Source organism: Prevotellamassilia timonensis, from assembly GCF_900106785.1.
GTDB classification, from domain to species: domain Bacteria; phylum Bacteroidota; class Bacteroidia; order Bacteroidales; family Bacteroidaceae; genus Alloprevotella; species Alloprevotella timonensis.
Genome location: NZ_LT629844.1, coordinates 407,774 through 465,444 on the forward strand (window position 1 = coordinate 407,774; position 57,671 = coordinate 465,444).

Consider the following 57,671-nt stretch of genomic DNA (forward strand, 5'->3'; position numbering starts at 1 on the left):
CGTGAAAGTTTCTCCATTGACAACCTCTCGCATCTTGCGTTCTTTCAGACGCTCTGCGGTTTCCATGACCAAGGCATTATTCTGCTTGTCAGCCTCGGTAATCTCTGGGTTGATATAGAGCTTCAGAAACTCGTACTTGCGCTCACCATTATAATATATGTCGAAGTAGAGCGACTTGCTGCCGTTGGCAAGGTCCTTGAAACGAAGAGTGACAGCTTCACGCTTGTTGGGTCTGCCTCTATGTTTTTTGATTGTTCCATCTATGGCTCTGTCCTCACCGTCATCGTCAATAAACTTCCATTGGTGTCCTTCTCTGCCAGAAACGGCTCCAACGACTTCGTTTACCTCACTTTCCTTTCCCTTGACACTTTTGCCAGTTTTAGCAGTATTGCCATTCTCCTTCTTACTTAAACGTGCGGTCTTCTTGCTTGAAGTTGTTGTAGAAGCAGGATGCTCCAAGGAAGCCTTCACTGTTTCCAACTTTCCCGACAGGATTTCTTGCACTCGTTGGTTCTTGATAGCTTCTGCCTTCTGCAAGGTCTCGGCATTGACTGCCTTAGCCTTGTCATCGTCCTCGGGAAGCAGATAAAGCTTCAAGAACTCATACGACCTCTTTCCACTTTTGTAAGTGTCGAGATAAATCGACTTTGTGCCATTCGCCAAATCCTTGTAGCGTATGCGCACAGGTTCATTGTTACTTCTCATGTTACTTTGTTATTTATTCTACTTATTGTCATTTTGCGAGATTTGTTACTCGCGGTGCAAAGATACGAAAAATAATTGGATTTGTTACCCAAAATAAGAACCAATTACGAACCATTAACTATGATAAATAATAAAATTAAATGGCAAAGTAACAAACAAATAACAAAATACATACTTTATTAAATACTTGCTATATGCTGTATATATTGGTATTTACGCGCGATTTCTTATCATTTTGATTGTTGCATGAGATTTGACGTTGTATTGGCGTTGCTCGTTTCGGACGAACAGGGCAATGCGAAGGCCTTAACAAGTGGAACGAGTGACAGGACTGGCTCCACGTTTTCATGTATATATACCAACCATTTGTTAATCATGCCAATATGGTAGCCGTTGGCAAAAAGAATAGTTGGTATGAGCTGTATAAAAGTTCCAATTACAAAGACAGACAAAGGTGGTTTTCAAGTAATCATTGACTTGAATTTATATAGTGAAAAGGCTATAACTGCTACTATTTACAGATATACAGACAAGTACTTTGTTTATCAGAACACAATGCCAAGTAATGATAAACAGGTTTGTGTGATTTTTGAATCAAAAGAAGGTGTACTTGACGAGAATATCGTTAAGCAATTCTGCAATGACTTAATTGACCAACAACTTCGTGAAATTACAACGGAGAAGTATGGACATATTCGTGATCTGATAGTAGAGGAAGCTTTTAAACCTGTATCAAGATGAGATTCCTGTTCGTATTAGTTTCATGTCTGTTAGCATATATTCCTATTTTTGGAAAAAATAATTCAAGGGTGTATAAAGCAAGCAAGGGAAATTTCAACCAGTCTTTGTTGGTCCTACATAAAACAACACCAATAAATATTGGTAGGACGCATAATGCTCATAGTTCACATATGGCTCACGCTTCGCATTCTTCACATTTTTCTAGTCAACATATTTCACATTATTCGTCAACCATAAACAACTATGCAAAAGTTGAGGTTAAGGGGGAAAGGGAAATAAATAATGTTGATTTGAAAAAGTTAAAGCAGATTGTGTCTGAAGGCAGTGGTCTTTCATGTAAGAATATCCGTATACAGTATTGTTACTTGAAGACTTTCCAGAATGTGGGAGTAGAACAGAAATGCTATATAATAACAATTGATTTCGGTACAAATGTTTATAAGTACTATGTCTATGGAAAAATGAAATACTTTTTTCTTTTACAAAACGGATTAAGTGTCTATGATACTTCAAAAAAAATATCAGATATAATATGGTTAGAAAGAATAGTTAAAATCTTACAGAAATGAAATATCAGTTACTTCCATTCCGCTTCGCTCGATTTAACGAAGGAGAATATCTTCTATCGAATGATGTTGGAGAATACATATTCCTAAAGAATGACGATTTCCATAAATTTGTCAATGGAGAACTTGACCCTACAAGTGACTTGTTCTATGACATTGAGTCAAAGCAGATAGGCACAACAGACAATGTTGAAGATGTTGTAAGAATGCTTGCAACAAAATTCCGCACAAAGAAGAGTATCTTAGAGGATTTCACTTCTTTGCACATGGTTGTGCCAACTTTGCGTTGTAATTCAAGCTGCATTTATTGTCAGGTAAAAAGACATGAAAGTACAGACCATTCTGCCGATATGACGAAGAAAACAGCAAAGAATATTGTCAAAACTATCTTCATGTCCCCTTCTCCATGTATCAAGATTGAGTTCCAGGGTGGTGACCCGTCAACCGATTTTGAAATGGTGAAGTATATCATAGAAGAAGCTGAATGGCAAAACTTATTCAAGAAACGTGAATTAGAATTTGTCATCTGCACCAATATAACTTTGCTCAATGAGAAGATGGTCAAGTACCTAAAGAAGCATAATTGTATGATTTCTACATCTTTGGATGGCCCAAAGGATTTGCATGATGCTAACAGACCCCTACAAGATAAGAATCTTGACCACCACGCTATCTTTGAGAAAAATCTACAGATGATTCGTTGCATTTGGGGCGATGATGAATGTGCATCCGCTTTAATGACAACTTCAAAGTATAGCCTTGGAAGATTCAAGGAGATCATTGATGAATACATCAGATTAGGTTTCCATAATATCTTTCTAAGGGCATTGAACCCTTATGGCTTTGCAAAACAGCATAAGGACAAGATAGCCTATCCGATAGAAGATTTTATAAAAAACTACAAAGAGGGGTTGGACTATATCATAGAACTCAACAAGAAAGGAACATTCTTTGTAGAAGGGTATGCAGCCTTGCTTCTGCGTAGGATTCTCACACCTTTTGCTACAGGGTTCGTAGACTTGCAATCTCCTGCAGGGGTTGGTATAGCTGGAGCTATATATGATTATGATGGCAGTGTGTATGTTGCCGATGAAGGAAGAATGATGGCTCGTTTCAAGAACTATTATTTCAGACTTGGCAATGTGAACGAAGATTCATATCAAAGCATGTTCAATGGAGAAAAGTTGCATGAGATTATAAGCAATGCTTGCAATGAATGTTTGCCCGAGTGCGCAGAATGCGTATTCCAACCTTATTGTGGTGCTGACCCTGTAAGAAACATGTCGGAACAGGGTGATATGGTTGGTCATCGTCCTACAAACGAAATGTGCAAGAAAAACAAAGCAATCATGCATTATCTTTTTGAACTTCTCAAAAAGCATGACCCAGAGATAAACAGAATATTTTGGTCTTGGATAAAATAGTGAGATATGAAACAAGTAAAATCGATATACAACTCAAATTCACAAGAACTTCTTGGGAAAGTAACATTGAATGATAAGAATATATTCAATCGCTCAACATATATCCTTGTAACCAACGAAAAGAAATTGCCCAAAGGTTATAAGGCTGTTATTTCGACACACGATTTATCTGGTGATACTTCTACGCCATATGTCAAAGTTGACAACATTTCAGCCTTTAATGATGGTGATGTCATAAATATCACAACAGATGGAGAGATATGCTTCCTTTATGAAATCAGCTCTACATCCAATGTTGTTTTTGCAACAGCTCGTTGTAATCATCGTTGCATTATGTGCCCCCAACCTCCAGTGTTGCAGGAAAAAGACAGGACAGACTTTAATCTGAATTTGATAAAATTGTTCGACAAAGGAGCACAAGAAGTCGGCATTACTGGTGGCGAACCAACAATGATTGGTGACAAATTGTTTGATATTATACGCCAAATAAAGAAATCATGTCCAAAAGCAGCCATAAGCATTTTGTCCAACGGAGTAAAATTCGCAGATATAAACTATGCGGCAAAATTGGCGGCTTGCAACCATCATGATTTACAAATAGACATTCCGATATTTTCGGACATTGCCTCTATCCATAATCATATTGTCGGAGCCAAGACCTTTTACAAGACAGTACAAGGCTTATATAATTTAGCACAATTTGGGCAACAGATAGGTTTAAGAGTGGTTATCCACAAACAGACCTATAAGAGGTTGCCGCAGTTGGCAGATTATATATATCATAATTTCCCATTTGTCACACAAGTCGCCTTTATGCAGATGGAAACTACAGGCTTGGCAGAAACTAACCTAAAAGATTTGTGGATAGATCCATACGACTATAACAAAGAGCTAAAAGAAGCTGTGCTTCTATTGAACAACAGGGATATTACTACCTATGTCTATAATGCTCAATTATGTGTACTGCCGCCCGAATTACGCCCATTCGCAAAGCAATCAATCAGCGAATGGAAAGATGTTTATCTTCCTGTTTGTGATGGATGTGTACTTAAAGGTGAATGTGGAGGTTTCTTCTCGACAAACAACAATAACATAAGTACGCATATCCACAAAATTTAATGTACAGATTCATGTACAGAGTGAATTGTTAACTATATTGTCAAACTTTAAAAACGGAGGTATCAATGAAGAGACTAATGGGCGCACCCGACAAACCCTGTGGAGTAGGCCGTGCAGATGCTAACCCAAAACTGTTGCTAAACGATACATGAAGAATGGTATGTCTATGACTCCTTTTACTTGTGCACGAAAGCATTTGATCTTTGAGTTCAACGATTCAGCTGAAGCGTTAGTCTTACGTCCGTCAAAGTAGTTCAGGATTTCATCCTCATAGAATCTGATGGTATCGCGTACGGACTTGATTTCACGCAGAGTGCAGGAAGCCACTTTCTCATACCACCCCTTGAAATTCTGTTTGGCAGTCTCCTTTGTGAGTTTCTTGTTTCTGAATATGGCTCTAAGGGAGTTGATCAGATTGTATGCTTCTTCAAGTTTTGGGTAGAGTGCGAAAAGTATCTTCGCACGCTTTTTCTGCGTTGCGCTCCACTTCTCTCGGCTCATGGACAATTGCTTGCGACATCGTGTCTGTGCCTCTACAAGAGTCTCGCCATTTTCAAGCCTTTTGGGTTCAAAGCGAGTGTTCAGCCTCATAGGCTTTCTTCCGCGCTTGCTCTTCTTCCAGTTCTTCCCATGCCTTTTCCTCATTCGCTCGCGGTAAGCCTTTCTCTGCGCTGCCAGATTTTCGAGGTATTTGCGAAACTCTGCCTTCTGTCTGTTCGCCTCCTTTACGGCTTTTCGTTTCAGGCGCAGGCGTATCTCTTCGCAGCCCTCTCCACCGCGTTTTACGACATGGAAGCAGTCACGTATGACTGTGGCTTTAGGGAATGCCTCTCGGGCTATGACACGCATGCAATCTGAGAGATCCATCGTGATATTCTCAACCATTTCACGCTTATCTGCAGGTAGTTGCATGAGAACCTTCAGTACGTCAGCAGGATTCGTTCCCTTGACTACTGCTATGATTGCACCCTTGCGACCATGGGCATCCTTGTTGTGAACGATAGTGTACAGTTCGCCCTGGAGGGAGGTCTCGTCTATGCCTTGCTCCTTACCTACGTTTTGCGGAATAAGAATCCACTTGGATGCGTGATCCTTCTGCTCCCACGTCTCGAAGTTACTCAGGGCGTCCTTGTATCTTTTGGCAAACGTGGAGCTGTTAATCATGTACGTATAACCAATCTGACGAGCGGTTATCGTCTCAGAGTCCATTCGCCCTCTTTAAAAAAAGCGCGAAGTCCTTCGCGTATCGAGTGCCCTTATGCTTCAGTTCAAACTCCTTGTCAAGGTCAACACTTCTTGTTGTGCCATCCGGCATTGTCCAACGCCTTCTTCGTATGTGAAGTACCGCCTTCTTGTCTCGGGCTGGATAGTCAAGTAAACATGATTCTTCCCCAAAACCATTGCTCACGGAATCCTTCATGTCTGGTGTGCGATTGTCGCGCTCATCCAGATAGATGTGAAGCTCTGTTGTGTAAAGAACATCCTTGTCCAGAGTACGCTGTGTTGCAAAGTCTGTCACCTCGAAATATTTAAGAACTCCTTCGGGGAGGAAATATGAGGCGAGGCCCTCATACATATTTTTATTGCCATTCTGATTCATAGTGCAAAGGTACTACTTTTGGGCAATCATGTATCGTTTGGCAACTCAGTTTTTGGGTTAGCATCTGCACAGCCCTCCACAGGGTTTGTCGGGTGCGCCNNATGGGCGCACCCGACAAACCCTGTGGAGTAGGCCGTGCAGATGCTAACCCAAAACTGTTGCTAAACGATACATGAAGAATGGTATGTCTATGACTCCTTTTACTTGTGCACGAAAGCATTTGATCTTTGAGTTCAACGATTCAGCTGAAGCGTTAGTCTTACGTCCGTCAAAGTAGTTCAGGATTTCATCCTCATAGAATCTGATGGTATCGCGTACGGACTTGATTTCACGCAGAGTGCAGGAAGCCACTTTCTCATACCACCCCTTGAAATTCTGTTTGGCAGTCTCCTTTGTGAGTTTCTTGTTTCTGAATATGGCTCTAAGGGAGTTGATCAGATTGTATGCTTCTTCAAGTTTTGGGTAGAGTGCGAAAAGTATCTTCGCACGCTTTTTCTGCGTTGCGCTCCACTTCTCTCGGCTCATGGACAATTGCTTGCGACATCGTGTCTGTGCCTCTACAAGAGTCTCGCCATTTTCAAGCCTTTTGGGTTCAAAGCGAGTGTTCAGCCTCATAGGCTTTCTTCCGCGCTTGCTCTTCTTCCAGTTCTTCCCATGCCTTTTCCTCATTCGCTCGCGGTAAGCCTTTCTCTGCGCTGCCAGATTTTCGAGGTATTTGCGAAACTCTGCCTTCTGTCTGTTCGCCTCCTTTACGGCTTTTCGTTTCAGGCGCAGGCGTATCTCTTCGCAGCCCTCTCCACCGCGTTTTACGACATGGAAGCAGTCACGTATGACTGTGGCTTTAGGGAATGCCTCTCGGGCTATGACACGCATGCAATCTGAGAGATCCATCGTGATATTCTCAACCATTTCACGCTTATCTGCAGGTAGTTGCATGAGAACCTTCAGTACGTCAGCAGGATTCGTTCCCTTGACTACTGCTATGATTGCACCCTTGCGACCATGGGCATCCTTGTTGTGAACGATAGTGTACAGTTCGCCCTGGAGGGAGGTCTCGTCTATGCCTTGCTCCTTACCTACGTTTTGCGGAATAAGAATCCACTTGGATGCGTGATCCTTCTGCTCCCACGTCTCGAAGTTACTCAGGGCGTCCTTGTATCTTTTGGCAAACGTGGAGCTGTTAATCATGTACGTATAACCAATCTGACGAGCGGTTATCGTCTCAGAGTCCATTCGCCCTCTTTAAAAAAAGCGCGAAGTCCTTCGCGTATCGAGTGCCCTTATGCTTCAGTTCAAACTCCTTGTCAAGGTCAACACTTCTTGTTGTGCCATCCGGCATTGTCCAACGCCTTCTTCGTATGTGAAGTACCGCCTTCTTGTCTCGGGCTGGATAGTCAAGTAAACATGATTCTTCCCCAAAACCATTGCTCACGGAATCCTTCATGTCTGGTGTGCGATTGTCGCGCTCATCCAGATAGATGTGAAGCTCTGTTGTGTAAAGAACATCCTTGTCCAGAGTACGCTGTGTTGCAAAGTCTGTCACCTCGAAATATTTAAGAACTCCTTCGGGGAGGAAATATGAGGCGAGGCCCTCATACATATTTTTATTGCCATTCTGATTCATAGTGCAAAGGTACTACTTTTGGGCAATCATGTATCGTTTGGCAACTCAGTTTTTGGGTTAGCATCTGCACAGCCCTCCACAGGGTTTGTCGGGTGCGCCGACTAATGTTTTTGCTTGTTTCGGCATTTATTGCAACAACGAGTTATTGTGCAAACGTTTCTGATAATATCATGAACGTATTGGGCAATAATGACGGAACAACTCAAATTGAGAAGCAGAAAAAACAGCCCTTGGTTTTGCAGAAAGCCATTGACATGGTAAAGAGTTCTCTTGCGGGGCACTATTCGCATAGTTCTCATGTTTCTCATGGCTCACATGGCTCGCACGTATCACACTATTCAAGCAGATATTAGGATAGTGTTTCGCAAAGATTTTTGCGAGTTGTAAAGTAATTGGGAGGGGCGCATCAAGAAATGTGTCCCTTCTTATTTGAACCAAATTCCTCTTGACTTCATTACTTTTTGTGTCATTGAATAGCGTGTGGCGAAAATCAATGAGTTACGTTATTTGATTAGGGAGACGCATTGACGAAGTTCGGACTTAGGCTTTTATCAGTAGCCGCGGGACGCATCGCCCCCATTAGTGCTTGCGTTTAGTGGTGGCGGGACCTTTACCATACTACAACAACTTACACACCGAGTATCTTACATCTTACACTAACACGCTGCAACTCGTTGACTATCAATACTTTACTTAGTGTAAGATGCTACCAATGTCACCTACACGCAACCTACACAACCCACACGCTGCCACACGGCACAAGCACAAGAGAAGGATATCACGGCATAGGGGAGCAGAAATGCCTGTTGCTCCGACAGATTTTTCTACGTCCCTGTGGCGTACAATCCACCGCATACGACAAAACTGACTGCGGGGCAGCGGAGTGTGATGTGTAAGATGTATGCAGGGGTGTGTAAGATGTTTTGAATTTATCTTACACTATTGAAACCTCTGTATATCAACTTGTTACGCACGAAAAGTGTAAGATGGCAGTGAAAACACACGCATTCATTTACATGTAGGTTGACGGGGAGGGCGCAATTATTTGTGTACAAATTGTACACTTTTTTTGTTGGGTGCAATGCCTTGGTGTTACCTTTGCAGCACTTTGCTTTAGTACTAAACCAAATTGTATTGACTACCATGAAACGAATGCTTAACAGAATGTTGCGCTATGCCGATGCCATTGTGAAACGTGGCGTTGACAAACTGATAGATGTTATCGCGCATAGCCTGGAACCACGAACTAAAAACACTGTAACGCCCCTGCGGCAAAAACGCATGCGAAACGACACTGACTGCGCACCACAAACAACTGGCCACACTACGAACTGCGGGTTGACAGAACAAGCCATTACCCTTATGAACGAACTGTACGACATTCGATACAATGTGCTTGACCGCACGCCCGAAGTGCAACGGCGCGACCAGACGGACAAAGGGTTTGTGTCCGTGAGCAAACTGGTGCGCAACACCATGGTGATTGACCTGCACAAACGGGGCTGTATGGTGTGGAACAATGATGTGGACCGCATTGTGGAGTCGGCCTACATGCCGCAATATCACCCCTTCAGCGCTTATTTGCAGTCCCTGCCCCAGTGGGACGGCACCGACCGCGTGGGTCCACTGGCCGAACGGGTGAGCACTGACGCGCTGTGGCGCATGGTATTCGGGCGCTGGCTGCGCTGCATGGTGGCCGGTTGGGTGCAGGCCACAGCGGACGGTGCAAGCACCAGCGGAAATGCCATGATACCACTGTTGGTGAGCGAGGAGCAGGGTGTGCGCAAAAGTACGTTCTGCCGCATGTTGCTGCCTCCCGAACTGCGTAATTACTACACCGACAAGTTTGAGCTGGCCGGCGACGAGCGTCTTGAACTGGCGCTGTCGCGCTTTGCACTTGTCAACCTTGACGAGTTTGACCGCTACAACAAGTTGCACAATGCCAAACTTAAGAATTTGGTGCAGCTTGGCACCATGCAGACGCGCCGCCCCTATGCTGCCGGATTTAGCAAAATGGCGCGTGTGGCCTCGTTTATAGGTACCAGCAACAGGTTCGACCTCTTGACCGACCCTACGGGCAGCCGCCGTTTTTACTGTCAGGAGGTGAAGCACGTCATAGACTGTGACACGCCGCTCGACTATGCGCAACTTTATGCACAGCTGCTGCACGAGGTGGACTCTGGTGAGATAACGTACTTTACACATACCGAGGAGGAGCAGATACAGCAGCACAACCGCTTGTTTTATCAGGCATCGCCCCTGCGCGAGTGTTTTACGAGGTTGTTTGAGTTTGTGCCCGTTGGCAACGGGCATGAGGCGAAGGACATGGAGGGCGAATGGTTGACGGCCACAGCCATTTTGCTCGAAATAAAGCGTGCCATGCGCGGTATGGGACAGAAGTTCTCGGCCGTGGCATTAGGGCGTGAACTGGTGCAGCTGCAAGTGCCGCGCCGGCGCAGCAGCAAGGCTACATTGTACTATGTGAGGCGCAAGCATGACGAGGGATGCTGAAAAAAAGGCTCACCCGACATTTGTAGTGATGAACCTTGTTCTGTGCTCCAAACTTCATCACCTTTTTGTGCTATTGAATGGCGCACGTTGAAAAACGATGGGTTGCGTCATTTGATTGGGTGACGCCATTGACGAAGTATGGAAGGAATGTGTCCCTTCTTATTTGAATCAAAGCCCTTCATACGTAAAAAGAGCGCAAAACCGCCTTGACAGGACACATTCTGTCAAGGCGGTTCAAAGTTATAAGTAGTAAGCTGTCAGTTATCAGCCCCTGATAGTTTCGAGTCTTTGGTCAAGGTCAATCTCGTCCTTACACAACACCTCACGCGGTTTCGAGCCACGCGTCGGGCCCACGATGCCAGCGCGTTCGAGTTGGTCCATCAAGCGTCCGGCGCGGTTGTAGCCGATTGAGAACTTACGCTGAATGAGCGATGTAGAGCCTTGTTGGTGCACCACAATAAGTCGTGCAGCCTCCTCAAACATGGGGTCAAGCGTCTCGCCCGACAAGTCCCCCTTGCCACCGTTGTCCTCGTCCATTTCAGGTTCAGGCAATTCGAAGGCCGAGAGGTAACCCTGCTGGTCGGCAATAAAGTTGTTAATCTTTTCAACCTCGGGCGTATCGACAAAGGCACACTGCACACGCACGGGCGTGTTGCCACACAAAAAGAGCATATCACCCTTACCCACCAACTGGTTGGCACCGCTTTGGTCGAGAATGGTGCGGCTGTCAATTTGCGACATCACCTTAAAGGCCATACGCGCCGGGAAGTTAGCCTTGATCGTACCCGTAATGATGTTCGTTGTAGGACGTTGTGTGGCAATAACCATGTGCATGCCCACGGCACGTGCCAGCTGGGCAATGCGTGCAATAGGCAGCTCCACCTCCTTGCCCGCCGTCATGATGAGGTCGCCAAACTCGTCGATAATCACCACAATGTAAGGCATATACTCGTGGCCATATTGTGGTGGCAGCTGGCGAGCCTTGAACTTGGCGTTATACTCCTTGATGTTGCGCACCTTAGCCTTTTTAAGCAAATCATAGCGGTGGTCCATCAGTTGGCACAAGCTCTTGAGCGTCTGCACCACCTTGGTCACATCGGTAATGATAGGATCCTCGTTGTCGTCGGGAATTTTGGCCAGGAAATGCTTCTCAATGGGCGCATATATGGAGAACTCCACCTTCTTGGGGTCAACCATTACGAACTTGAGTTCAGAGGGGTGCTTTTTGTAGAGCAGCGAAGTGATGATGGCGTTCAAACCAACCGACTTACCCTGACCAGTGGCACCAGCCACGAGCAAGTGCGGCATTTTGGCCAAGTCCACCATAAACACCTCGTTGGTAATAGTCTTTCCGAGCGCGATGGGCAGTTCAAAAGTAGAGTCTTGAAACTTTTTGGTGTTGATGATGCTCTCCATCGACACGATGCGCGGATTTTTGTTAGGCACCTCAATACCAATGGTGCCCTTGCCCGGAATAGGTGCAATGATACGTATGCCAAGTGCCGAGAGCGAAAGCGCAATGTCGTCCTCAAGATTACGTATTTTGTTAATGCGCACACCCGGTGCCGGTGTTACCTCGTAAAGGGTGATAGTAGGGCCGATAGTAGCCTTGATACTCGAAATCTCCACCCCAAAGTTGCGCAGCACGTTAATGATGCGGTCCTTGTTGGCATTTTGTTCAGCCATGTCAATCTCAGGTCCATTGTCTTCATAGTGCTTGAGCAGGTTGATGGTAGGGAATTTGTAATACTCCAGGTCCTTGCGCGGGTCGAACGGCTCCATGTCGAGCACCTCCTGCACCGTTTTGCCCTGTGCCTTGTCGTCTACAATGGGTGCGGCAATGGCCAGTTCGGTGTTGGGCGTAGCTGCCTCGGGTGCCTGCGGACTGTCAATCTGCAGTTTGTCCGCATCGTCGCCCGTACCAGTCTCGCCATTTGGCGCCGGTGCTTCTGTTGTGTGTGTGTCAAGGTCAATCGACACAGCAGCATTGTCTTCTTCCTTATCGTCCGTGTCCTCCTCGTCATCGTCCGGTCGTGGCAGGGGCGCGTTTTCGTCGTACGTGTCGTTGTCGTCGGTGAGCAGTTCCGGGTCCGTCTTATAAACCTCGCCATCGTCGGTGCCATCGTCGCCATCAGCGTGTTTGTGCCGTTTGCTCTTGATGTAGTCCTGCGGGTTCATGATGCGGCGCACCATGCTCACCGTCTCGCTACTCAGATACATCAGGTAAAGCACAGCAGTGGCAATGGCCACAATCCATGCACCCATGGCCCCCAGGTTGTCGGTGAGCACATGCTTGATGTAGTCGCCGTGCCCGCCGCCCAGTCTGAAACTGAAGTAGTTAATAAATTTGCCCGGCAGCCAATCGGTGATAAGCGACAAGAACACCGAGCCCCAAATCATGATGATGGAAAAGTTGAGGAACCACTTCCACAAGCGCACACGATAGGCCCCCATAAACTTAACCCCCACAAGCAGGGTGAATATGGGTATGAACAATGACAGCATGCCAAAGCATGAGTCCATAAAGTAATTAGACAGGTAAGCACCTATTTTGCCGCCATAGTTGGCAGCGTGCGTCAGATTGCCGTTCTGCACACCCGTTTGGTCGGCGGTGCCCGTAAAGATGTTTGACACGAGACTGATGATAAGGAACAAACTGATGCCCAATATGAACAGTCCCGCAATAAAGCGTACATTGTCGGGTTTGCAATAAGCTTTGACGGCGTTGCCCAGTTCACCATTCTTGTAGCGTTGCCACAAGGTGAGCGGGGCAGGCGTGTTGCCCGGGTTGCGCTTGGCAGCCCGGGGCTTGCTTGTATTTTGTTTCTTGGCCATTGCTATTCGTGCGTGTAAAAGTTGATGAGGCGGCTCAGTGCGCGTTGGCACACGGGGCAGAACGCCTTGCATTCATTGGTTTTCATGCGGCAGTCTTGAAATGCGCGGTACACCCCTTTCGACATATAACCACCCCCTTCGTACACGCCAATGCGCTCAGGGTGCTTGGCATCGGGTTGGGTAGGTATGGCGGTGCGTCGCGGCAGCATGTCCTGCCATTTTTCGGCAAAATTCTTCAACGTGGTGATGTTCTGCTCCCACGGCTCCACATCGGGCGAATAGTAATTCTCGTACTGGTCGTCGTAGTAATACTCATCGGCCAACCCTGCAAAACTGTGGCCAAACTCGTGCACCACCACCGGACGGAAGGCCGCATGGTGTGTGGTGGTGAGCGTGTAGGCATTATATATGCCACCGCCACCATAGGTGTAAGTGTTGGCCAAAATGATGATGTGCTCGTACGGAATGCGCGCCAGCAAGTTGTGCAAGTCGCGTTGGTGGAGCGTGGTCAAGTAGCGGTCGGAGTAGAACGTCGAAAAGTGCGAACTCAGTGCAGTGTTGCGCCAAATGCCCTCCTTTGGTATGCTCACATCGCTGTCGGCAGAGGCAGCGGCCACAGCCACAAAGTTGAACCTGTCGGCATATTGCTTGAAAGGCTCGTGGCTCAGTATGGCGTCAACGGCAGTTTGCGCATCGGCATAAAACGCCTCGGCCTGTGCCGCAGTATAACCCTCGGCCACTATGGCCACATCAATTTTGTCGGCAGCCGGGCCGCTCTGGTGCAGATAGCGGTGGGGCGGCACGGGGGTGCGGTCAAGGTTGCGTATGAGAATGTCGTCAGGCGCCACCTTGTGTGTCAGGCTGCTTGTCACCTGGTGCTTGAAGTTGAACAAGCGCACGGTCACCTCGGCCGAGTCGGCTGGCATGGGCAGCAAAAAGGTGTTTTCAAACGAGCGGCTGGTGTGCGTGGCCTCCTCGGTTGTGAGCCATTCCTGAAACAGTGTGGAGAATGACTGGCAGTAAAGCACGCGCCCCGTGTGCAGGTCGCGCAGTGTGATGTCGCCATTGCCGCGCAATGGCACACTGTCGGTGTGCACCCGTCGTCCGGCCCAGCCGCTGAACGAGCTGAGGCCAGCCACGGCTATGTGTTGTGCGTGGGTGTTGCCGCTAAAGTCATAGTCTACGCGCAGTGTGCGCCCCGGGCAACTTGCCGGTGATGTGTTGTTCTGTTGCGCATGGGTGCTTGTGGCACATAGTGCCGAAAAAGCAAGCAAATATATAAATCGTAACATGAGTGAGTCTGTGAAAAGAGTCTTGGGGAAATATGTTTTTCCGTACGTGCAAAGGTACGCATTTTCTCCGAATGTATTACTTTTGTGCACCGATAAACCCGATACATAAGCAGGTGCTCAAAATTATTTTTACATAGAAAGGCGTTACCGGGTCGCAGATGTTTCCTTCGGGTGAGGGTGCATACGGGCTATGTGACCGGGGACGAAGGAAACAGATGTGCCCCAAGAACGTGCTTTCAACGTGAACTAATGACACCTGCTGATTGTATAAAGTAACTCAAGTTTCGGATTTAGCAAGCGCGGACTGAAAGCCCAAGTATTTACTTAGCCCAGGGCAAGCGAAGCGGCACCCTGGGTTGATATGAAAGCAAAAGTTACGCCCTGTAAGGGCAGAAGTAACAGGGCCTTTTTACTTTTGCCCTTACAGGGCGCGACTGCTCCAACACGCGATACCCAGGGTGCCGCTTCGCTTGCCCTGGGCTATGAAGAACATTGGGCTTTCATTGGCATCATCGGCTGCGGCTCAGCAATTCAAGCAAGCTTGATTGCATTCGCCTTGCACGATGATTCAGCCCGCACTTGCTAAATCCGAAACTTGAGTAAAGTAATTCTGAACACCTGCTTAGTAATGGAAAAAATAATATTGCTTGCCGACAGTGGCAGCACAAAAACCGACTGGCTGTTGCTGGCCGGCAATAGCGAGGTGGCACGCATAGCCACCCAGGGCATCAACCCCTTTATGCTCGACGAGGCAGAGATTGCCGCCATACTGACGTCGGAACTGCTGGCCGACGCCCATTTTGTGTGTCCCGATGCCGTACACTTTTATGGTGCGGGCTGTCGTGGTGTGCAGTGTGGTGTGGTGGAGCGTGCGTTGCGCAGCGTGATGCCCACCCTGCACGAGGTGATAGTAGACTCCGACCTGGTGGGGGCGGCGCGCGCCCTGTGTGGCAATGCCGACGGCATAGCCTGCATATTGGGCACCGGCAGCAATAGTTGCCTGTATGTGTCCGGCCAGGTGGTGGCCAATGTGTCGCCCTTGGGCTATATTCTGGGCGATGAGGGCAGTGGTGCCGTGTTGGGCCGCCGTTTGGTGGGCGATGTGCTCAAGCACCAGTTGCCCGACCACCTGTGCAGTGCCTTCCACGCCCGTTATGCCATCAGTGCCGACGAGATGATAAGGCGCGTCTATCGTGAACCTTTTGCCAACCGTTTCTTGGCCTCCTTTGCGCCATTCTTGAGCGAGCACAAGGCCGATGCCGCCATTCAGCAGTTGCTGCACGAGGAGTTTGACCGTTTTTTCAAACGCAACATCTGCTCTTATGGCCGTCCCGACCTGCCCGTATCGTTTGTAGGCAGTGTGGCCTACTATTTTCAGGACGTGCTGCGTAGCGTGGCCGCTGCCAACGGCTATGCAGTGGGCCGGGTGTTGCGCAGCCCGCTGTCTTGAAAAATGAAAATGGCAAAACTGTCTGCACTCTGCACTCGGGTTTGCAATCCTGCTGATTATCAATAATTGCTGTCCAGTAAAAGCATGCAGATATTATAGCACGGATTACACCGATTGCACGCCAGTCAGTGAGCCTTTGACTTAATGCCCGACGCGGGACGCGTCGCCCCCATTAGTGGTAGCGTTTTCTATCAGATTTGCAGATTAAAAAGCAAATGAGAAACCATGTAAAGGACTGTTGTGCCAGGGCATTGCGCTCTAATGGGGGCGACGCGTCCCGCGTCGGGCATTTTTCAGCAGCCTCGGGACGCCTCGCCCCCATTAGAGGTTGCGTTTGATGCTTGAGTCCGTTCGTATGATTACGTCTTATCGGACAGCAATAATTATCAATAAGTAATGCGTGCAGACAATGGTGCAGATAGTATGCACCATTGTCTGCACGCATTACATTTGTCTGCACTTTTAGCCGCAAGGTGTCGGCTGCGGCGCAGACAGGTTGTGCCACAGAGAAAAAACAGTATAGGGGGAGCGGCAAACTTGTCCGTCCGACAGAAAATCCGCCCTCCCATAACAGAAATTCCGCCCCCGAACGTCCGTCCTCAGTCATGTGCAGTGCAGACAAGTGCAGATGGTAGTGCACACGTTTTTGAGAGTTGTCTGCACGCTGCACTCCGTTGAAAATCAAAGCATTATATGCTAAAAGTGCAGAGTGCAGACAAAATGGTGTAAAACTTGTATGTGGTGACATGAAGGTAGCTTATAGGCAAAAAAACATCACACCCGTTGGCATATCTTATTATCCAAAGGGTGTGATGATGTGATGTGTGTAGTAATGTACAAGCAGCTTTGGCGAAAAACTGCCCATTGTGGGTCTTGTGTAATTAGTATCTCAATATCTGTCCGGTGCGCAGACGTGAGGTTGACTTCATGCGGTTGGTCTTGGCCAGCTTGTCCTCGCTCAGACCCAGTTTGCTGGCAATGCTTGCAAGGGTCTCGCCGCGCTCCACTTTGTAGAAGTGTGTGGCGGTCATGGCAATGGCGTCCTCGCTGTTGTGCGGCTTGTTGGCTGCCAGCAGCATTGAGGCATTGCCGCTGTCGTTTTTGTGGAAGGTGTAAAAGTCGCATGTCACGTCCTGTGCGGGAAAGTTGAACAGCAACTCGGGGTTGATGGCCTCGCCTGCCAAGCGTGTTTCAAAGTGCAGGTGTGAGCCAAACGAGCGGCCCGTGTTGCCACCCAGGCCGATTGGCTCGCCAGCCTTCACAATTTGGTCGCCCTCAACGAGCTGTTTCGACAAGTGGCCGTAGATGGTCTCGAGTCCGTTGTTGTGGCGTATAACCACATAGTTGCCGTAGCCTCCGGCATCGTAGCGTACCACGCGCACTTTTCCGTCGAATGCGGCCACAATGGTATCGCCGGTGCACACCTTGATGTCGAGCCCTTTGTGCACACGCTTAAAGGTGGCGCGATAGCCAAAGCGCGATGTTACATTGCGTGAGGGAGTGGGCATGCAGAAGCCTCGCAGGTCGATGCGGTAGGTTTCGGGCACCTCGTCGTGTTTGTAGGGGTGTGCGCGGTTGGTGACCCATGAGTTGTACACGTCGCTGCTGAAGTCGGTGTTGATGTCGCGGTCAACAGCACGTTGTATGGCCACCGAGTCGACGGCGCGCAATCGGCGGTCGACGGGGGCTTGACGAGCAATTAAGTCTTGGCAAAAAGCGGCGGTGCTGACGCTTGCCATGGCAATGGCAAGAACAGCACGTCGCAGAGTGGATATGTTCATTGGTCTGCGTAATGTTTTAATAGTAGCCAGTCGCATTTGCGCCGTCCGGTTTCCCCTTCGCATATCTTCAATCGGGCGTTATGCAAGTGTGGCTTGCTAAGATTTCCGCCACAAAATTACTACATTTACATGACAATCACGCGTTTATGAGTGTTAAATAACAGCGTGCGGGGTTCGATTGTTTGCATATTTACTGCATTTGTATGCCTTTTAAGGGTTGGCAAGTTGATGTCAAAACAGTCCGGTGCGGTCAACTCACGCTCTGCTTTTTTTGACAAACAAGTCAAATATACTATTGGCACAAGTTTGTCTGTAAACATTGCCACTTGTGCTACGAAGTGCTGCAAACTTTCGATGATTGTCGTTGTAGCTTAGCCATTTTGTAACAAAATAACTTTGAGAGATGATAATTATCAGTTATCTTTGCGCCAATGAAAAATGCAAATGCCAAATAATGGTAGACTACATGGCTTTTGTTGAAAAGGAATGCTGAATAGTCCAGGGTGAGTTCGGGAAGCAAGGATAGTAGACTTTGCTTTGAACCACAGCTTGCCTGATTTATAAATATATTGAAATGGATAAATTGGCAAACGACATAGAGCTGATGGCTCGGCAACTCCCCCCTATAACCCTGGAGGAGATGTCGGGCATACGCCTTATGAATCGTACCGATCAGAAATATTTGACCAACGTGCCCACGCTCAAGAGGTTGCTCGAGCTGACGCGCGGCAGCTATTATGCACAGGAGATTGACGGACAACGCGTCAGCCCTTATGCCACAACGTATTGGGACGACCTGCAAACCTTGGGCATGTTCCGCCAACACGAAACGGGGCGTGCGCCACGCCAAAAGGTGAGGGTGCGCACTTACTTGAGCTCAGATGTCACCTTTCTTGAGATTAAAAAGAAGGATAATCACGGTAAGACCTCAAAGAGCCGTGTGCGGGTGCCGTCGCTCGAGGCTGTGATGCACGAGGGCGCCGGCGATGACTTCCTGGCCGAAATGACCGGGTTGCACCTGTGCGACTTGGGGCCGGCAGTGGGCAACCGCTTTAACCGCATAACGCTGGTGAATTATGACAAGACTGAACGACTGACTATAGACTTTGGCATACAATTCTATAATTACGCCACCGAGAACCGTGCTTCAATGAACAATATTGTGGTGATAGAGTTGAAGCGCGACGGGCGTTGCCCCTCGCCCATATTGCCCATACTGCGCCAGTTGCGCATCAAGCCTGCTGGCTTTAGCAAGTATTGCATTGGTGCCTCGGTAACCGACCCTGACCTGCGTATAAACCGTTTCAAAAAGCGCTTGGTAAAAATACGCAAGGTGGCCGAAGCCTAAATCTGGTGGCGGTGGCGTAATGGGCCGCTCCTTGACAAATAACGAACTAAATCTAATTGTTTCACTACACACATACACCTATATTATAAGTATGTTAGACCTTTCTACATTTCATCTCATGCCGCTCATTTCGAGCTTGGTAATCAACACCATCGTTACATGGTTGGTGGTACACTTCTTTTACTATCCCAAAGGCCGTCGCCGCGACTATTATTTCACCTTCATATTGCTCAGCGTAAGCATATTCATGCTGATAGCCTTGCTCATGCGCGATGCCCATGATGTGGGTATTGGTGCCGCGCTTGGCTTGTTTGCCATATTCGGCATCATACGTTACCGCACCGAGAGTGTGCCCATTCGTGAGATGACATATTTGTTTTTCCTCGTAGCATTGAGCGTTATCAATGGCAAGTGCACGGGCACCACACTCAGCTGGATTGAAGGCGGCGTGGTGAACGTGGTGTTCATTGTGTGCGTGTGGCTCTGCGAAAACTTCCTTACCACCAGCCACGAGGGTTGCAAGTTTGTAAAGTACGACAATATAGACCTCATAAAGCCCGAGCGCTATGATGAACTCAAGGCCGACCTTGAGGAACGCCTCGGTTTGAAAATCACCCGCGTTGAGGTGGGCGCTGTCGACTTTTTGACAGATATGACCATGCTGCGTGTGTTCTACCTTGATCCCGAAAACCGTATCAAGGACGTTGACCGCATGACCAAGCTGCCCCAGCCGAACGCATAAACACCTCTTGCCTTATGATAAACAATGTTCTTAACAAACGACTCTTGCTGCCGGCCTTGGCCCTGATGGCAGCAGCCAATACGGCCCATGCCGACGATTATGGCGTGTGGACCGAATTGACGGTGCAGAAGAGCTTGTCGAAGCAATGGTCGGTAGATGCCGGCATAGACTTGCGTGCCGAAAACAAGTTGAAGGACTTTACGCGCTACGGTGTGTCGGTAGGGGTGGGCTATAAGCCTTGCAGCTATGTATCGCTCGGAGCTGGCTACAACTTCTTGCGCGACTATAACCTGGAGGAGACCAAGTATGAATACAAAGCCAATGGCGCGCTCAAAAACTGCAAGGTGGACGATGCGTTTTGGCGCAGCAAGCACCGTGCTACATTTGATGTGACAGGCAGCTTGCCCGTGGGGCGTTTCACCCTGTCGGTGCGCGAGCGCTATCAGTATACCCACTTTGTGGCTACCACCACTTTGCGCTCTGTCTACAAATCGCCGTTGAGCGCAGTCGATCTGGCAGGCTACACTGGCCCCGTGTACGAATGCGGTGGAAACAAGTTTGCCACACTTGAGGTTGACCCTGAGCGCCCCAAGGCTGCAAAGGACCGCCACTACCTGCGCTCACGTTTCGGCGTGGAGTACAACATCAAGCATTGCGCGTGGACGCCTTATCTGACATACGAGTTCAGCAACGACATGAGCAACCAGCTGCATCTTGACAAGCAGCGCCTCACAGTGGGGACCGAATGGAAAATAACCAAGCAGCACCGCCTCGACATAGCTTACGTTTATAGCAATGGTGCTGACGACGACAACGACTCAGATATTCATGTGCTTAGTCTCAGTTACAAGTTTAAGTTCTAAACCAAACCTTTTACACAAATATGAAACAACTGCTTTCAGTCTTGCTCCTGTGTGCAGCAGTTCTGCCCGCATCAGCACAGAGTTATGACTACCTCACGTTTAAGAAAACGACGGGTGAGGAGGCATCGTTGAGCATTGACAAACTCAAGATAACCTTTGCCAACGACAATTTGGTGGCAACCAATGGCACAGAAACCTTTACTGCGCCGGTGGCCGACATGAGCAAAATGTTTTTCAGCACTACTCCCACGGCAGTGAACACCGTTGCTGCTAATGACAACGGGCTGCATGCCAGCATCGTAAACGGCCAGCTCAAGGTTAATGCACCTGCGGGGAGCCGTGTGGGCGTTTACAGCATCGACGGACGAGAAGTGGGTACGGCGCAACTGACAAAGGGCACTTACCTTGTACGAGTAAATAACCAGACACTTAAAGTTATAGCCCAATGAAACGTATCTTTACCCTTATAGCTGCCACCGCACTCACCTCTGCCGCCGTGGCACAGACCATGAAGGTATATACCGGTCATGTGGTGACATCGTACGCTGCTGAGGCGCTTGGCGATGTAAACTTTAACAATGGCATGCAGCTGACCTTGCAGGGCAAAACGTTCAGCACGTCAGACATCGACTCTATTGTGGTTGACCGCTCACAGGCGGCCGCTGCCCGCACCATGCAGGTGGCTTATGCCAATGGCAACACTTGGGTGACTGTGTCGGGTGATGTGGCGTCGTTGCTCAACATCGCAGTGAAGGGCGATCACGTAAGTGTGGTGGCCGCACCCGAAACTGCTGAGGAAATAACTTATGCCTTGGGCGGCACAGCCACTAACGGCTCGTTCTATATGGACGGTCACTACAAGTCGACCTTGCGCTTTGATAACCTCAATCTTACCAACCCCGACAGTGCGGCTGTGTGCATAGACAATGGCAAACGCATCAACGTGATATTGGCCGATGGGTCGACCAACTCACTGACAGATGGGGCCGGTGGCATGCAAAAGGCTTGCTTCTTTATCAATGGTCATGCCGAAATCAAGGGTGCTGGCGTGCTTAATTTGACTGGCAATACCAAGCACGCTTATGCTTCGGACGAGTACACTTGGATTAAGAATGGTAGCACCACAATCAATGTGTTGTCGGCAGTCAGCGATGGCTTGCACGTTGACCAATATTTCCAAATGGACGGCGGCACACTCAATGTGAGTGGTACAAAGGGCGACTGTGTTGACGTGAGTTGCACGAAGGATGCTGCCGACCTGCAAAATGGCCAAATTATAATCAATGGCGGTGCCATCACCATGGACGTGGCTGCGGTTGACGTCAAAGGCTTGAAGGGCGAAAAGGACGTAACTATCAATGGCGGTACCATCAAGGCCACTGTGTCGGGCGATGGCTCGAAGGGCATGAGTGTGGGTGGTAATCTGCTTGTAGCTCAGGCCGAGGGCGCTACCACACTTATCAATATGACCGTGTCGGGCACCACTTACAAATATACCGATCCCACTACCGGATTGCCAGATAGCAGCAAGTGCCGCGGCATCAAGGTGACGGGCAACTATACGCTGAGTGGTGGTACCATCAACATGACGGTGACTGGCAAAAAGGCCAAAGGCATTTCGATTGACGGTGAGTACAAGTACCTTGGTGGTACAACCAACGTGGTGCCTGAGTAAGACTTAGGGTATTAACGATAATATAATACAGGCTGCACTTATATTTTATATATAGGTGCAGCCTGTCTTTTTAATTATTGCTGTCCGGTTAACCCATTCTGATATTATCGCTCACGGATCGCACCGATTGCACGGATTTTTTTGCTCGTGCAACGTGCTTTAGCACCACGGAGACGACGGATTTTACGGATTTTGTGAGCATTGCATGCTCACTTCGCTATTAGCTCGTTGCTGCGACCAGGTACCTTACTACATAATCTGTGCTAACGTATTTCGCCAAGGGTACGTTACGAGCCAATAGCGAAGTGAGCATACAATGCTCACAAAATCCGTAAAATCCGTCATCTCCGTGGTGCTAAAGCACGTTGCACAAGCGAAAAAATCCGTGCAATCGGTGCGATCCGTGAGCGATAGTAATATATTGCCTTCTGGTAAAACTCCAAAGCATCAAAAATGTCACGGACAACGTGGTCGCTGCCATATTTCGTGATTCGCTTTTATGCCAATAAAAGTTTTGTGGCTATGTACAGTTAACATAAGGGGGCTTACTGTCTATTCAGAGACGTTGGCTGATATGCAATTACCACTTAACGGGTTCGTTAAGGATAACGCCATCGGCAGCATCGTCTGCTGTGAAGGTGTCGCCCTTGTATTGCACACAAAGCATGATGAGCGGCGCGCTGCCGTTGTTGCGTACAGAACGTACACCAGCAGGTGCCACGCGCACTACGCTGCCCTCGCTAACGGGGAATATCTCGCCATCTACCTGAAACTGCCCTTCGCCGCTCAAGAAAAAGTAGAGTTCTTCGTGTGTCTTGTGAGTGTGAAGAAAGCCTGTTTCTGTGCCAGGTTGGAACACCTGGAATGAGAACTCGCCACCTGTTGCACCCAGGGCCTGGCCTCCAAACACCTTGCCGGGAATTTTAACGTCCGGTCCGAGTTCGAGTACATAGTCAGACACTTCGTTTAACTTGCCAACGTTGATGGCTTTGAAATTGGTGGCAGAAGCCACAGTCTTTACCTGCTTCATTGTTCTTGCTTATATTTAGAGTGAATACTATTTGCTATTGTCATAATTTGATTGTAACTTTACAACCATCGTATAACTCTCTTTTTGATAGTGCAAAGGTAAACAATAAATGATTGGTACACAAGAGGTTACGAAAAGGTAACTATCTTACTTTGTACTCACTCTTGAAGAATATCAGCACATTGTCATGCTAAAAAAACAGGAAAAATATTCTATCATCGAAATCTGTCCCATACGCAACGTGGTGTCGCGTTTCGGCAATAAGTGGGCACTGCTCTTGATTTTGATTTTGAGCGAGAGCAAAAGCACCCGTTACAACCAGTTGGCCAAACTCATACCCGACATATCATCGAAAATGTTGGCGGGCACTTTGCGTGCGCTTGAAGCCGACGGTTTGGTAAAGCGTACGGTGTACCCCGAAGTGCCCATGAGGGTGGAGTATGAACTGACGCCGGTGGGACACAGTCTTGTGCCATTAATTAAACAACTGACTGAGTGGGCGCAACAACATATGAAGGGCATAGTGAAGCATCGTCACGACTTTGAAATGTCTAATAGTAACGCGCAAGCGTAAGACTGTGATGTATGGAAACAAAAGAACACATTGTAAATTTGCAAGAACCACTGCTCGAAACTGCCGACGAACTGTTTGATGCCTTGTGGCGTATCAGCAGCCATCGCAATGTACGCACACGCTATGGTGTGTTGCGTGAGGTGTTGATGGTGGGCGTCGACCAACAGTTGCGCGATGTGACGGTTAAAATGAGCGGATTGTATGCCAAGATAGACTATCTTGTGAAAAAGCACCAATTACGCGAGAACGACCGCAGTCTGTCGTTTGCCATAAACGACACACGTAACCGCCTGCGCTATTTGACGCTTGAGAAAGACCAAGAATTGGCAGATGCGTGGCTGGTCGACCTCAAGGCCGTAGTACGCTTTTTAGAATTGGTGTATCAGGCCGCAGCTCCTGGCAAATTGCAGCAGTTGTTGCCACGCACCACCAAACGCGTCATGCCGCAAAGGGAGAAGGACGCCGCCGGACGCGATGAGCCTTATTTCAGATGTATCATAAACAAGTGGGACAACACCTATATATATGCCACGCGCGAGGACAACGATGAGGAGGTGCGCATAAACTATGTGGCCGAAAACAAATTTGTGCCAGGCGACTGGACCTATCTGCGCCGTTGCCTGACCGAAGGAGAGGCACTGAACGTGGTCAGACCGCGAAGGGTGGGGGACGACATCTTGCCCGAACTGTTGATTTATGCGCCCGACTATTTAATAAACGTCACCTCGGTGGCTAACTGCTTTACGCAGGCAGGACGCTCACCGCTGGCCGAACTCGTTAACCGCATCAAGCCGTTTAAGCAAACGTCGGCCATGTTGCTCGGTAACTTTGCAGGGCAGCTGCTTGATGAGGAGGCTTATAAGCAGAATTTGACGTATGCCGAGAGCATGAAGCGCTTTTTCCGTCGCAATGCTGTCAACTTTGTTACTTGTGAGGACTTGACGAGCGACTTTCATGACCAGGCACGTCGGCAGCAACAGCACATACGTCAAATGATGGCGCACGAGTATGAGCAGCAAACGGCGGAGCAGTTCAGGTCGGACCACATCATGCTCGAGCCTTCTTTCTTTTCAGACATGTTGGGGCTGCAGGGACGTATGGATTTCCTCGACTTAAACTTTAGAACCGTCATAGAGCAGAAGTCGGGCAAATGTAAGTGGATGCCTGGGGCTTCGGCTGAGGAGTACACCGGCAAACAGGAACCACACTTTGTGCAGATATTGCTATATCGTGCCTTGCTGCACTACGATTACGAGCGCGTCAATGCCGATCAGATGCAAGCTTTCCTGCTTTATTCGCGTTATGCACACGGGTTAGATGCTGTCACTTCAGCGCCCAAATTGTTGTTCGAGGCCATCAAATTGCGCAACCAACTGGCCTGGTGCGACGGTTGGTACGCCAAGGGCGGAATGCGGGTGCTCGAAACGCTCACTCCCGAGCGCATATATCCCGGGGCAAATGGCGTGTTGTGGAACCGTTATACGCGGCCCGAACTCGAGGCGCTGCTCAAGCCCATACGGCAGGCATCGCCGCTCGAACGTGCCTACTACTTCAGGTTTATGCAGTTTGTGGCCAACGAGCAAGCACTTTCGCGCATTGGCAATCGTACAAAGGAGCATTCGGGGTTTGCCTCGGTGTGGAATGCCTCGGTTGAGGATAAGCGCGAGGCTGGCAACATCTACGAAAATCTGACCGTTCACCCCGATGGCGAGGACGACAAGGTGGAGGACGTAACCTTGGAGTTTGACGACAAAAGTATTGGTTGCGTTGATGCCGATTTGTCAAACTTCCGCGTGGGCGACATCGTATTCTTCTACCCTTATGCCAAGGGCAGCATTCCCGATGCCACAGCTACCATGGTGTTTCGCTGCACCATTACAGCCATTGAGCAGCATGGTGTAAAAGTGCGATTGCGCAATCCGCAAACCAGCCGCCAGGTGTTTGAGTTCTACCGGCACAAGGTGTGGGCCATGGAGCACGACTTTATGGAGTCGTCGTACAATGCGCAATACCGCGGTTTGCAAGCACTGCTCACTGCCCCCAAGGAACGGCGCGATGTGTTGCTTGGCCAGCGCAAGCCTGAGGTTGACGCACGCATCACGCTCAAGGGCGACTATGGCAATGCGGAGTTCAACCAACTGGTGCAAAATGCACGGCGGGCGCGGGATATGTACCTGGTTATCGGTCCGCCGGGAACGGGCAAGACTTCGTATGGTATGAAAAACATATTGACCGAGGAATTGCTGCATGAAGGCAGCCGGGTGCTGCTGTTGTCGTACACCAACCGTGCTGTGGACGAAATATGCAGCAAATTGGTAGAAATTCCAGGGCTTGACTTTATACGCTTGGGCAGCGATTTCAGTTGCGACGAGCGCTATCGCCCACATCTGTTGAGCGAACGCATTGAACAAATGGAGCAGCCAAATGTGCAGCAGGTGCGCAACTTGATTATGGGCACAAGGGTGTTTTGTGGCACAACCACCTCGGTGTGCGCCGCTTTGCCGCTGCTCGAGCTCAAGGCTTTTGATTTGGCCATTGTCGATGAGGCTTCGCAGATATTGGAGCCCCATATATTGCCTTTGCTTTGTGCGCAGAGTCATGGCGAGTGTGCCATTAAGCGTTTTGTACTGATTGGCGACGAAAAGCAGCTGCCTGCAGTCGTGCAGCAGGGCACCGACGAGTCGGCAGTGAACGAACCGCTGCTGCACGGCATAGGGCTGACCGACTGCCGCTTGTCGTTGTTCGAACGCTTGTTACACCTGTATGGGTATAATGCTGATGGGTCGGTGAACGAGGCAGTGTGTCATCTGCTTACGCGGCAGGGGCGTATGCACCGCGACATTGCCAAATTTCCGAGCGATGCCTTTTATGAAAGCGCATTGTGCGAAGTGCCGCTGCCGCATCAAGTGGAACCAACGTCAAAAGTCTGTTCGGAAGAGAACTGGGTGGAGCAGGTGCTGACGGCGCAGCGTGTGTCGTTTGTGTCGTGTGTGCCAGCTGTCAATCCCGAGGAGCCCGACAAGGTAAACCAAGCCGAAGCCAAATTAGTGGCACAGATAGTAGGTGAGGTATATCGTATGGCACAAAGCAGTTTTGATGTGGCCATGACGGTGGGGGTGATAGTGCCCTACCGCAACCAGATAGCTACTGTGCGTTCGGCTATTGACCGCCTTGGTATTCCCGTTCTGCACCAAATCACCATCGACACGGTGGAGCGCTACCAAGGCAGCCAGCGCGATGTGGTGATTTACAGCTTTACGGCAAAGAAGAAGTATCAGCTACAGTTTCTCACCAACAATGAATATGTAGACGAGCGCACGGGCAGCATCATAGACCGTAAGCTCAATGTGGCCATGACGCGTGCGCGCAAACGCTTGATAATGGTGGGCAATGCGCCCTTGTTGCAGGCCGACTACACATTTGGCCGGTTGATAGATTTTTGCAAGGAACGCGATGCTTACTACGAGCCTGACTGAAACGTCGCTTCCATAAGTGCTTGCGTTCATCAAAAAGTGCCGAGTGTAGACAATGCCACGAAACAAATATCTTTGGCAGGGCATCTGCACCTTGTGCACTAAACTGCACACCATCACCCCACAAAAAAGCGTTGCTTGAACAGTAATGACTTATCTGTTTCAAGCAACGCTTCCATGATGGAAAAATTGTAGTCTGTGTTTGTGCGGAAATAACCCGCGCGGAATTTTATTCTGCAACCTCTGCAGTCTCAGCAGCAGCCTCAGACTCGTCAACAAACTTGGTGTAACCACCATTCACGAGAATGTTGTACCACTGAATGAGTTTCTTAATGTCAGAGTCGTGCACACGGTCACGGTCGTAATCGGGCAACACGCTGGCCATGAAGTCTGCCAACTCCTGCTTGCTGGCTTTTTTATAGTCGATGCTGGTAGGCTGGCCATTCTCCTTGTCGGCAATAGATTGGAAAATTTCCATCAGCGGTTTGTCGTCCTCGTTAGTGTACATTGATACATCGTTGAGCGATGTAACGCGGTCGCGCGCACCTGCAGGCAAACGCTTCTTGTCAGCACCAACAGTTTCAACAATAAGCATACCGCGACCCTGCGATATGAGACGATAAAGTCCGGGCTTGCCAGAAATGGCCAAAATTGTGTCTTGCATTTTATTTTCTGTTTGTTATGTTGTTTGTTATCGGTATAAGCACGCACACCGAGATGCAACGTGCCATGGAAAGAGAGCTGCTTAAGAAAGCAGACGTTTGGCAAAGATAGTAATATTTGTGCAAACTATGTGCAAAAGCTCGCCTTATAAATTGTGCACACACCCATATATTGTGCAGATATTGTACGGATATTGTGCAGATATCAAGAAATGACCAGGTTCACTCATTCACGATGTAGGCATCGGCCCGTGCCATTTTCTCGCTTTCGGAGAGTTGTAGGTCTATCCAGCTTTGTGCCTTTTGGGCACTGATGTGGTCGCGTGCCATCAGGCGCAGCAACTGCGTTTGCGCACTGACATGTACCAACACCGAATAGTCTACCAAGCGGTTAAATCCCGACTCGAAGAGTAAAGCGCACTCCATAAAAACGACCCCCGAAGCAGGCAGCTGCTGCAAGGCTTCAAGGGACAAGCACTTGCCGGGTGGTATGGGCAGGTTCGCATTGGTCGCGGACGGCTGTGCCGCACAGAACTGACCGAACGCCTGCGCCACACGGGGGTGGACAATGCGGTCGACTTGCTGCGAATAATGGCGCCCCTGGCACAGATAGGCCGCCAGCACCGGCTTGTTAAGCCCACCGTCGGCATCGTACACCTGTGGCCCTACCAAGGCACGCAACTCGTCCATCACATTAGGGTGCGTCCTGATGATACGCTTAGCTTCATCGTCGCAATAAAATATGCGGTGGCCAGCCTGCTCAAGCTGATGGCAAACATAACTTTTGCCACTGCCTATACCCCCCGTTATGCCGATGCGCAAGGGCAGTTCCGGGCTATTCGTTGTCTGTTTCATCTTCAGGAATTTCCTCTATTATATATTCAACATCTTGCGGCGATATGCGCACATGGCTTACACCGGTGGGCGTGGTTTTGAGCGAGAGGTGGCACACGTTAGTTTTGTTGCGCAACAACTCCTCATAGTTCACCACCAGCACAAAGTTTTCGCTCGTTATGCTGCGGTAAAGGCCCATGCCCACCTGGAAGGTGACATTGACCGTGGCGGGGAAGGTGCGCAACTGCTTTGACGCCGGGAAGTTGACTTGCTGCACGGGCACTTGCACTGTTTTTTCGACAAGGCGGTCGACACAGAAGGTGACACTGACCTTGTTGGGCACAAACTTGGCACCGCGCACGGGCATAAAAGGCGCACTGACACGTGTGGTGTCGGTCAGCCCATGCAGATTGAGGGGCTGGGTGTAGGCTGCTGTTATGGTGTCGAGCAACTCCTTGGCAGCATAGACTGTAACGGAATCTTGTCCCAACAGCATGTTGGCCAGCGAGAACAGGCGCCCGGCTCCCACCTTGCCCTGCATAACCACCGGCACACGTTTGCAAAGTCCGTAGTTGTAATAGAACTCGAGCGTGTCGGGTTTGATTGACACTATCTGTGTGCTGCCCACCAGCTGCGTGGCTATTTGACGCATGACTTCGGCCGTTTGCACTGCGCCATAACCATTATTGTTGCTATACGTTGTGAAGTCCACCACAATAGACTTGAACTTGTGAGTGTAGCGATAGGCAAGCAGCACACTGCCCTTGTCGCGCAACGACACGTGTACCACATTGGGCAGGTCGGTAGTGACCACCACATTGCCTGGCACATTACGCAATTCAATGGGTATGGCAAAATCCTCCTCGTAGGTTTCGTTAAGTGCTTGAAAGAGCCAGAAGGTGGTGCTGAGTACTAAAAAGAACAGGAAAATGAAAGTTTGCTTGTTCCATAGCCACGACAGCCATTTGCGCTGCAACCATTTGCGGCGCAGCTTGTCGGCATGGTGTGTATTGTTGGGTTGGTTGTTTGCCATGGTGTTTTTCTTGACAAGCAGGTGTATAGGTGACGCCTACTTAATCAAAAAGGCTTCGGCCCATGTTGCCATGCTGTGTGTTGACAACATGCTTATAACATTGGGGCGAAGCCTTTTTAATTGGGTGTATATGTGGGTTGGCAGAGCAGGTGGACTTGCTTGTCCCGTTAGAGAAAATCCGTCAACCAGTTTACTGTCTTACTTCTTGTTGTTTGTGGCAATAGGATTGATGGCTTCCTTGGCAAAAGTAATCTTTACGCCAGTAGCAACTTCGAGAGTCACGGTGCCTTCATCTTCGTTAATGGCCTTGACGGTACCATGTATGCCACCAATGGTTACGACGTCCTGGCCCACAGTCAGTGCATTGCGGAACTTCTGAATTTCTTTCTGCTTCTTGTTCTGCGGACGGATCATGAAGAAGTAAACAATGGCGAACAATACCACCATCATGATAATCATGCTCATGCCACCGCCTTGCTGGCCCTGGGCTGCTTGTAAAACAATTGCGTTCATTTTGTGTTAAGGGGTATGAATTAGTTTTTTATTTATCTGTACATTGTGCGTGCTTTGCAGGAGCCTGGACTCATACAAAACCGCAGTTGACAAGTTTACTTGTTGTCGGTCTCCTTCTTTACCTTGCGCTCGCGCACTTTGGTGATACGGCCTTCCTTGGCCAATTCTTTGACAATGCCGTCGAGCATGCCATTGATGTACGACGAACTGCGTGGTGTGCTGTACACCTTGGCAATGTCAAGATATTCGTTGAAGGTGACATTGAGGGGTATTGAGTCGAATGTGAGAATTTCGGCCAGGGCTATCTGCATGATAATCACATCCATGAAAGCCAAGCGGTTGAACTCCCAGTTTTTGGTGTGAGCACGGATAATGTCGCGCAATTCGGCTCCACGCTCAAGGGCAGCCTCAAAGAGTTTGCCAGCAAACAAGCGGTCCTCGTCGGCAGCATATTCGGGCAGGAGTTCTTGCTCGGGTGTGCTTTTCTCGTCAAAGCGCTTGATGGTTTTCATTACAAACGAGTCTACCACCTGCTTGTCGTCATTCCAATAAAGTGAGTGTTCCTCGAGCAAGGCGTCAAAGTCGTCATTGTTGCACACAAAAGTTTTGTAGAGTTTGCGCACCACTTCGCGGTCGGCCTCGTATGAGAAATCCTCCTTGGTGATGTACATCTCGTAAATGTCGCTTTCTACCATTTTGGCATAAAGTTTCTTTACGAAAGCGTCCTCCTCGGGCCATTGCCCTTTACGGTTCTCTCGATAGTCAATCAGAGCTTTGTTGTCGTCCAACTGGCAAAGCAACTTGTTGTCGGCAAACTGCTTGTCGGGTGATATGCCACCAACTGCGGCACCAGTACGTTTTTCGCGTGCCACGCGCACGGCGTCTTTACGTTCGGCGTGTTTTTTAAGTTCTACCAACAATGAGAGCAGGTATTGATAAAGGTCGTAGGCCTTCTGCAATGAGAAGTTGAGTTCCTTTTCGGCCATATCAATAGTTTTGCCTTCATTTTGATAATACGAATATACGAGCTGAACCACTTTCAGCCTTATCAGTTCTCTGTTGATCATAATCGTAAGGGTACCTATGTTTTCAAGGTGCAAAGATAGTGCAAGGCGAGTGAAGTCCAAAGCAAAAAACACTTTTTTTGATTTGGACTTCCGAGCCGCAGCCTATCTTCGCGAAGCAAAGTAGTGCAAGGCGAGTGAACTAACTTCGTCAATGCGTCACCCAATCAAATGACGTAACGCTTCGTTTTTCAACATGCGCCATTCAATGGTATAAAAGAGCGATGAAGTTAGGAAAAAACGCAAGCACTAATGGGGGCGACGCGTCTCGCGTCGGGAAAATAAAAAGGAAAGGCACCCCTCACTAAATAACAACTGCACTATCCCCGACGCGAGACGCGTCGCCCCCATTAGAGGTAGCGTTTGGTGCTTGAGACCGTTCGATTTGTACACAAATATTTGCTTCCTTTCCCGTCTGCCTACATATAAATGATTGTGTGTGATTTTTCTGCCATCTTACACTTTTCATGCGTAATAAGTTGATACACAGAACTTTCAAGAGTGTAAGATGATTTCAAAGTATCTTACACACCCCTGCATACATCTTACACACCTTACCCCACCGTCTTGCAGTCATTTTTGTCGTGTGCGGTGGATCATACGCCATAGGGACGTAGAGGAATCTGTCGGAGCAACAGACTTTTCTGCCCCCCTATGACGTAATATCCTCCTCCCGTGCTCGTACCGTGTGGCAGCATGTGGGGTGTGTAGGTTGCGTGTAGGTGAAATTTGTAGTATCTTACACTAAGTAAATTATTGATAACCAGTGAGTTGCAGTGTATTAGTGTAAGATGTAAGATGCTCGGCAAGTAAAGTTTTTGTAGTATGGTAAAGGTCCAAAGTACCACTTTTTCGTCGTGGACCTTTTGTATTTTATTGCTTTTCGGTGAAACGCAACCATGCGAACAAAGTCAAGCACAAAACGCAAGTACAAAACGCTACCTCTAATGGGGGCGACGCGTCTCGCGTCGGGCATTAAAGCAAGGGCTCACTAACAGACATGTAATTAGTGCTGAGCTTTTGTGCTTAGTGTATGAGCCTTTGCCTTAATGCCCGACGCGAGACGCGTCGCCCCCATTAGAGGTAGCGTTTTGTACTTGCGTTTAGTGGTAGCGTTTGGTGTAGCATTTTGTGGTAGCGCTTTTTTCAGACTTTGTCAATGCGTCACCCAATCAAATGACGCAACTCACTGATTTCCAATATGCGCTATGTGATGGCGCAGGAAAGTGATGAAGTCAGGACTTTTTTTGATTTGGACTTCCGAGTAATACTCCGAACGATGCTTCAAACTATGCTCAGAACGTTAGTTTGAGCGATGGTTTTGAACGGATATCTGGCAAAGAATGAGCCGAAAAACGCGTTCGCCCGTCATTTTGTAAACTATCTAACGAAATCAGACCACTTTTTACTGTCAAAATAACTTGCAACATGATGTATATCACAAAGAAAATACTATTTTTGCACTATACAATCACGTTTGGCATAAAATGCAATATGCCAGACGCGACACACATCATTACAAACATTAAATATTAACAGACATGTTAGCATTTATCAAATCAAATTATCAGATTGGCGACACCATTGAGGTCACCTGTTCGGAAGGCGTGATTGCCGGACAAATAGAGTATGTAAACAACAAATACATTGTTTTGCGCCAATCTAATGGAAAGGTCTGCGGCATTGCAGCCTCAGACATTCGTACTTTTACAGCGAACAGCCCGGTACCTATGATGCCCTGCAATGGCAAGCAAGTTACAGTTGAACCAACTGAAAGCGATGAAGACCTACAAACTGAGGACTTAAATAACGCAACTACCACTGACGCAGACATTCGCACCGACGCAGAGGAACGTCCACAAACATTGCGCGATGTACTTGGCGATGAAGCAGACAACATTCCATCGGCCGACAACCTGACCGGCGCGGCCCCCGTGGCTGAACCCAAAGTGGTGGGACACATCGACCTTGAACGACTGCAAGCTATCGACCCCCGAATGGGACGCAAAAAGTACTTTAAGTCTGATTACGCAGATAATGACGGGATAAATGCCTACAGCCAAACTAACGGATATAATGATTCGGGCGAACATGGTGTGGCACGCACGCCATACGTTGGCGCACGCGGACGCATCACTTACTACAATGCCATAAAGCGCTATGGCTTTATTCATGACTTTAACACCGAAAATGACCTTTACTTCTACATTCAGCAAATAGCCGAAGATGAATTGTGCAACGAACTGCACAAGGGTACAAAGGTTGTTTATTCTATCGGCAGAAACAACATGGGGCCTATTGCCACCTGCGTGCATCTGCCGCACACAGTTGAGGACACGCTGGCCATAGCCGACGACCAAATTGACGCACGCCACTATTATCTGGCCAAGGGGCTTATTGAACATGTGCTTGAACTCTTCCCCGACAATGCCGAAGCCAAAGACATGCTTGAGGTGGTGAAGGACAAACTGCCGGCACCATCGGCCTACAACAACACTACGCCCGATGGTATACAAACCTACAAGCCCTGCGCCACCTACGCGCATGCCAAACGTGCTTACCTTAACAAGGAATACGACAAGGCTGAAGAACTTTACACCAAGGCTCTGACCAATGGCGAACGCCCCGAAAGCTGTGTAAAGGACCTCGTTACCTTGTACGTTTCACGCTACAAACAGGCTGAAACTGAGACAGAGAAGGAGGCTGCCCGCCACAAGGCCAAGGAGTTTATGAGTGCACACCGCGACCAACTGACCGACTCACTCACTACCAAGCAATTCTTGGCGCTTAACTATTACTTGCCCATTCAGGCCTACGACGAGTTCATTGCTACTGTAGACAGCATCATGACCGACCCGCAAGTGGCCAACTCGGTTGCAAGAAAAGTGTTTTACATGTGGCAAAAAGCCATTTCGCTCAACAAACTCGGCCGTACCGACGAGGCTTTGGAGCTGATTGAGAAGGGACTGGAACTGGCGCCGTTTAATCGCCAACTGATCAACTTGCATGAGAATATTCTGCACCCTGAAACGGGTGACGCCCCCACACAAGCAACAGACAATGTGGTTAACGACGAAGCGAATGCTGCCACGGAAGCTGAAACTGACAAAGTGGCTGCCGACAACACGGAGGACAGCAAAGAAAATGCTGATAATTCAGGTGATGACGACGCTGCATCTGACAACGACAGCCCGATAAGCACAGCCTCAGCACCTTGGTGGGGGAACAACTAAAAACACCCACTGCGTGGACGAAACTCGCAAACAAGTTGACGAGTTGATATTTCTGTCCGTAAGACAATAACATAGAAAACCTATCCGCAATGCCTGCAACCAGGCGTTGCGGATATTTTTTTCGGGAAAAGCGCCCCCCCCATTAAAGGTTGCGTTTGGGGCTTGAATCCGTTCGCATGTTTACGCTTCACCAAAAAGCAATAATTAACTCGAGTTTATTATTTCGTTATACCGCTGTCTGGTAAAACGTAAACATGCTAACGGACTGTAATATTTGTATGTCAGCACCTGTTGATGTGTTTCGCGTCGGAGTCTTTTTCAGCAGTCTCGTGACGAGGCTGCTGAAAAAGACCCGACGCGAGACGCGTCGCCCCCATTAGAGATCGCGTTTTGTGCTTGCGCCTGGCGGTAGCGTTTTGTGCTTGAAGAAACGCTAGCTCTAATGGGGGCGACGCGTCCCGCGTCGGGAAAATAAAAAGAAAAGACACCCCCACTAAATAACTGCTGCACTATCCCGCGGGACACGCCCCCATAAGATGTTGCATTTGATGCTTGAGGCTGTTTGTTTACGTTTCATCGGACAGCTATATTCTGCAATTCATACTCCGCCTTACAGCACAATGTTTATGTTTCACCGTACAACAATAATTCGCAAACAAAATAAGCGGGAGGAAAACGCCTGATGTGGTTTCCCTCCCGCTTAATATAGGGGTTTGTAAGACTTACGTCATTACGTTGTGATTATTAGAACTCGTAGCGACGATCCTTCATATTAGAGTTGTGGAGCAACAGATAGTTGAATGTAGCCTGGTAAGCACGCTGACCGTTCATCTGGGCTATCTGAGCCATTTCGGCCTGAGCGTTGAACTTGTCGGCAGTCTTGCTCTGGGCAGTAACCTTGAACACGTAAACTGCACCTGCACCCTGTACAAGGCCAGAGAACTTGTTTACGGCAGTCTTGGCAATGGCACCTGCGAGCTTGGGCTCGGGCACGTTTACACCATTTACGGTGGGGTAGCCGGCCATTGTCTGGTTGGTAAGTGTGGCAATCACATTGCCTTTGAGCTTCTGCATGTCAGACACAGTCTTAACATTCTTGGCCATAGCCATAGCCTTTTCAGCCTTCTTTTGCTGCTTGACAACCTGTGTGAGGAAGTCCTTAACCTGCTTGTTGTCCCAAGGCAAGTAGCCCTTGTCGTTGGTGGCTGTAACGCAGGCTACAATAAGGTGGTCGCCGTTGCGGCCGCACTCGTAGAGCTTTGAAACCTCTCCGGCCTTGGCCTCGTCGAAAATCCAACGTGCGCAATCCTTTGCACCGCTGCCGCCAATGCGTGAGGCAATGACGTTTTGAAGGGGTGAGTAGCCGGGCAGGTCGGTTATCATGTAGCCGCTCTTGGCAGCATTCTTTTCGATAGAGGCAACGTCCTTGTTCTGAGCCAAGAAGCGGTTGAAGCGGCTAAGCTCGTCCTCGTAAGTCTTCTTTGAGAAGTTGAGGGGGCACTTAACGATTGCCACATTGTACTTTGTAACCATCTTTTTGCGGTCGAGCACCTGTACAACGGCTGCGCCCTGATCGTTAGAGATAACTTGTGCGCTGTGTGCACCAATCTTGTAGAGCTGACTCAGGTAAGAGGTGCTCTCTTCCTGCATGCCGAATGATTCGTACTGGTTAGAAGAAATCCAAACAGAGTCAGAGGGCTGACCGTATTTCTTGGCCAGTTCGGCAAATGAGGCACCAGCGTTCAGGGCGTTCAGTATAGAGTCGGCCTGTGCCTTACGCTCAGCGGGGTCGGCTTTGGTTGATGCTATCTGACGGTAGAGAATAGAGTCGGGTGCTTCTTCCTTGCCAATGAGTTTGATGGTGTTGATGGTGTTGTCCTGTGCATTGTAGTATGTGGGCTTAACGCTGCCAACTGCCATAGAGTCGAGGGCGGCAACCACATCGGGCATGCTTTGGAAGGCCTGCTTGCTGAGTGCAAGGTTAGAGTATTGTGCGGCAGAGTTTGACGAACGTACGATGTTGGCCACGTCACCGCCATTTTGCAACTGCTGCTGGAAACCTTGTACCTTTTTGGTGAGTTCGGCACGGTCTGAGGCACTTGCCACTACATTGACATCGATTAACTTGATGTCGCGAGTCTCGACGGGTGAGTAGAAGTTGTCCTTGAACTCGTCATAGGCTTTCTTCAAATCGTCGTCTGAAACTTGAATGCCCTTGTCGTCGATAGCAGAATAGGGGAGTGCTGCAATTTCGATATTCTTTTGAATGTTGCGCTCGTCAAAGTTCTCTTTAGCGGCAATGGGGTTAGAAACGAAGCCCATTGCGAAGAGCATGCTGAATTTGTTAGAGAGCAATTCGTCGCGGAGCTGTTTTTCGGTGTAATCCCAAAGCTTCTTAACCATTTGTATTTGCTCTACAGCATCAGCGTTTTGTGCTTGTTGAGCCTGTGCAAGGGTCTTGTTGTAGTTCTTCATGAAGTCCTGCAGGCTCTGAAGGTCGAATCTGCCTGTCTGCTGGTTGCGGAAGAACATGGTCATCATTTGCAGGCTTTGTGCATCGCCTTGGCGCAGTGCTTCCTGCACTTCGCCATCGGTTACGAAGAGGCCGAGCTTGTCGCACTCGTGCTCTATCATGCTTTTTTGTACAAACTGCTGCCAAACCTGCTCGCGGATTTGTTCTGTTTGCTGGTCGTTGAGGGTGCCGTCCTGCCCCTGCATACGCATTTGCATTTTGGCTACTTCGCTTTGCTCATCCACCATTTGCTGGAAATCTTGAATGTTGAGCTTTTCGCCGTACACCTCGCCTACAATGTTTCTGTCCATGTTGGAGGTAGTTTCCAACGAGCGGAAGAATTCTTCGGCAATGAAGGCAAAGAGGGCCAGGCCCAATGCGCCTACAAGCAGTGCACCTTTGCTTCTGATTGATTGTAATGCTGCCATTTAAGTTGTTAGTTATTATATTGTTTTATTATTATTTGCAGTATACATAATTTCGGGCAAAGTTAGGTAAAAAAAAGCACTTACGGAGGGGTAAGTGCCTTTAATTTTGAGTTGTTTGCCTATAAGTGTGTGCAAGGTTTGTGTTAATAAGTAGGTGTTCAAAATTATTTTATATAATCAGTAGGTGTCATTTTCACATTGAAAGCACATTCTCGAGGTACATCTGTTCCCTTCGGCCTCGGTCACATAGCCCGCTATGCTCCCTCACCCGAAGGAAACATCTGCACCCCGATAATGCACTTTCAATGTAAAAATAATTTTGAACACCTACTTATTGTGTATTAAGTATCTTGCAGTTGCTTAGTTATAGTTATTCGCGTCGTGTTTTGGGGTGGCTCACGGGTGCGTCGCGCTTGGGTTGTTGCGTGCTGTCGGCCTGTGTCTGGCCGCCTTTGTCGGAGGCGTTAGGTTGTGGCTGTTGTGGTCCTGCAACGTCGCCCATTGGCATGAAGCCGCGCGATTGACGTATGTGGTATTGTGTGGGGTGCCCGTTCTGCATGGTGGCGCGGAACCATGTGCCTTCAATTTCCTGTTGTGGCTGTTTGAGTATGGTGTGCACGTTCGATGCCATTTCGCCCGTCTGCATGTTCCAATATAGCTCTTGGGTTCGCAGGTGGCTTTGCGATGTTTTGTCGTCGATTACAACGTTGCCGCGCAGTTTCCACACGTTTTGGTTATAAAGCCAGGCGCTGTCGGCGGCGAAGCGCAGGTCGACCTTGAACTTGTTGTCGTAGCGCTCGAGGAAGAGCCCTTTGGGGAACTCCCAGCGCGGTGGTGTGGTTTTGTCGTAAATGCGCCATTCCTCGGCTATGATTTTGTAGCGCACCACGCCCGAGTCGGTAATGAGTTTCGACACGCCATAGGTGGTCATTACCGGCAGTGAGTCGCGTCCTGTTACGGTGTTGCCCATAGGGGGCGCGTCGTTGGTGCACGACAGTGGCACGGCCAGCATGGTTAATAATGCTGCGACGTGCCACTTGTGCAATAATGTGATAAATGCTTTGTACATAGGTGTAGTGAGCCAGCGGGCGGTTAGTCAACCTTCCACTTCATGAACCAACGCTCGTTGAAGGTCAGTCCGATGCTGAAGCGAATGTAGTTTTCGGTAATCATGCCGGCCGTTTTGGGCTTGACGTGCTCGTATTGCACAGAGAAGTTTATGAGGCTGCGGCTGTTGTAGGCATTCATGATGGGCAGTGCCACGCCAAGGGCTGCCAAAAAGTCGTGCGGGCCATCATTGCCGTTGATTTTGGCATACGATGTGGCGTATGACAAACCAGCGCGGTAGCGCACGCGTTGGCGCCAGCGCATTCCCTCGGGGTTGGGTATGTACTCTGCACCTACGCTAACTTTGTGCATGTCGGCAAAGAAGCCCTTTTGTGTGACATACGTTTGTGAATTGTCGGCGAGTGTCACCACGTCGGGGTATTTTACGTTGCTCCACTTTTGAAAGGTGTAGTCGGCTCCCACACGCAGGGAGTTGTTGTGTGCCCAAGTCAAACCCACGCCGAATGTGTGGGGCAACTGAAATGCGTTGCGGCAGTTGAGTGTGTCGCCGCTGATAACCGTGCCTGATTGTATGCGTTGGTTGTAGAACGCGGCGCTGCGGTTGACATCGTGTCCTAAGCCATAGGTCACACCCAGTGTGAGCTTGTTCTTGCTATTGATGCGCTGCTCGTATTGCAAACCAAAATCAACCTTGTAGGTGCGAATGTCGGCCGAGTAGGTCTGGCGTGTGCTTGGTGTCGAGCTGTTGGTGGTGCCCGATACGTTCATTACCGATTTATGCTCAATGTCGCCCCACAAGTATCCCAGGTTGACACCCACGGAAAGTGGTTTTATTGGTGCCCAACCGATGCCGGCATATACCTCGTGCAAGCCACCATCACCCGAAAAGGTGTTGGTCTGTTCAATTTGTGAATAGCCGTCTTGTGAAAGACTTGACTTGGTGCTTGTTATTTCGTAGCCAATGGTGCTGTATGGCACAAGGCCGATAGACATGCCAAGACGTGGCGCCATGCGGAACCCGGTTGTGATGTAATCAACAGAGGTGTTTTTGGCATTGGTCTTTGTGCCATTTTGTGAGAAATTGCCGTTTTGTAATGACACCCCCACGTCGAAAAGGAATGACAGCGAGTCGATAGCAGCATACGAGGCAGGGTTTTTTGTGTTGAGTTCGGTGCCGTTGCGCATACCGTATGCGGTTCCGGCCATACCCTTGTTGAAGGCATTGCCTCCGTCGCCCAACAAGCCGAAGCCATAACGCGAGTAGGGTGAGTTGCTGCCATTGGTTTGTGCCAATGCGCCGAGCGGCATCACCGCCAGGGCTGCGGCAGCCAGGTATTTGTGGAGTGTTGTCATCTTTGTTGATATTGTAAAATACAATTCAGCCCTATTTCGACCAGGGCGTCATTGCGTTCGACTTCAGTTTCTTGTGCAAAGCGGTAGCCGTTGCCTCCTGTCAGAAAAATGCGTGCATCGGGTTTGCGGCGCATCATGGTGCGTATGTATCCCGTTATTTCGTAATCCATGCCTTGCAGCACCCCGGCGCGTATGGCATTGATGGTGTTGCTGCCAATGCGTTCTATTTCGCCGTCGGCATTGACAAGTGGCAGACGCGCTGTTTGCTCGTGCAGTGCACGAAGGCGCATGCCCAATCCAGGTGAGATGTTCCCGCCCAGATAGTGGCCTTCGGCGCTGACATAGTCGTATGTAATGCAGGTGCCGGCATCGACAATCAACAGGTCGTGCCCTTTGCAGCAGTATGCCGCTCCCACTGCAGCAGCCAGTCTGTCGGCACCGAGTGTTTCGGGCGAGGCGTAGTCGCACACAAGTGGGGTGGGGGTGCAGCCCGTAACTTGTACCGTGAAAGGCACCAGTTGGCGTATGGCGTCGGCCACTTCGGGTCTGGGGCGTCCCACCGACGAAAAGGCGCAGGCATCTATTTTATATTCATCTGCTATCATGGCAATGTTGTTGGCCAGGTCGTCGCCCAGCCTTTTACGCATCACCATATTGTCGCCATCGAACACGGCGGCTTTGGCAGAGGAATTGCCAATGTCTACTATTAAATTCATATATTGTTTTGTAATCAAGGGGCAAAGTTAGTGCAAGGCGAGCGCAATACAAAACGAAAGTCTTAAAACTTTCGTTTTTATTGCCGAGCCGCCGCCTAACTTGCACAAAGTGAAAGTGTGCAAGGCGAGCGCAATACAAAACGAAAAACTTAAAACTTTCGTTTTTATTGCCGAGCCGCCGCCAAACTTGTACAAAGTGAAAGTGTGCAAGGCGAGCGCAATACGAATTAATACAAAAGGGAAAAACTTAAAACTTTCGTTTTTAATGCCGAGTCGCCGCCAAACTTGCACAAAGTGAAAGTGTGCAAGGCGCAACATATTTGGGGCAAAGTTAATGCAAAGCAAATTGTTGCTGTCCGGCAAAACACAAAAAAACATTATTGTTGTCAGGTAAAACATAAACACAAGAACGTACTCAAGCACCAAACGCTACCTCTAATGGGGGCGACGCGTCCCGCGTCGGGGCATTTTTCAGCAGCCCCGTCTTGTGTGGGAATTATGGCAAGGGCTCACAGATAGAAGTGTAATTAGTGCTGTCTGTGAGCCTTTGTCTTTATGCCCGATGCGGGACGCGTCGCCCCCATTAGAGGTAGCGTTTGCTGCTTGAGACGCTTTACCCATACTGCAATAAAAGTAAATGCAGCGCAAAGCAAAAAACATTGTTTCGCTTTGCGCTGCATACATATATATAGTATGTCAATTACTGAAAGTAGACCCTCTTGACGCGGTTGCTCACAGAGGTAAGCACCTCGTAGGGTATGGTGTCAAGTTTGTCAGACAGTACGGTTACAGGCAGGTTGTCGCCAAAGATCTCAACCGTGTCACCCTCCTTGCAGTCAATGCCCGTCACGTCGATCATGCACACGTCCATGCAGATGTTGCCAATGTACGGAGCTTTCTGCCCGTTAACCAGGCAGTAGCCGTTACGGTTGCCAAGGTGACGGTTCAAACCATCGGCATAGCCAATGGGTATGGCGGCAATGCGCGAATCGCGTTCGACAAATGAACGGCGCGAATAGCCGATGCTGTCGCCCTTGGGCACATTACGTATTTGCAAGATGGTGGTGCGCAGTGAGGTGACGTTGTGCAGGCGGCGGTTGTCAATGGGGTCGATGCCATAAAGGCCGAGGCCGAGGCGTACCATGTCGAGGTGGCGCTCGGGAAAGCGCTCGATGCCGGCACTGTTGCAAATGTGGCGCAATATTTTGTTGGGGAAGGCGCGTTGCAACTGTTGCGAAGCCTCGTCAAAAAGTTGGAACTGACGTGCCGAGAACTCGTCAAAGTCGGGAGAGTCAGAACCTACGAAATGAGAGAATACTGAGCGGGGCACAATGGCCGACTGGCGTTTGAGACGCTCAATGATTTGTGGCACGTCCTTGAGCGGGTTGAAGCCAAGACGGTGCATGCCGGTGTCAAGCTTGATGTGTACGGGGAAACCCTGTATGCCTTGCTTCTCGGCTGCGTGTACCAGGGCGTCGAGCAGTTTGAAACTGTATACTTCGGGCTCAAGGTCGTATTGGAAAAGCGTGTTGAATGCCGTCATTTCAGGATTCATCACAATAATGCCTGTTGTGATGCCGGCGCGTCGCAAGTCGGCTCCTTCGTCGGCCACGGCTACGGCAAGGTAGTCTACGCCGCGGTCTTGCAGAGTTTTGGCTATTTCAACCGAACCCGCTCCGTATGCCGAGGCTTTGACCATGCAGGTGATTTTTGTCTCGGGTTTCATGAACGAACGGTAGAAATTGAGATTCTCGGCAATGGCTTCGAGATTGACATCGAGTGTGGTTTCGTGCACACGCAATGACAATGCTGCCGTAATTTGCTCAAAGCCGAATTTGCGTGAGCCCTTTATCAGCACCATTTCATTGCTCATGGTGTCGAGCAGTCCGCTCTCGGTTAAAGCGTCACTTGTGGGAAAGAACACCTTTTTGACGTTAAATAGAGCGTGTGCAGCAGATATTTCGGGGCCAACGCCTATCAATCGGTCTATGCCGCGGCGCTCTATCATGTCGGCCACCTGGGTGTAGAGTTCGGTGGTGGGCAGTCCGGTTTGCAGAATGTCAGACAAGATGAGCGTTTTAGGCTTGTTGCCTTGTTCCGGACGGCGGTTCATGAAGTCGAGCGCAATGTCGAGCGAGGTGACGTCGGAGTTGTAAGTGTCGTTGATGAGGGTGCAGCCTCTTACGCCTTGCATCACTTCGAGGCGCATGGCCACGGGTTCGAGTTGCGCCATGCGCTGTGCTATGTCGGCGGGCTGCAGGTGTAGGTAAAGGCATACGGCAAGGCAGTGAATGCTGTCTTGCACAGAGGCATCGTCGGTAAAGGGAATGCTCATGCTGTTTTCAACACCCAAAAACCGGTAAACGATATCCGTGTGGTCGGCCTTCTTGGTGATGCTGCGTATGTAGAGCGTGGCATCGGTATTGCTGGTAGACCATGCGATGGTGTCGCCTGTGTAGAGTGACACCGCCATGCACTCGCTGATGACGGCATCGTCGGCGCAGTAAACAATCACGTCAGCGTCTTTGAAGAGCGAAATCTTTTCAAGGCACTTCTCTTGTATAGTGGCAAAGTTCTCTTGATGGGCAGGCCCGATGTTGGTCATTACACCAATGGTGGGTTGTATGATGGCCTTGAGTGCTGCCATCTCGCCGGGCTGTGATATGCCGGCCTCAAATACTCCGACCTGTGTGTGCTCGTTGAGCAGCCATACGCTGAGCGGTACGCCCACTTGCGAGTTGTAAGAGCGTGGTGAGCGTGTGACATGCATGGAGGGTGACAATAATTGGTAGAGCCACTCTTTGACCACAGTTTTGCCATTAGAGCCGGTCACGCCGATTATGGGCAGGTCGTATTCCTCGCGGTGGCGCTCGGCCAGGCGCTGCAAAGCCTTGAGCGGGCTTACTACCAACAAGAAGTTGGCATCGGGATAGTTCGTTTCGTAATTGGCTGGCACATTGCCTACAACAAAGTTGCGTACGCCGCGGCGGTATAGTTCGGGTATGTAGTGGTGTCCGTCGCCTAATTTTGTACGAATGGCAAAGAACAACGTGGTCTCTGCAAAGGCCAATGAGCGGCTGTCGGTCAGCAGCCAGTCAATGCACGCTTCGGCTGAGCCAAAGCGGCGTGCGCCAATCAAGGCGGTAATATTATCGATGGTGTAATGCATATATCTTAATCAATAAGTGCAGTATGGTTGCATTTTAGGGAAGAAGCTGAATAGGTGTTATCAGACCGTAGGAGGCAATGTGTGTGCAGCGGGTGTGTTGCAGCACATGGCTTGAATGATGTAATAGAAGTCGGTTTGTAGCAATATAAACACTTATGGCAGTGGCACCTTTACCACATCAACTACGTGGCTGCCTGCGCCAATAAGGTCGGGACGTTCTGAAATGCGCTTTTGATAGGCTATGAAGTGGGCAAAAGTTTCTTCGCTCATGCGGTTGAGGCGGGTGCGCATATAGTCTGCTGCGCCATCGGGCGAGAATATGGTCACACGTTGCAATCCGGCTTTTTGGTTGAGGCGGTCAATGTCCTCAATTCGTACATAGTCGTACAATTCGTCGGCTTGTGCTTGTATGTGGTAGTTGTCATCAACCACGCCTTTGGCCATGAGTCCGCCAATTCTTTCCTCGTCAAAGCAGTATGACAGAATGCTGTATTCGTTCATCAGATATGCCACAAAAATCAGTCCGCCAGGCTTTGTCACGCGTTTGGCTTCGTTAAGAGCCCGCAGTTTCTCTTCATCGCCAATGAGGTGATATAGCGGGCCGAGCAGCAATGTGACGTCTGCCGATGCTGTTGGTATGAACGGCATGTGCCTTGCATCGCCCCGTACGACATCGGCCGTTGGTTCGCGTTTCAGAAACACGTCGATGTTGCGTTGTACGAGTTCGACGGCTTTGACGCGATAGCCTTCGGCCATCAGTGCCGATGTGTAGCGGCCTGTGCCGGCTCCTATGTCGAGCAACGATGTGTCGGGGTGCAGAAAGCGGTGCAGGTGGTGCATGGTGGTGGCAAATTCAACCATGCCGTGTCTGCGTTGCAAACGCAGGTCCTCGGGGTGCTTGTTATAGTGTCTCTCTATGTTTGAGAATGCCATAATCGGGTGTTGTTATGTGTGTGGAGGCCTTATGACGCAGCCGCGTGGTGTCAGCCTGCCGCCTTTTGGGCAATGTTTGTGTATTGCAAAGTTAGCAGTTGCCCATATTATACACAAGTATCGCGGTGCAAACTTTGCAAAACGGGGGCATAATTGTTGGACAAACAAAGCGCTAAGGCGTACCGGTCAGAGTGCGCAACGAAAATTCGTATCAGAGTGCGATACGTGTGTCATATCGATTTATTGCCGTCCGGCGAAACGTAAGGCATACAAATGGGGTAATACTCGCAAGGGCTACTGGCGTATAGCCGACAGTTTTATATTACACCGAAAATCACCCAAACAACGGCCTCAGCACCGAGGGCAAGTCATATTCGGCTCGTGCCACATCGAGTGCCACATACCCCATGGTGCGACGTAAATTCACCTCGATGCACGGGTGCAACATGATGCCTTGTGCCGTCTTTACCAACATCATGTCCACACCCAACGGACCCTCGTAGCGGGCGGCAATATGTTGTGACAACACCGCGCTGCAGATTTCTTTCAAAATGTTCAAACCATCAAACTGCCGGGCGAGCACCCGTTCGAGCGCAGCTTGTGGAGCAAGGGTGTTGCCCGTATAGCCACCCGTCTCGGTGGTGTCGAACAACGAAAGACCGGCATAGCGCACGCTGCCGTTGTGGACGGCATCAAACTCGAGCGCAAAGTTCAATACACCACTGTAGTGCGGCTCCACCTCAATGCCACCCTGTTCGCGCAGCAAACGCTTGACGCGCCCCGAAGTCGAGGCCGACATCGGGCCATCTATCACAAACACCCCGCGGCCACTGCACGACCACAAACTCTTGGCCACCACCTTGCCCGTGGCATGCTCTGCCGCCGCACACTGGTCCGTCAACAGTTCAAAGTCGTCCATACATTCTGCCACATACGAGCCGCCCACAGTGGGCACTCCCCTGTCGCTCAATGCCTTGCGCAACAAGGGCAGCACTGCGGTGGTGGTGCGTCGGCTGCTGAGGGCGCGGTAAGCATCAAGTTCTATCTCGGTGGGCAGCAAACTGTCGGGAGCACCAGCCTTACGCATCTGCTGGCAGACCAATCGGTCCCAGCCCCAAGGTTCTATGCGGTCTATACTCTGCCAAAAGGTGGCATTCATATCGCCACGATGCACAAAGCGCACCTTGTTACGCCACAACGGCGGTACATCGGCGGGCAAGGCCGCCTCGTCGGGCAACCAAACGGCATCGCCCGCAGCGGCCCACACTGCAGGCAGCGTGCCCCATTCTGCCGCCAGTTTGCGGGCTATGCCCGAGGGATAATAGTGAGGCGAATTTGCCGCCAATGCCTCATCGTGCGATGGATTGAATATGTGTAATGCCGACATTCTTACTTATTTAATATTATCAGTGGTTCTACCGTAATTTAATGTCAGGAGAACATAATGAGTTAAAAAAACGCTATATGATGATTGGTTATGCAGATGTTGACGACACCCATACAAGTTTCGAGGAAGCGACATCTGTTTTATCCGAAAATATAAAACAGTTAATTGTTGCGATGGGTACAGATGAAAAGTTCGCACTTCCATCACCCAATCAACAAAAAACTGCGCCCCCGCACTACCGTTACATAGTGCTGGGGCGCAGTCTGCGTATGTTACTTAGTTTGATTGATACATTACATCATGCCGCCCATGCCGGGGTTAGCCATCGGCATTTCGGGTTTGTCCTCCTTCTTGTCGCAGATAACGCACTCAGTAGTGAGGAACATGCCTGCAACCGAAGCAGCATTTTCAAGAGCCACACGAGTTACCTTGGCGGGGTCTACCACACCAGCTGCACGCAAGTCGCCAAACTCTTCGGTCTTTGCGTTGTAGCCATAGTAACCTTCGCCTTCGCGCACCTTGTTCACGATAACAGCACCCTCGATGCCAGCGTTGCGGCAAATCTGACGGAGCGGTTCCTCAATGGCACGACGAATGATGTTGATACCAGTAGTTTCGTCGGCATTGTCACCCTTCATGCCTTCGAGGCACTTCTGGGCACGAATGTAAGCCACACCGCCACCGGTTACGATACCTTCCTCAACGGCTGCGCGGGTTGCACAAAGTGCATCATCGCAACGGTCCTTCTTTTCTTTCTGCTCAGTTTCGCTGGCAGCACCAACCTCAAGCACACATACACCGCCTGAGAGTTTGGCCAAACGTTCCTGGAGTTTTTCCTTGTCGTATGAAGAGGTTGAGTTGGCAATCTCGTTCTTGATTTGGCCGATGCGCTCGTTGATGTTTTCCTTGGCACCCTTGCCATTCACGATAGTGGTGTTCTCCTTTGAGATAGTCACCTTCTCGGCAGAACCAAGCATGTCGAGTGTAGCCTGTTCGAGCTTCAAGCCCTTGTCTTCGCTGATAACCACACCACCGGTAAGTACGGCAATGTCCTCGAGCATAGCCTTGCGACGATCGCCAAAACCAGGAGCCTTCACAGCGCAAATCTTGAGCTGTGTGCGCAAGCGGTTAACTACCAGTGTAGTAAGGGCTTCGCTGTCAACGTCCTCAGCAATAACCAAGAGAGGACGACCGCTCTGTACGGCGGGTTCGAGTATAGGCAAGAAATCCTTGATGTTTGAAATCTTCTTGTCGTAAATCAAGATGTAGGGGTTCTCCATTACGCACTGCATCTTTTCAGTGTCGGTAACGAAGTAAGCTGAAAGGTAGCCACGGTCAAACTGCATACCTTCAACCGTCTTGAGCACAGTGTCACGACCCTTGGCGTCCTCGATGGTGATAACACCGTTTACGCTTACGGCACGCATACCATCAGCAATGAGTTTACCAATTTCGGGGTCATTGTTGGCAGAGATAGTAGCCACCTGCTCAATTTTGTCGTAGCTTTCGCCTACCTGCTCGCTCTGGCCCTTGATGCTTTCAACCACCTTGGCCACAGCCTTGTCAATACCACGCTTTACATCAAGCGGATTGGCACCGGCAGCCACATTCTTCATACCCTCGGTAAGGATAGCTTGTGTCAGCACAGTAGCCGTTGTGGTACCATCACCAGCATCGTCGCCGGTCTTCGAGGCCACGCTCTTAACGAGTTGTGCGCCAGCATTCTGGAAAGCGTCTTCAAGTTCAATTTCCTTGGCCACGCTCACACCGTCCTTGGTAATGCGCGGTGCGCCAAACTTTTTGTCGATTACCACATTGCGACCTTTAGGGCCGAGGGTTACCTTTACTGCATTAGCAAGTGCATCAGCACCTTCGCGCAGACGTTCGCGCGCATCTACATCATATACTATTTCTTTTGCCATGATAGCTTCTTATTTTTAATGGGTTGTGATTGGTTGTTAACTTATGCCAGAACAGCGAGCACGTCGCTCTGACGCATAATCAAATACTTTTCGCCATCGAGTTCTACCTCGGTGCCGGCATATTTACCATACAACACGGTGTCGCCAGCCTTGAGCACCATTTCTTCGTCCTTTGTGCCATTACCAGCAGCAAGCACTTCGCCTTGCAATGGTTTTTCCTTGGCAGTGTCGGGAATGATAATACCACCAGCAGTTTTCTCTTCTGCGGGAGCGGGCTTAATAAGCACGCGGTCAGCTAACGGTTTAATGTTCATAATTGCTTATGTTTTGTTATTTGTTTGATTTATTGCTATTGTGGGTGAATGCCGCACGCAGTTTTGTAAGCCGTCGTGCAGGCGCTCGACATTCATTATGCCAAAAGTGTGCCAAAGTTATTATTTGCCTGTCATAAAATTTTTATTCTGTCACGAATGACATTTATGGCAGCGTGCCATCGTCGGACGTGCAGACAACGTTTCCCTCGCGCACGCGCGCACGTCAGACGTTTTGCTGTCACTTTTGCACTTGTCTGCACTAATCGCACGAAAATTCGTGATTATCAGCATCTTCAAGTGTGTATGTAACCCGTCATTTTGTCTGCACTGTGTCTGCACTACCTGCACTTTTTGTCTGCACTACCTGCACACTGCTTGCACTCTCTGCACTACCTGCGCAACATATCTGCACTGCCACAGCGTCATGTCTGTAACGGGATATAGTTTTTTCGGTTGGAGTGATAGCTTTGTCTACCTCCCGTAACTGTTTGTCCTCCGCAGCACTACCTGCACGGCGCGTTTTCGGTACAAGAAGTGCAGGCAGTGCAAGTAGAGTGCAGACAGTGCAAGTAGAGTGCAGGTAAAGTGCAGACTGTGCAGACGGTGTGCAGGTTCCTTTCAGGTTTGTCTACACACCATTTTTCGTTGAATATCAATGCTTTTAATACATTTAGTGCAGACAAAAGCAATTACGGGCATAAAATGCCGGACGCGCGTGCGCGCGTGAGTGCACTATTTTTATGGTCCCACTGCACACTTCAGAATTCGATAAAAGATGATTTACAACCAAACCGAGAGAAGAGCCAAACGCAGTTTGAATTGTGCCGAGGCGTAACGTAATGCAAATGTTAGTCCGAAATTAGATACTACGAACGAAACAGACGTTCGCAAACGTTGTGGATACAAGAAATACATATTACTTTTGCATTATGCAAATAAACAGAAGCAAGATATGAGCAATATATATAATCCTTACGATTTAGAACCTTTCGAGCCAACTCACCCCGGTGAATTATTGGGTGATGAATTAGAAGCACGTGGACTCACGCAACGAAAGTTTGCCGAAACTATAGGCATTTCTTGTTCTGTACTTAATGAAGTAATAAAAGGTAAACGTCCTGTTACTCCAGAACTTGCTTTTAAGATAGAAGCTGCAACGGGGACTAAGGCTTATATTTGGGTGGAACTTCAAACCCAATATAACTATTGGACAGCCAAGAAAAGCAAAAAACTCTCTGTCCTATTAGACCAAATACGCAAGTCTGTTGCAGTACTTTAGAATCAACGACTTTTTATTTTCATCGTTTATTTCTATGTGCAAGTAAAGTGCAGAGCAGCCTATCTTATGTAAGATGAGTAAAAAGTTCAGATGTCAACAGTTTATGAAATCAAGGCACACGTTTTGCCGCTGCTTAATAATGGTTCAAGGATCAAAGTAAAAATTTTTATGATGACGAAAAATAGGCAAGGAGTACGCCAGCAGGAATTTTTACATTATCCTAGAGTAGTTATGAAGGAAAGCCTGCCTATCGATTCAATGAAGGTAATAGAGGAAATACTCATACTAATAAAAAATTAGCAGCTATGCTTCATACGATGCCTTCAGGAAGATGCGATGCTTTTAATAAAGAATCTCGTAATGGCTCTTTTGGGTGTGTGAATTTACCAAATGAGGTATTAAATTATATGGCAAAAAACTACTCAGCCAATGATAGTTTATATGTTTTGCCCGTTAATGAAGAAAATTATATTTATGAATCTACTGATAAAGGCCATCCCTTAAAAACAAAATATAATAATGCGCCCTCACGAGCTAAATTAAAACATTATGACAAAACATTTGATTCATATTTAAAATATAATACAGGATATTAAGAATATTAGTTATGAAGATTTTGAGTTTTTTTGTAGTATTATTGTGTTTTATTAGTTGTAATAAAGGAAATAAATTAGAACAAGAAGAAGTTTTATTCGATTCTGTTCCATGTTGCCCACATGCTACTATTTATTTGCAACCTTACGATAACTTTACGCAACATGAGGCTAAATCTTTATGTAAAGATATAAAGAAAGGCATAAAGTCTGTGTTTGCATGTACTATTGATACAGTCAAAGTCCTTCCCAACAAGCAGTTACCACAAAGCGCTTATTATAAACCTAGAAATAGATATTTGGCCAATGTTCTTTTAAGGGATTTACCGGAAACAGCCAATCCTATTTATATCATAGGATTAACACATAAAGACATATCTTTTAAAATTCATAATAGTGAGAATTACGGAATAATGGGATTAACCCCTTTAGCCAAAAACAAATCTATAGTATCTGATTATAGAGTTAAAGGAAAGGACTTTATAGCGGTAATTGTACATGAGTTTGGCCATGGACTGTATGGTGCCACCCACTGCTCTGACAAAAACTGCATTATGTGTGACTATCAAAAGCATAAAGGAAAGCCATTTAAGTTCTCATTATGTAATAACCATATCTATATGTAATATGAGCAATTGCCTGATTGGAGAATTTTACTAATTTTGCGGCAAACAAACATTTGAGACATGAACTTTCTTGAACTGACACAGAAGCGTTTCTCGGCACGCAAATTCACAGCCGAGCCTGTAAGCCAAGAGGACCTTGACTACATTATGGAGTGTGTGCGACTGGCTCCATCGGCCTGCAACAAACAACCCTGGAAATTCATTGTTGTGCGCAGCAATGAGTACAAGGAAAAGCTGTGGGGTGCTTACAACCGCGATTGGTTCCGCACCGCCCCGCTCTACATTGTGTGCATGAAGGACAATACAGCTTGCTGGACACGTCCTGAGGACGCAAAGGCTCATGGCGACATTGATGTGGCAATAGCCACCGAACATCTGTGCCTTGCCGCAGCTGAGCGCGGACTGGGCACCTGCTGGGTTTGCAATTTCGACCCCGAGGTGACGCACCAACTTTTTGCAAGCGACAACTTTGAAGCCGTGGCCATCATACCCGTGGGACACATGGCCGACGACTGTGTGTGTACCGAAAAGAAACGCAAAACGATGGCAGAAATAACAGAGGAGGTGTGACAACTATGAAGAAGACTTTCATAACAACTCTGCTGATGGTTCTGACCATAAGTCTGGTTCATGCACAAAATGCACTGAAAAGGGTGTATAACGAGACCATCGACCCCATGACGCAAATAGACGATGCACTTGTCAAGGCTAAAGCTTCCAACAAATACGTTGTGTGCCAAGTGGGCGGCAACTGGTGCCCGTGGTGCTTGCGCTTTGCCGATTTTGTTGAGAAGGATTCTGTGGTTAACAAGACGGTGAACGACAACTTTGAATTTATACACGTTAATTATAATCCGCGCAAAAGCAGCACAACAACTACCGACAACTCGGCTGCGCTGATGCACAGATTGGGCAATCCGGCTCGTTTTGGTTTCCCCGTTTTTGTGGTGCTCGACACCAATGGCAAGGTACTTCACATTCAGGACTCCAGTTTTTTGGAGGAAGGAAAAGGCTATAGCGAAAAACGGGTGCTGAGGTTCTTCAACAACTGGACTCCGAAGGCCGTTGAGCAATAACAGGATTGTTAATGTGGCAATATGACAATGTGGTAATGAGCTAATATGTCAATATGCTAATGGGCTGACGCCGTAGCGCACATATTAGACTTGATACGCCCGAACTCTATATCAAATTATTGCTTAAAACATAAACAGGCGAACGAACTCAAACGTCAAACGCAACCCCTAATGGGGGCGACGCGTCCCGCGTCGGAATTTAAGGAAAAGGTTCACAGATTAGCGTGTAATTAGTGCTGTCTGTGAGCCTTTGATTTTTTATTGCAGTCCGGTAAAACCACTCTGAAATTATAGCACACGGATCGCACCGATTGCACGGATTCTGTCACTCATGCAACGTGCTTTAGCACCACGGAGATGACGGATTTGACGGATTTTGTGAGCATTGCATGCTCACTTCGCTATTGGCCCGTAACGGACCCGTGGCGAAATATGTTAGCACAGATTATGTAGTAAAGGATCTGGTCGCAGCAACGAGCTAATGGCGAAGTGAGCATGCAATGGTCACAAAATCCGTAAAATTTTCATGGTGACAATGAATACATAGAATGGCTGCGAGAGATAAAGAGCCGCTATCAGGCGGTTCGCAGTCGCGTGGCATTACAAGCCAATTATGGAGCTTTGGAGTTCAATTGGCTCTTGGGGCGCGACATTGTACAAAAGCAAGCAGAGGCAAGATGGGGAACTGGTGTTGTCAACCAACTCAGCCTTGACCTTAGAGAAGCCTATCCTGACGTAAAAGGATTCTCGGCCCGCAACCTTTATTATATGAAGGGATGGTACGAGTTTTATATGACTGATGACAACCACAAGAAAATTTTGCACCAGCTAGGTGCAAAATTACAAATAGCTGAAAATCAGAATCCTATAAGATTGCACCAACTAGGTGCAGAAATTGTTTCACCAAATAGAATCGACTCTATTATTGACGATGGAGGCATGCTTCCTATCTTTGGAATAATCCCTTGGAAGCATCACTTGCTGATTACGTCTAAATGTAAATCCGTAGAAGAGGCGTTCTACTATATGGCGAGGGTGATAGATGAGGGACTTAGCAAGCGTGAATTGGCAGATGTTATAGACAATGGTGATTTTGGCAAGCAAGGAAAAGCCATAACTAACTTTGCTTCTCAACTGGCCACACATCAAAGCCAACTTGCAGCAAGTGTGTTGAAAGACCCATACAGGCTTGACTTTCTTATGTTGGAGAGAGGATATAATGAACGAGATTTGGAGAATGCCATAGCAAAAGACATAACTCGCTTTTTGCTTGAACTGGGTAATGGATTTACCTATGTCGGCAGACAGCCCGAACTTGTTGTTGGTGCGGATGGCTATTTCCCCGACTTGCTTTTCTACCACATACGACTTCGTTGTTATGTAGTCATTGAGTTGAAGGTGGTGGATTTCAAACCAGAGTTTGCTGGAAAGTTGAACTTCTATGTGGCTGCGTGCAACAAACTGCTTCGACAATCAGGTGATAACCCAACCATAGGACTTCTTCTATGTAAGTCGAAAGACCAGACGAAGGTGGAATGGGCATTTGACAGTATTCAGAATCCAATGGGTGTTGCCACTTATGAGGGCATCAAAATCAAGGACAAACTGCCTTCTATTGAAGAGTTGACTAAACGCCTTGACATGGTTGAACAAGAACTCAGAGAGTACAAAGAGCGAGACAGAAAGAAAAATGACGAGGAATAGGCAGAGAAACCCAAAAGCAGAGAAATAGATTTCCGATTTATCTATCTTTTCCAACTTTTACCCATCATTATAAGTATCCATATTTGTAGCATACGAATATAACTTATTGATATTCAGTGTTAATAATCTTCGAGGAGGTGAAGTAAGCCCCGATAAACAACAATAAACAAATAAAGAAAATCCGTGTAGCTCAAGTGGTTACACGGATTTTTCTTTTCAACCTTATATCAAGATTCCGTCATGAAGCGTGATAGGCTCAATCGTGTGTTCTGTCAATATGTTATTAAGGAAGAGGGTGCAAAGAAAGACTATTTGGAATTAGATTCCTTGATGAATATTCGTTGGTACTAAAGAAAACGGAGAGCGTAAATAGATTTATGTTACTACTTTTATTGTAGCTTGACATAGTTCTATTAACACTCTTGAATGTACTTCAGTTTGGATTCAACAGAGGTGCAAGTGTGTGATATATGCCGAACTCGACAAAGTTAAACGAAGTCTGTAATTGCACTATTCTCTGAATGTTGTTCCATTCATGATTGAGTGTAACTACATTTTTATACTTTGTCAATATCGTCAAAAGGCAAGGAAATGCTCAAAGTAGTCTTCTCCAATGAACGAACCATTCTCCATGCGCTTTTTGTCAATGATATAGCCGCGCAAAGAGAACTGCCGTATCACATAGGTACACCATTGCCGAAACTAAGTAGCACGGATAGAGTTAACACGATAACCCACAAAAATGATAGCATCAAGGTTATAGAACTTTGTCATGTAGTTCTTGCCGTCCGCAGCAGTTACCGAGTTTTTCTCGGTAACTGAATTTTCATCCAATTCGCCACATTTGAAGATTTTTTTCAAATGTAGTCCAATGTTATCTGTAGAGCAGTCGAAAAGCATAGCCATTGCTTTCTGTGATGCCCATATAGTCTCGTTTTTGTAGAGAACCTGTATTCCATGTTCCTCTCCCTCTGCTATAAAAGTCAGGAATTCTGCTGTGCTATTTCTTATTACTTTCAGATTTGCCATATATACTTATTTTTGCTTTAAATAGAATCGTACCATCCGTATCTTTTCCAATCGTAGAAGCATATAAGTCTCCTCATGTGGGTTGAATAGTTGCTTCTTTTAATTAGATATTTATTAAAAAATAATTTTATAAAATCCCTTAAGGAATCCATTTCGTCTTCTTGAACATTTAAATAAGGAATTAGGGCGATTGCTTTCCACTCATGTTCATTATATTTTTTTATTGCTTCATCCAAACTTAATTGTTTGTCTTTAATAGAGAAATTATAAGATTGAAAGTCTTCTAGCGAAAAAAGTGGAATGTTAATTCCAAGTTGGTTATTATCATAATCAGCTTTTGAGTTTATTCCAATTTTTGACAGATACTTGTATATGGGCAGAAACGATGTTTTTTGCCCTCCACGACGAATGTTTGGAATGCTTTTCGTTAGAACTTGAACAGCATCCAAGTCCTTATCATCTATAATATCTTCTAGAATGTTTATAGCCTTCAATCCAGTATACCCGATGGCCGATTTGTACTTGGCAACAGCTCCAAATCCATATACAACTTGAATATTTGAATTCTGGTCAATCTTCTCTCCTGGAAGAACATATAGCTGCTTTTCTGGCTTTTCTGATACTATAATATTGTAAAATTGCTTTTTGTATTCACGCAAAAGATTTGCAGGAATAGAGCGTTCATACTTACTGAGGCATTCAAACACTCTCAAATAATTATTAGTTTCTATTCTTGTTACGGGTAATACAATATCTTTATTTAGCGATATGCTATGGCTATCAATTTTAAAAACCTCTGTATCGGAAATCTGCCAATCTACAAATATTAAATTATCTCTTAGTTTGTCCAAATTCTTTTTGTCCATACAACAGACTAAAGAACGTAAAAGATCCATTATATTCATATCAGATATTGAGTACCCCATAAAGACTATAGGATGTTCAATAAAAATGGTTATCATTTTGGCAGCCAAATAGGCATTTTTTTCGTTGTAATCTTTGTAGTCAGATTCTGTGAGAATCATACTTGAGGGTTTCCTTAAGCATCCATGTATTTTATAGATTTCTCCGATGCTGAATGTAGGAGCAAAAATCAATTCTTGTTGTCCTATATACGGAGTGAATTTAGGAAACAATCTTTCAGCCGTGTCATCCCAATTTGTAGTTATAATACCATCAATACACAGATTCTTAAGCACCTCAATCTCTTCTGCATATTGAGGTGGAAAGTCTTCCAATGATTTCGACTTTAGATAATCAGCTATTTTAATTTTGAGTAATATACTTTGATCAGTTATGTCATCTGCATATTTCTTCTTGGTTTCATCCGTTTCTGGTAGATTCCAGAAGTTGGTCGTTAAGTCTTTTGCTATATGTGTAGCAATTTTAGGCAGACTATCCGTGTTAAGCACAGAAAAATACTGATTAATATGTTTAGGAGCAAACATTTCAAGAATACCACGCCAATCAGGGGTATTTATATAGTGACGAGAAAATCCCGAGCCTAAAAAAAGGAACGGGGCTTGTTTCTTTGAAATCAACTTCTGTACCAATTCTTCTTTTGTCATAATACAACCCATTTATTTTTTATATAGAAAACCTAATGCTTTTTACACTCTATCAACAACATTCTCCAAGTTATTCAGCTTTACCAGCATAAATGCCATACGCTCATTTCCCCAATATTTATTAGGAATGTCTTTGACATTGAACAGCATCTTCTGTAAATCGGCATCTGTTTCACTTGGCTTCCTTATTCGAATCATGAAATAAGCAGAATGGCTCGGAGTGTCGGGATAACTTTCTTTTCTCAACTTATCCTTTGTCCACACATCATGTCTTGTGCGGACAATCTTGCACAGATTGCCCACAAACTTTTCTCCTTTGACATATAAAAGCAGATACTTCGCCTGATTCCATGGAGAGTCAGCGACTTTATCCAAAGGTATGTTATACCAGAGTTTATCAAATGTCCATTGGCGTTTCTCTTCACTACCCGTAATTGCTACCATCACCAAATCATCAGGCAACATTCCAGCCTTTTCATCTTCGGTAACATATGCTAATGTGCGTTGTGGCTTGGCTTTCGCCACATGGGTATCAGTTGTCGAATATTTCATCAAGATGTCATTCAGATGCTCTCGCAATAAGGTATCGCTGTTGGGCAGCAATGGAAATGCACCAATATTCACGCTCTCCACACTCGCACTGTAATAACGCTTCTTGATATATTCATCGCTGCCACGACCAGGAAAGAGAATGTAGCCACCGATTATCTCCTTCGAGCGGTATGGCTCATGCTCTTTGCTGTAATAGATAGCGTCACGGTAACGGTGCATCTGGTTGATGGCATCTGTAGGCGGATAGTCACCGCCAGGCATGCCTGCATTCTCGGCAATATCCTGCTGTTCAAAATCCTTGTCAAGCTTCTTGTCGTTGATAACACGATACTTCGCATCATACAAGTATGTCAGTACGATTTCTCCAGATGCCTTGCGGATGTTGAGGACAATGTCGGGACGTTGCTCCGTTGTCGCGGTGTTGATGCCCATACCATATTCGTCCTTGCCGCTTGTGCGGTTGAACGTGTGCTGATAGTGAAGCGTGACTACGTCTGCCTCATGTGCTGCAAGTTGCGCCTTGCGTTCGTCCGTGTCATTCTCCTCCGCTTTCGGATAATGATATTCTACAATGTGTTCCAAAGAGGAATCGGTAAACGGGTTGAGCAGAGAACCCTTAGGTTCGGTTATCAGTTGCTCATGTGACGGTTTGTTATGGTCAATGCCCATAGCGTCAGCCACAAGTCTCTTCATCTTGATGAAGCACCACAACTCATATATTTCCCATATCTGCAAAGTACCAATGTTCGC

The 57,671-nt window shown here is 47.9% G+C and carries 50 protein-coding genes and 1 pseudogene (2 of these 51 running past the window's edge); 23 read left to right on the plus strand and 28 right to left on the minus strand.

The window, feature by feature from the left end; all coding sequences use genetic code 11:
* Positions 1-705, minus strand: partial view of a tyrosine-type recombinase/integrase gene (locus BQ5453_RS14580; RefSeq protein ID WP_083361150.1) — the 5' portion only. It extends 1,371 nt beyond the left edge of the window; the window shows 705 of its 2,076 coding nt (coding positions 1-705); it begins with the start codon at positions 703-705; its stop codon lies off the left edge, out of view.
* 414 nt (positions 706-1,119) lie between these two features.
* On the opposite strand from BQ5453_RS14580, the gene hxsD reads away from it, so the two are divergent.
* From hxsD to hxsC, 4 genes are read left to right on the plus strand one after another with little or no spacing between them, the layout of a single operon-like run.
* Positions 1,120-1,446 carry a His-Xaa-Ser system protein HxsD gene (hxsD, locus tag BQ5453_RS07295; RefSeq protein ID WP_071122676.1) on the plus strand — a complete coding sequence of 109 codons (327 nt, stop codon included), beginning with the start codon at positions 1,120-1,122 and terminating at the stop codon, positions 1,444-1,446.
* Positions 1,443-2,015 (plus strand): hypothetical protein, encoded by a 573-nt coding sequence (locus tag BQ5453_RS07300; protein WP_071122677.1) that lies wholly within the window; start codon positions 1,443-1,445, stop codon positions 2,013-2,015. Before hxsD ends, BQ5453_RS07300 begins: the two co-directional genes overlap by 4 nt.
* Positions 2,012-3,436: a His-Xaa-Ser system radical SAM maturase HxsB gene (gene hxsB, locus BQ5453_RS07305; RefSeq protein WP_071122678.1), complete on the plus strand. Its 1,425-nt coding sequence runs from the start codon at positions 2,012-2,014 to the stop codon at positions 3,434-3,436. The genes BQ5453_RS07300 and hxsB overlap by 4 nt, the downstream gene beginning before the upstream one ends.
* Positions 3,437-3,442: 6 nt before the next feature.
* The gene (gene hxsC / locus BQ5453_RS07310) at positions 3,443-4,555 is read left to right on the plus strand and encodes a His-Xaa-Ser system radical SAM maturase HxsC (RefSeq protein WP_071122679.1); all 1,113 of its coding nucleotides are present in this window, start codon (positions 3,443-3,445) and stop codon (positions 4,553-4,555) included.
* Between the two features lie 120 nt (positions 4,556-4,675).
* Here hxsC and BQ5453_RS07315 read toward each other — a convergent pair whose 3' ends face one another.
* From BQ5453_RS07315 to BQ5453_RS07330, 4 genes are all read right to left on the minus strand, one after another.
* Complete coding sequence (locus BQ5453_RS07315) at positions 4,676-5,719, minus strand: transposase (RefSeq protein WP_074027632.1); 1,044 nt, start codon at positions 5,717-5,719, stop codon at positions 4,676-4,678.
* Positions 5,720-5,753: 34 nt separating this feature from the next.
* Positions 5,754-6,131 carry an ISAon1 family transposase N-terminal region protein gene (locus BQ5453_RS07320; RefSeq protein WP_143033257.1) on the minus strand — a complete coding sequence of 126 codons (378 nt, stop codon included), beginning with the start codon at positions 6,129-6,131 and terminating at the stop codon, positions 5,754-5,756.
* Positions 6,132-6,299: 168 nt separating this feature from the next.
* Positions 6,300-7,343 carry a transposase gene (locus BQ5453_RS07325; protein WP_074027632.1) on the minus strand — a complete coding sequence of 348 codons (1,044 nt, stop codon included), beginning with the start codon at positions 7,341-7,343 and terminating at the stop codon, positions 6,300-6,302.
* A 34-nt stretch (positions 7,344-7,377) separates the two neighbouring features.
* Positions 7,378-7,755: an ISAon1 family transposase N-terminal region protein gene (locus BQ5453_RS07330; RefSeq protein ID WP_143033257.1), complete on the minus strand. Its 378-nt coding sequence runs from the start codon at positions 7,753-7,755 to the stop codon at positions 7,378-7,380.
* 128 nt (positions 7,756-7,883) lie between these two features.
* Here BQ5453_RS07330 and BQ5453_RS14585 point away from each other — a divergent pair, with 128 nt between their 5' ends.
* Together BQ5453_RS14585 and BQ5453_RS07335 are read left to right on the plus strand one after the other, a co-directional pair.
* On the plus strand, positions 7,884-8,132 hold the full coding sequence (locus BQ5453_RS14585; protein ID WP_235860046.1) for a hypothetical protein: 249 nt from the start codon (positions 7,884-7,886) through the stop codon (positions 8,130-8,132).
* 790 nt (positions 8,133-8,922) lie between these two features.
* Positions 8,923-10,290, plus strand: coding sequence for a VapE domain-containing protein (locus BQ5453_RS07335; RefSeq protein ID WP_083361151.1), 1,368 nt, complete (start codon positions 8,923-8,925; stop codon positions 10,288-10,290).
* A 264-nt stretch (positions 10,291-10,554) separates the two neighbouring features.
* Here the strand turns inward: BQ5453_RS07335 and BQ5453_RS07340 are convergent, their stop codons facing one another.
* Together BQ5453_RS07340 and BQ5453_RS07345 are read right to left on the minus strand one after the other, a co-directional pair.
* Complete coding sequence (locus tag BQ5453_RS07340) at positions 10,555-13,125, minus strand: FtsK/SpoIIIE family DNA translocase (protein ID WP_083361152.1); 2,571 nt, start codon at positions 13,123-13,125, stop codon at positions 10,555-10,557.
* Positions 13,126-13,127: 2 nt separating this feature from the next.
* Complete coding sequence (locus BQ5453_RS07345; RefSeq protein WP_071122681.1) at positions 13,128-14,417, minus strand: M64 family metallopeptidase; 1,290 nt, start codon at positions 14,415-14,417, stop codon at positions 13,128-13,130.
* Positions 14,418-14,778: 361 nt separating this feature from the next.
* Here BQ5453_RS07345 and BQ5453_RS07350 point away from each other — a divergent pair, with 361 nt between their 5' ends.
* Together BQ5453_RS07350 and BQ5453_RS07355 are read left to right on the plus strand one after the other, a co-directional pair.
* A complete protein-coding gene (locus BQ5453_RS07350; RefSeq protein ID WP_071122682.1) occupies positions 14,779-15,003 on the plus strand; it encodes a hypothetical protein in 225 nt (74 codons plus the stop codon).
* Positions 15,004-15,045: 42 nt separating this feature from the next.
* Positions 15,046-15,867, plus strand: a complete 822-nt coding sequence (locus BQ5453_RS07355; RefSeq protein WP_235860047.1) for an ATPase — start codon at positions 15,046-15,048, stop codon at positions 15,865-15,867.
* Between the two features lie 172 nt (positions 15,868-16,039).
* Here the strand turns inward: BQ5453_RS07355 and BQ5453_RS14125 are convergent, their stop codons facing one another.
* Together BQ5453_RS14125 and BQ5453_RS07360 are read right to left on the minus strand one after the other, a co-directional pair.
* A complete protein-coding gene (locus BQ5453_RS14125; RefSeq protein WP_143033330.1) occupies positions 16,040-16,552 on the minus strand; it encodes a hypothetical protein in 513 nt (170 codons plus the stop codon).
* A gap of 196 nt (positions 16,553-16,748) precedes the next feature.
* The gene (locus tag BQ5453_RS07360) at positions 16,749-17,648 is read right to left on the minus strand and encodes a peptidoglycan DD-metalloendopeptidase family protein (RefSeq protein ID WP_071122683.1); all 900 of its coding nucleotides are present in this window, start codon (positions 17,646-17,648) and stop codon (positions 16,749-16,751) included.
* Between the two features lie 574 nt (positions 17,649-18,222).
* On the opposite strand from BQ5453_RS07360, the gene BQ5453_RS07370 reads away from it, so the two are divergent.
* From BQ5453_RS07370 to BQ5453_RS07390, 5 genes are all read left to right on the plus strand, one after another.
* Positions 18,223-18,996 (plus strand): polyphosphate polymerase domain-containing protein, encoded by a 774-nt coding sequence (locus BQ5453_RS07370; protein ID WP_083361153.1) that lies wholly within the window; start codon positions 18,223-18,225, stop codon positions 18,994-18,996.
* A gap of 91 nt (positions 18,997-19,087) precedes the next feature.
* Complete coding sequence (locus tag BQ5453_RS07375) at positions 19,088-19,738, plus strand: DUF4956 domain-containing protein (RefSeq protein ID WP_083361154.1); 651 nt, start codon at positions 19,088-19,090, stop codon at positions 19,736-19,738.
* A gap of 14 nt (positions 19,739-19,752) precedes the next feature.
* On the plus strand, positions 19,753-20,601 hold the full coding sequence (locus BQ5453_RS07380; protein WP_071122686.1) for a DUF2490 domain-containing protein: 849 nt from the start codon (positions 19,753-19,755) through the stop codon (positions 20,599-20,601).
* Positions 20,602-20,621: 20 nt separating this feature from the next.
* Positions 20,622-21,050, plus strand: coding sequence for a hypothetical protein (locus BQ5453_RS07385; RefSeq protein ID WP_071122687.1), 429 nt, complete (start codon positions 20,622-20,624; stop codon positions 21,048-21,050).
* On the plus strand, positions 21,047-22,276 hold the full coding sequence (locus BQ5453_RS07390; RefSeq protein ID WP_071122688.1) for a carbohydrate-binding domain-containing protein: 1,230 nt from the start codon (positions 21,047-21,049) through the stop codon (positions 22,274-22,276). The genes BQ5453_RS07385 and BQ5453_RS07390 overlap by 4 nt, the downstream gene beginning before the upstream one ends.
* A gap of 580 nt (positions 22,277-22,856) precedes the next feature.
* On the opposite strand, the gene BQ5453_RS07395 is transcribed toward BQ5453_RS07390, so the two are convergent.
* Positions 22,857-23,306 carry a cupin domain-containing protein gene (locus BQ5453_RS07395; RefSeq protein ID WP_071122689.1) on the minus strand — a complete coding sequence of 150 codons (450 nt, stop codon included), beginning with the start codon at positions 23,304-23,306 and terminating at the stop codon, positions 22,857-22,859.
* Between the two features lie 187 nt (positions 23,307-23,493).
* Here BQ5453_RS07395 and BQ5453_RS07400 point away from each other — a divergent pair, with 187 nt between their 5' ends.
* The gene (locus BQ5453_RS07400; protein ID WP_071122690.1) at positions 23,494-23,880 is read left to right on the plus strand and encodes a winged helix-turn-helix transcriptional regulator; all 387 of its coding nucleotides are present in this window, start codon (positions 23,494-23,496) and stop codon (positions 23,878-23,880) included.
* An 11-nt stretch (positions 23,881-23,891) separates the two neighbouring features.
* Complete coding sequence (locus BQ5453_RS07405) at positions 23,892-27,356, plus strand: AAA domain-containing protein (RefSeq protein WP_071122691.1); 3,465 nt, start codon at positions 23,892-23,894, stop codon at positions 27,354-27,356.
* 226 nt (positions 27,357-27,582) lie between these two features.
* On the opposite strand, the gene BQ5453_RS07410 is transcribed toward BQ5453_RS07405, so the two are convergent.
* From BQ5453_RS07410 to BQ5453_RS07430, 5 genes are all read right to left on the minus strand, one after another.
* The gene (locus tag BQ5453_RS07410; RefSeq protein ID WP_071122692.1) at positions 27,583-28,017 is read right to left on the minus strand and encodes a DUF5606 family protein; all 435 of its coding nucleotides are present in this window, start codon (positions 28,015-28,017) and stop codon (positions 27,583-27,585) included.
* Between the two features lie 220 nt (positions 28,018-28,237).
* Positions 28,238-28,870, minus strand: coding sequence for a dephospho-CoA kinase (locus BQ5453_RS07415; RefSeq protein ID WP_071122693.1), 633 nt, complete (start codon positions 28,868-28,870; stop codon positions 28,238-28,240).
* Positions 28,851-29,882 carry a CdaR family protein gene (locus BQ5453_RS07420; protein ID WP_071122694.1) on the minus strand — a complete coding sequence of 344 codons (1,032 nt, stop codon included), beginning with the start codon at positions 29,880-29,882 and terminating at the stop codon, positions 28,851-28,853. Before BQ5453_RS07420 ends, BQ5453_RS07415 begins: the two co-directional genes overlap by 20 nt.
* 198 nt (positions 29,883-30,080) lie before the next feature.
* The gene (gene yajC, locus BQ5453_RS07425; RefSeq protein WP_071122695.1) at positions 30,081-30,395 is read right to left on the minus strand and encodes a preprotein translocase subunit YajC; all 315 of its coding nucleotides are present in this window, start codon (positions 30,393-30,395) and stop codon (positions 30,081-30,083) included.
* A 95-nt stretch (positions 30,396-30,490) separates the two neighbouring features.
* On the minus strand, positions 30,491-31,462 hold the full coding sequence (locus tag BQ5453_RS07430; RefSeq protein WP_022101070.1) for a transcription antitermination protein NusB: 972 nt from the start codon (positions 31,460-31,462) through the stop codon (positions 30,491-30,493).
* A 1,538-nt stretch (positions 31,463-33,000) separates the two neighbouring features.
* Between BQ5453_RS07430 and BQ5453_RS07435 the strand changes: the two genes are divergently transcribed.
* Positions 33,001-34,692, plus strand: a complete 1,692-nt coding sequence (locus tag BQ5453_RS07435; protein WP_071122696.1) for a cold shock domain-containing protein — start codon at positions 33,001-33,003, stop codon at positions 34,690-34,692.
* A 744-nt stretch (positions 34,693-35,436) separates the two neighbouring features.
* Here BQ5453_RS07435 and BQ5453_RS07440 read toward each other — a convergent pair.
* The 10 genes from BQ5453_RS07440 to BQ5453_RS07485 form a co-directional block, all read right to left on the minus strand.
* Positions 35,437-37,632, minus strand: coding sequence for a peptidylprolyl isomerase (locus BQ5453_RS07440; RefSeq protein ID WP_071122697.1), 2,196 nt, complete (start codon positions 37,630-37,632; stop codon positions 35,437-35,439).
* Between the two features lie 370 nt (positions 37,633-38,002).
* A complete protein-coding gene (gene lptC / locus BQ5453_RS07445) occupies positions 38,003-38,701 on the minus strand; it encodes an LPS export ABC transporter periplasmic protein LptC (RefSeq protein WP_235860048.1) in 699 nt (232 codons plus the stop codon).
* Between the two features lie 23 nt (positions 38,702-38,724).
* Positions 38,725-40,053 carry a BamG family beta-barrel-assembly machinery protein gene (locus BQ5453_RS07450; protein ID WP_071122699.1) on the minus strand — a complete coding sequence of 443 codons (1,329 nt, stop codon included), beginning with the start codon at positions 40,051-40,053 and terminating at the stop codon, positions 38,725-38,727.
* Complete coding sequence (locus tag BQ5453_RS07455) at positions 40,050-40,769, minus strand: type III pantothenate kinase (protein WP_022102505.1); 720 nt, start codon at positions 40,767-40,769, stop codon at positions 40,050-40,052. The genes BQ5453_RS07450 and BQ5453_RS07455 overlap by 4 nt, the downstream gene beginning before the upstream one ends.
* 27 nt (positions 40,770-40,796) lie before the next feature.
* Positions 40,797-41,168, minus strand: a complete 372-nt coding sequence (locus BQ5453_RS07460; RefSeq protein ID WP_143033331.1) for a hypothetical protein — start codon at positions 41,166-41,168, stop codon at positions 40,797-40,799.
* 301 nt (positions 41,169-41,469) lie between these two features.
* Positions 41,470-43,938, minus strand: a complete 2,469-nt coding sequence (locus BQ5453_RS07465) for a bifunctional UDP-N-acetylmuramoyl-tripeptide:D-alanyl-D-alanine ligase/alanine racemase (protein WP_071122701.1) — start codon at positions 43,936-43,938, stop codon at positions 41,470-41,472.
* 153 nt (positions 43,939-44,091) lie between these two features.
* Complete coding sequence (locus tag BQ5453_RS07470; protein WP_071122702.1) at positions 44,092-44,871, minus strand: class I SAM-dependent methyltransferase; 780 nt, start codon at positions 44,869-44,871, stop codon at positions 44,092-44,094.
* A gap of 334 nt (positions 44,872-45,205) precedes the next feature.
* Complete coding sequence (locus tag BQ5453_RS07475) at positions 45,206-46,258, minus strand: hypothetical protein (protein ID WP_071122703.1); 1,053 nt, start codon at positions 46,256-46,258, stop codon at positions 45,206-45,208.
* Positions 46,259-46,551: 293 nt separating this feature from the next.
* The gene (gene groL / locus BQ5453_RS07480; protein WP_022101977.1) at positions 46,552-48,180 is read right to left on the minus strand and encodes a chaperonin GroEL; all 1,629 of its coding nucleotides are present in this window, start codon (positions 48,178-48,180) and stop codon (positions 46,552-46,554) included.
* A gap of 41 nt (positions 48,181-48,221) precedes the next feature.
* Entirely contained in the window at positions 48,222-48,494 is a 273-nt protein-coding gene (locus BQ5453_RS07485) for a co-chaperone GroES (protein ID WP_071122704.1), read from the minus strand.
* A gap of 952 nt (positions 48,495-49,446) precedes the next feature.
* On the opposite strand from BQ5453_RS07485, the gene BQ5453_RS07490 reads away from it, so the two are divergent.
* From BQ5453_RS07490 to BQ5453_RS07515, 7 genes are all read left to right on the plus strand, one after another.
* The gene (locus BQ5453_RS07490; protein WP_071122705.1) at positions 49,447-49,773 is read left to right on the plus strand and encodes a HigA family addiction module antitoxin; all 327 of its coding nucleotides are present in this window, start codon (positions 49,447-49,449) and stop codon (positions 49,771-49,773) included.
* A 90-nt stretch (positions 49,774-49,863) separates the two neighbouring features.
* Positions 49,864-50,073: a hypothetical protein gene (locus tag BQ5453_RS14590; protein ID WP_071122706.1), complete on the plus strand. Its 210-nt coding sequence runs from the start codon at positions 49,864-49,866 to the stop codon at positions 50,071-50,073.
* A gap of 5 nt (positions 50,074-50,078) precedes the next feature.
* Positions 50,079-50,369, plus strand: a complete 291-nt coding sequence (locus BQ5453_RS14140) for a hypothetical protein (RefSeq protein ID WP_143033332.1) — start codon at positions 50,079-50,081, stop codon at positions 50,367-50,369.
* A gap of 11 nt (positions 50,370-50,380) precedes the next feature.
* Positions 50,381-50,992, plus strand: a complete 612-nt coding sequence (locus BQ5453_RS07500) for a hypothetical protein (protein WP_071122707.1) — start codon at positions 50,381-50,383, stop codon at positions 50,990-50,992.
* Positions 50,993-51,052: 60 nt separating this feature from the next.
* Complete coding sequence (locus BQ5453_RS07505) at positions 51,053-51,562, plus strand: nitroreductase family protein (RefSeq protein ID WP_071122708.1); 510 nt, start codon at positions 51,053-51,055, stop codon at positions 51,560-51,562.
* A 5-nt stretch (positions 51,563-51,567) separates the two neighbouring features.
* Complete coding sequence (locus tag BQ5453_RS07510; protein ID WP_071122709.1) at positions 51,568-52,068, plus strand: thioredoxin family protein; 501 nt, start codon at positions 51,568-51,570, stop codon at positions 52,066-52,068.
* A 561-nt stretch (positions 52,069-52,629) separates the two neighbouring features.
* Positions 52,630-53,772: a PDDEXK nuclease domain-containing protein gene (locus BQ5453_RS07515; RefSeq protein ID WP_410525565.1), complete on the plus strand. Its 1,143-nt coding sequence runs from the start codon at positions 52,630-52,632 to the stop codon at positions 53,770-53,772.
* Between the two features lie 582 nt (positions 53,773-54,354).
* Here BQ5453_RS07515 and BQ5453_RS07520 read toward each other — a convergent pair.
* From BQ5453_RS07520 to BQ5453_RS07530, 3 genes and pseudogenes are all read right to left on the minus strand, one after another.
* Positions 54,355-54,801: pseudogene (locus BQ5453_RS07520) on the minus strand (virulence RhuM family protein); the annotation flags it as partial.
* A 17-nt stretch (positions 54,802-54,818) separates the two neighbouring features.
* On the minus strand, positions 54,819-56,369 hold the full coding sequence (locus BQ5453_RS07525) for an SIR2 family protein (RefSeq protein ID WP_071122710.1): 1,551 nt from the start codon (positions 56,367-56,369) through the stop codon (positions 54,819-54,821).
* Positions 56,370-56,411: 42 nt separating this feature from the next.
* On the minus strand, positions 56,412-57,671 hold the 3' portion of the coding sequence (locus tag BQ5453_RS07530) for a DUF2357 domain-containing protein (RefSeq protein ID WP_071122711.1). The gene runs 1,182 nt beyond the window's last position; 1,260 of the gene's 2,442 nt are visible here — the last part of the coding sequence; its start codon lies off the right edge, out of view — the gene reads right to left on this strand; it ends in the stop codon at positions 56,412-56,414.

Coding starts and splice junctions, on each gene's coding strand:
- BQ5453_RS07490 (WP_071122705.1), top strand. CDS start 49,447: ATGAGCAATATATATAATCCTTACGATTTAGAACCTTTCGAGCCAACT.
- BQ5453_RS07330 (WP_143033257.1), bottom strand. CDS start 7,755: ATGTATGAGGGCCTCGCCTCATATTTCCTCCCCGAAGGAGTTCTTAAA.
- hxsC (WP_071122679.1), top strand. CDS start 3,443: ATGAAACAAGTAAAATCGATATACAACTCAAATTCACAAGAACTTCTT.
- BQ5453_RS07430 (WP_022101070.1), bottom strand. CDS start 31,462: ATGATCAACAGAGAACTGATAAGGCTGAAAGTGGTTCAGCTCGTATAT.
- BQ5453_RS07335 (WP_083361151.1), top strand. CDS start 8,923: ATGAAACGAATGCTTAACAGAATGTTGCGCTATGCCGATGCCATTGTG.
- BQ5453_RS07345 (WP_071122681.1), bottom strand. CDS start 14,417: ATGTTACGATTTATATATTTGCTTGCTTTTTCGGCACTATGTGCCACA.
- BQ5453_RS07390 (WP_071122688.1), top strand. CDS start 21,047: ATGAAACGTATCTTTACCCTTATAGCTGCCACCGCACTCACCTCTGCC.
- BQ5453_RS07380 (WP_071122686.1), top strand. CDS start 19,753: ATGATAAACAATGTTCTTAACAAACGACTCTTGCTGCCGGCCTTGGCC.
- BQ5453_RS07440 (WP_071122697.1), bottom strand. CDS start 37,632: ATGGCAGCATTACAATCAATCAGAAGCAAAGGTGCACTGCTTGTAGGC.
- BQ5453_RS07420 (WP_071122694.1), bottom strand. CDS start 29,882: ATGGCAAACAACCAACCCAACAATACACACCATGCCGACAAGCTGCGC.
- BQ5453_RS07320 (WP_143033257.1), bottom strand. CDS start 6,131: ATGTATGAGGGCCTCGCCTCATATTTCCTCCCCGAAGGAGTTCTTAAA.
- yajC (WP_071122695.1), bottom strand. CDS start 30,395: ATGAACGCAATTGTTTTACAAGCAGCCCAGGGCCAGCAAGGCGGTGGC.
- BQ5453_RS07355 (WP_235860047.1), top strand. CDS start 15,046: ATGGAAAAAATAATATTGCTTGCCGACAGTGGCAGCACAAAAACCGAC.
- BQ5453_RS07340 (WP_083361152.1), bottom strand. CDS start 13,125: ATGGCCAAGAAACAAAATACAAGCAAGCCCCGGGCTGCCAAGCGCAAC.
- BQ5453_RS07315 (WP_074027632.1), bottom strand. CDS start 5,719: ATGATTAACAGCTCCACGTTTGCCAAAAGATACAAGGACGCCCTGAGT.
- BQ5453_RS14590 (WP_071122706.1), top strand. CDS start 49,864: ATGTCAACAGTTTATGAAATCAAGGCACACGTTTTGCCGCTGCTTAAT.
- BQ5453_RS07475 (WP_071122703.1), bottom strand. CDS start 46,258: ATGTCGGCATTACACATATTCAATCCATCGCACGATGAGGCATTGGCG.
- BQ5453_RS07470 (WP_071122702.1), bottom strand. CDS start 44,871: ATGGCATTCTCAAACATAGAGAGACACTATAACAAGCACCCCGAGGAC.
- BQ5453_RS07360 (WP_071122683.1), bottom strand. CDS start 17,648: ATGAACATATCCACTCTGCGACGTGCTGTTCTTGCCATTGCCATGGCA.
- BQ5453_RS07385 (WP_071122687.1), top strand. CDS start 20,622: ATGAAACAACTGCTTTCAGTCTTGCTCCTGTGTGCAGCAGTTCTGCCC.
- BQ5453_RS07370 (WP_083361153.1), top strand. CDS start 18,223: ATGGATAAATTGGCAAACGACATAGAGCTGATGGCTCGGCAACTCCCC.
- groL (WP_022101977.1), bottom strand. CDS start 48,180: ATGGCAAAAGAAATAGTATATGATGTAGATGCGCGCGAACGTCTGCGC.
- BQ5453_RS07375 (WP_083361154.1), top strand. CDS start 19,088: ATGTTAGACCTTTCTACATTTCATCTCATGCCGCTCATTTCGAGCTTG.
- BQ5453_RS07465 (WP_071122701.1), bottom strand. CDS start 43,938: ATGCATTACACCATCGATAATATTACCGCCTTGATTGGCGCACGCCGC.
- BQ5453_RS07525 (WP_071122710.1), bottom strand. CDS start 56,369: ATGACAAAAGAAGAATTGGTACAGAAGTTGATTTCAAAGAAACAAGCC.
- BQ5453_RS07405 (WP_071122691.1), top strand. CDS start 23,892: ATGGAAACAAAAGAACACATTGTAAATTTGCAAGAACCACTGCTCGAA.
- BQ5453_RS07300 (WP_071122677.1), top strand. CDS start 1,443: ATGAGATTCCTGTTCGTATTAGTTTCATGTCTGTTAGCATATATTCCT.
- BQ5453_RS07350 (WP_071122682.1), top strand. CDS start 14,779: ATGAAAGCAAAAGTTACGCCCTGTAAGGGCAGAAGTAACAGGGCCTTT.
- BQ5453_RS07450 (WP_071122699.1), bottom strand. CDS start 40,053: ATGACAACACTCCACAAATACCTGGCTGCCGCAGCCCTGGCGGTGATG.
- BQ5453_RS07485 (WP_071122704.1), bottom strand. CDS start 48,494: ATGAACATTAAACCGTTAGCTGACCGCGTGCTTATTAAGCCCGCTCCC.
- BQ5453_RS14140 (WP_143033332.1), top strand. CDS start 50,079: ATGCTTCATACGATGCCTTCAGGAAGATGCGATGCTTTTAATAAAGAA.
- BQ5453_RS07435 (WP_071122696.1), top strand. CDS start 33,001: ATGTTAGCATTTATCAAATCAAATTATCAGATTGGCGACACCATTGAG.
- BQ5453_RS07395 (WP_071122689.1), bottom strand. CDS start 23,306: ATGAAGCAGGTAAAGACTGTGGCTTCTGCCACCAATTTCAAAGCCATC.
- BQ5453_RS07510 (WP_071122709.1), top strand. CDS start 51,568: ATGAAGAAGACTTTCATAACAACTCTGCTGATGGTTCTGACCATAAGT.
- BQ5453_RS07400 (WP_071122690.1), top strand. CDS start 23,494: ATGCTAAAAAAACAGGAAAAATATTCTATCATCGAAATCTGTCCCATA.
- BQ5453_RS07455 (WP_022102505.1), bottom strand. CDS start 40,769: ATGAATTTAATAGTAGACATTGGCAATTCCTCTGCCAAAGCCGCCGTG.
- BQ5453_RS07505 (WP_071122708.1), top strand. CDS start 51,053: ATGAACTTTCTTGAACTGACACAGAAGCGTTTCTCGGCACGCAAATTC.
- hxsB (WP_071122678.1), top strand. CDS start 2,012: ATGAAATATCAGTTACTTCCATTCCGCTTCGCTCGATTTAACGAAGGA.
- BQ5453_RS07325 (WP_074027632.1), bottom strand. CDS start 7,343: ATGATTAACAGCTCCACGTTTGCCAAAAGATACAAGGACGCCCTGAGT.
- BQ5453_RS07460 (WP_143033331.1), bottom strand. CDS start 41,168: ATGTTTTACCTGACAACAATAATGTTTTTTTGTGTTTTGCCGGACAGC.
- hxsD (WP_071122676.1), top strand. CDS start 1,120: ATGAGCTGTATAAAAGTTCCAATTACAAAGACAGACAAAGGTGGTTTT.
- lptC (WP_235860048.1), bottom strand. CDS start 38,701: ATGTACAAAGCATTTATCACATTATTGCACAAGTGGCACGTCGCAGCA.
- BQ5453_RS14585 (WP_235860046.1), top strand. CDS start 7,884: ATGTTTTTGCTTGTTTCGGCATTTATTGCAACAACGAGTTATTGTGCA.
- BQ5453_RS07500 (WP_071122707.1), top strand. CDS start 50,381: ATGAAGATTTTGAGTTTTTTTGTAGTATTATTGTGTTTTATTAGTTGT.
- BQ5453_RS07415 (WP_071122693.1), bottom strand. CDS start 28,870: ATGAAACAGACAACGAATAGCCCGGAACTGCCCTTGCGCATCGGCATA.
- BQ5453_RS07410 (WP_071122692.1), bottom strand. CDS start 28,017: ATGCAAGACACAATTTTGGCCATTTCTGGCAAGCCCGGACTTTATCGT.